Genomic DNA, 55,806 nt, shown 5'->3' on the forward strand with positions numbered 1-55,806 from the left:
TCCGCTACTGGCCAAACCCAGCCCCGATAGCATCGCAGAAAAAGGCTAACGCATCTGCATGGCCGTCCCGCTCAAAACTCGAAATTCAACCGGCCATAGTAAAAGCCGCCGCTCGCGCCATAGGGCGAATATTGATTGTAGAGGGAAAAGCCGTTGGCCTGCAACGAAACGGGCAATTTGTCGGGATAGATGTTGAACAGATTGTTCGCCCCCGCCGTCAGCTTGATGCCCTTGCGCAGTTCCATCCCCAGTTCCAGGTCGAAAATGACCTTGGGGTCGATCTCCGCATCCAGCGAGGGCGTGGTCGGATGGACCATCGTCACCTTGCCATATCGGGTGGCGCGCAGGTTCAGGCTGGCCGGCCCCCTGGTCCAGAACATGTTGGCGATGAACTTGTCGCGCGGCGTGCCCTTGGTGAAATCCCCCCGTTTGGTCCGGCCGATCAGCATCAGCCGGGAATCGGCCAGCACCGGCGGCACGGCGTCGACATGGGTGAAGACGGTCTTGTTGAAATTGGCGGACAGGCTGAACAGCGCATGGCCCAGATCGCCCAGGCCCGCCCGCCAGGTGCTGACCACGTCCAGCCCCCGCGTCCGGGTGTCGGCGGCGTTGGAGAAGTAGAATCCGCCCGCCGAGGAGGTGATGCCCGCCGCCGCCAGAACCCCGCGCACCAGCGGCCCCTGCAGGGTTTCGGACAGCAGGATGCGGTCCTTGATCCTGATTTGATAGGCGTCGACCGTGATGTTGAGGCGCGGCGTGGGCGTCAGGACGATCCCGGCGGACAGGTTCCGCGATTTTTCCGGTTTCAGCGGCGTCGCGCCCAGCGCCACGGCGGCGGCGGAATCCACCGGCAAGGCCGACACGGGCAGCAGCACGCCGCCGACATTGATCGTGCTGGCGGAGGAATAATGCTGCTGTTGCAGGGTCGGGGCGCGGAAGCCCGTGCTGGCGGTGCCGCGCAGCGCCAGGCCGCGCAGCGGCTCTATGCGCACTGACGCCTTGCCGGTGTCGGTCGTGCCGAAGTCGGAATAATCCTCATGCCGTCCGGCCAGCGCGACCTCGAACCCCTCGACGACCTGCTGTTCCAGGTTCAGATAGGCGCTCCAATTGTCGCGGCTCCATGTTCCGGCGGAGGAAAGGGGGAAACCCGTCACCCCCTGCGACCCGGATGTCCGCAGCACGCCGGCATTGGGGCCGGTGGTCGATCGGTATCCGCCGTCGATATAGGAAACCGGGTCGCCCGCGCCGATGGCGTAGCTGTTCCAGCGATATTCCGCGCCCAGCGCCACCAGCAACGGTTCGGCCAAGCCCAGATCGACCGTCTTCTGAAGGTCGAGATTGGTCGTCCATTCCTTCGACGTGACGGCGCCGATATGCATGTCGGTGGGGCTTGCGGGGCCGAGCGAGGCGTTGAGGAGCGAACTTTCCCGATATTTCGCCCAATCGCGGGAAAAGCTGCTGGACAGGTCGTAATGAAATGTGTCCGACAGGTCGCCGCGCAGCCCCGCCGTGGTCTGGAAATCCTCGTCATAGATGTGGAGATGCGGGCTGTAGCCGTTGGGGAACAGTTCGGGAATATTATTCGGCGCGTCGGGGAAGCGATAGGTCAGCCAGGCGTCGCTATGCCGTCGCGACGCCGTGCCGAACAGGTAGAGTTCGACCTGATCGCTCACCGGCAGCGACAGGTCATAGGCGAAGTTGATGCCCGACACCTGCGGCTGGCCGCCGCGGTTCACGTTGCGGTCGACGGTCGCCTCCCGCGGGTCGAGCGCGCCCGTGGTCGAGGAATAGAGCTGGCCCACCCGCGCATAGAATTGTCCCGGATTGGGCGCGCTGCGATAGGTGCGGCCCTGAAGGAAGGCGTCCAGCGTGAAGTGGACATGGCCGCCGTCGCCGATGCCGAAGCCCTTGCTGATCTGGAACCGGCCCTGTTCGCCGCCGCCGTCCGCCGTGGCGCCGCCCAGGAAGGAGGCGCTGCCGCTGGCGTCGTTCTTCAGCAGGATGTTGACGACGCCCGCGATCGCGTCCGACCCATATTGCGCCGACGCGCCGTCGCGCAGCACCTCTATCCGTTCGATGGCGGAGGAGGGGATAAGGTCCAGGTCGGGCGGCGACTGGCCGTTCTGGGTCGTGCCGTTGATGAACAGGGTCGCGGTGTTGTGGCGCCGCTTGCCGTTCACCAGCACCAGCAGATGGTCGCCGGCAAGGCCGCGCAGCGACAGCGTCTTGACGGCGAAGCTGGCGCCTGCGCCGCTGTTCGACACGTTGATCGACGGCACCAGCGTGCCCAGCAGGTCGCGCACGGACTGCTTGCCGCTCGCCTCCAGATCCTTGGCGCTCAGCACGTCGATGGGGGCCAGGCTTTCCGCGACGGTGCGGGTGGTCTGGCGGGTGCCGGTCACGATGATCGGGGCCGAGGCCTCCTCCGCATCGGCGGGAGCCATGGCGACCGGAGCCCCCGACCCGCCCGCCATGGCGACCTGCGCCAACTGGACCGACAGCGGGCTGCGATGGGCGACGGTGCGGCTGGCCGGCACGGCAAGGGCGATGACTCCCGCCCCTGCCTCGCTATGCCTGAGCGCGGTCCCGGCCAGCAGTCGCTTCAGCGCGTCTTCGGTCGACAGCCAGCCCTGCACGCGTCGGCTGCGGATCGACGCGACCTCGTCATAGGGGAACAGGATGCGCACGCCAGACTGGGTCGAAAGCTGGCGCAGGGCGCTGCTCAGCGGCTGAGGGGCGATGTCGAACTTGTGCCGCTGCGACAGGGTGGCGTCCATTTTCGGCGACGCCACGAGCTTCGTGGGCGAAACAAGGCATGCGGCAAAAGCGAAGCCCGCCAATGTATGGCGAATGCGCATCGAATATTCCCCTGTTGCGGACGGCTTTTGCCGTTCCGACGTCATCCAACGAAGAAAAAGTCCCGATCCGCCATCCATTCCGGTGAAGCGGGCGGGAAGGATCGGATGCGACGGATAAGGGATCGGGAAATCAGCGGGAAATGAGATTTCCTCATCCCGATATTGCAAGTTGCGCCGGGCGCCTTCATCAGTCCCCGGTTTGCAGGAACCAGCGCCGGTCCCCCTCCAGCCCGATCGCCGTCAGCCGGCCGCTGCGGAAGGCGCCGGTGTCGATGCCGATCCGGTTGGGCCGGACGTCCACATCCGCGCTGATGTTGTGGCCGTGCACGATCATCTTGTCCAGGCGCCCTCCATGGTTCAGGAAATCGCCCCTGATCCAGCGCAGGTCGGCCGGAATCTGGGCATGGAGCGCGACGCGCGGCCGCACCCCCGCATGGACGAAGAGGTAATCGCCCAGCGGCAGCATATCGGGAAAGTCGTCCAGGAAATCGACATGGTCGCGCGGGACGTGAGCCAGCATCCATCGCGCCATCGCCTCGTCGCTCATCCGGGCGCTGTCCTCCGGCCCCAGTCCGTAGCTGGCCAGCGTCTCCACCCCGCCATGGCGGCGGAACAGGCGGGCGGCCTGCGCCCTGCCGCGCGCGGCGGCGACGAACATCTCCTCATGATTGCCCTTGAGGAAGCGGACCTCATCGCCGGAGCGCGCCAGGCCCATCGCCCGTTCGACCACCTGCCGCGACTGCGGCCCCCGGTCGACCAGGTCGCCCAGCAGGATCAGCAGCCGGGGCAGGGGATGGCGCCCCGCCTCGTCCAGCGCGATCCGGTCCAGCAACTGGGCGAGCAGGTCGTCGCGGCCGTGAACGTCGCCTATGGCATAGACGCGCCGGTCCCCGCCCACGCTGGGGGGCGGCGCATGCTCCCGCGCCTTCCGCGTTCGGAACGGCATCAGCATGGCGGGCCTGCCTCACACATCATGCCGCCAATGTCGCACAGCGTTACAGGCGCGGCAATGTGACGCCCTGCTGCCCCATATATTTGCCCGCGCGGTCGGCATAGCTGGTCTCGCACGGCTCATTGCCCTGGAGGAAGAGGAACTGGCACGCCCCCTCATTGGCGTAGATCTTGGCCGGCAGCGGCGTGGTGTTGGAAAATTCCAGCGTCACATGCCCTTCCCAGCCCGGTTCCAGCGGCGTCACGTTCACGATGATGCCGCACCGCGCATAGGTGGACTTGCCCAGGCAGATCACCAGCACGTCGCGGGGCACGCGGAAATATTCGACCGTCCGGGCCAGCGCGAAGCTGTTGGGCGGGATGATGCAGACATCGGTCTTGCGGTCGACGAAGCTGTTGGCCGCGAAATCCTTGGGGTCGACCACGGCGCTGTCGACATTGGTGAAGATCTTGAACTCGTCCGCCACCCGCGCGTCATAGCCGTAGGAGGAAAGGCCATAGCTGATGCAGCCGTCCCGCCGCTGGCTCTCCACGAACGGCTCTATCATGTTGTTGCTCCGCGCCTGTTCGCGAATCCACTTATCCGACAATATCGACATGGCTGTTCAGCTCTTTCCAGGGGTGATGCCCAAATCGGCGGGACCGAAGGCATGGGGCAGGAGTTCGGCGACGCGATGTTCGACCAGCGCGTCTCCTTCCGGCGCCGCGCAGTAAATGGCGAGCGTCCGCCCGGCCATCTGCTCGGCTTCGTTCATGATCTGGCGGCACCGGCCGCAGGGGGTGACGATGGCCTGCCCCGATATGGCGCCGTCCGCACCCATGGCGCCGCCCACGACCGCAACCGCCTCCACATCGGCAAGGCGGCCCTGCGCATTCGCCGCGGCCAGCGCCACCGTTTCGGCGCAGAGCGACAGGCCATAGCTCGCATTCTCGAAATTGCAGCCGGTCACGATCCGCCCGTCGGTCAGCCGCACCGCCGCGCCGACGGCGAAGCGGCTGTAGGGCGCGTGCGCATGGCGCATCGCTTCCCGCGCCGCCTCGACCAGCTTTTCCGTCGCATTCATCGCGCCATCACATCCCATCGCACCGGACCGTCGATGCCGTCGATATGCCGCATATCATTGGCTGTCCACATCACCCATTTGCGCTGCCCGCCATCGGGCGCGAAGAAATTGCGGTCCAGCCACAAGGTGCGGTTGATCCCCGACGCGATGGCGTATTGGGCGTCGAAATCGTCGCTGACGTTGAGCAGCACCGGCGTGCCCGCATGACTTTCGATCAGGTTGATCAGCGTGTTCAGTTCCGACAGCACCGCATCCTGCCCCGGCCGCGCGCGGCAGCCCGGATCGAACGCCAGCCTGATCACCGGGGGCAGCGCGGCATTGTCGCGCGGCACCATGGTCATGAAGCCCGTCGCCTGTTCCGAAGCCCTGGCGCACAGGCTGAAATCGAGCGCGGCGCCATAGCGCATCCCCGCCGCCCTCGCGCCCGCCCAGTTCGCCTCGAACGCCGGATCGCGGAAGCGTCCGCCGCTCGATGCGCGGATATAGGCGAAATCGGCCCCCTGCGCCGCCAGCGTGCCCCAGTCGATCGGGCCGTTGTCCGACGACACCGACACGCCCTGGGTTGGGAACGCCTCCCGGCCGGGCGCCCATTCCCGCGCATAGAGCCACCCGCCCAGGGCCAGCAGGCCCGGAACGGCAAGAAACAGGCAAAGACGGGCCATGAAATGGCCGGCGCTGACGATATGGATGCCCCTTACCCCTTGATGTGCAGGACGCAGATCAGCGTGAACAGGCGACGGGCCGTATCGAAATCGACCTTGACCTTGCCGTCCAGCCGCTCGATCAGCGTCTCGGCGGCGGCATTGTGGATGCCCCGGCGCGCCATGTCCACCGTTTCGATCTGCTGCGGCGAAGCGTTGCTGATCGCCTGGTAATAGCTGTCGCAGATCGCGAAATAATCCCGGATCGGGCGGCGGAACCGACCCAGGCCGAGGACGATCGCCTCCAGCGGATCGCCGTTTTCCCGGCGTATCTCCATGACCAGCCGGCCTTCCTCGACGCGCAGGTGCACCTTGTAGGGGCCGGCATAGCCGTCCTCATGGCTGCGCTGCGGCTCGAAATAATTATCCTCCAGCAGGTCGAATATGGCGATCCGCCGTTCCTGCTCCACATCGGCGTTGCGCCAGAGGATCGTCCGCTCGTCGAGCGTGATATCGATGATGCGCGGATCGGCCATGAACGCTATGGTCAGTGCGGCGGCGCAAGGGGAAATGCAACCGGGAAAAGCAGGGGCGCGGTTGTCCACAGCTTTTCCCAATCGTTTCAATGTCGGACCTTGCGCCCCGCCGCCAGCGAAGCGATGAGGGAGGCATGGTCGAACTCGTGCAAATCAACGCCGCCGCGGAAGCCGGCATCACCGAACTCCCGCGCAATGTGGAGGCGGAGGCCGCGCTGCTGGGCGCGCTGATGATCGACAACCGCATTGCCGAGGATGTGCAGCTCAAGCTGAAGCCGGAGCATTTCTTCGAACCCCTGCACGGCCGCATCTACGAAGCCGTGATGAAGCTGGTCGAGCGGGACATGGTCGCCAACCCGGTGACGCTGAAGCCGCTGTTGGAGCAGGATCCGGCGCTCAAGGAACTGGGCGGCGTCGGCTATCTGGCGCAATTGACCGGCAATGGCGCGGCGCTGCTGGGCGCGAGGGACTTCGCGACGCAGATATACGACCTCGCCTTGCTGCGACAGCTTGTTCATGTCGGCCGGGAACTGGTTGAAAACGCGCTGGATACCAGCGAGGATGTCAACCCCCGCGAGCAGATCGAGCAGGCCGAGGTCGCGCTCTACAAGGTGTCGGAGGGCGAGGGGGAGACCGGATCGGTCAAGAGCTTCGCCACGGCCACCACCATGGCGGTCCAGATCGCGGAGCGCGCGCTCAACAGCGGCGGGCATGTGTCGGGCATCACCACCGGCATCAACAGCCTGAACGAGAAGATCGGCGGCATGCACAATTCGGACCTGATGATCCTTGCGGGTCGTCCGGGCATGGGCAAGACGTCGCTGGCGACCAATATCGCCTATAATGCCGCCTCGCGCTGGCTGCGCGACAATGCCGACGGCATTCCGCCGGAAAAGAATATGGGCGCGAAGACCGCCTTTTTCAGCCTGGAAATGTCCGCCGACCAGCTTGCCACCCGCGTGCTGGCCGAACAGTCGGGCATCAGCGGCGAAGCGCTGCGCATGGGCAAGATCAGCCGCGCCGATTTCCAGAACCTCTCCCGCGCTGCGCGGGAGTTGCAGGAATTGCCGCTGTTCATCGACGATACGCCCGGCCTGACCATCGCCGCGCTGCGCACCCGCGCCCGCCGGTTGAAGCGGCGGCATGACATCGGCTTCGTCGTGGTCGACTATCTCCAACTGCTCCAGGGCACGGGAAAGGGCGACAATCGCGTCAACGAGATTTCGGAGATTTCCCGGGGCCTGAAGACGCTGGCGAAGGAATTGAATTGCCCGGTTCTGGCGCTGTCCCAGCTCAGCCGCGCCGTCGAACAGCGCGAGGACAAGCGGCCCCAGCTATCGGACCTTCGCGAGTCCGGTTCCATCGAGCAGGACGCGGACATGGTCTGGTTCGTCTTCCGCGAGGATTATTATGTCGCCGCGAAGGAGCCGGGGAACAAGGAAAGCCCCGAACATCTGGAATGGGCGCAGGAGATGGAGCGCATCTACGGCCTCGCCGAGATCATCGTCGCCAAGCAGCGCCATGGTTCGACCGGGCGCATCCGCATGAAGTTCGACGCGAAGATCACCCGCTTCTCCGACCTGGCGGAAGGCAGCTATATGGAGGATTACGAGTAGAAGCATGCGTGCTCCTGCGCAGGCAGGAGCCCAGTCCGGACGTTCCACCTGGGTTCCTGCCTGCGCAGGGGCATGGTTCAGCCAGAAACAAACGCCTGGAACAGCAGCGCCAGCCCCACCATGCTGACGAGATAGGCGATGGTCCGCACCATGGGCACGCCCATGCCGTAAAGCGGCAGGTAAACCGCCCGCGCCCCCAGCCAGAGCCACCCGCCAAGCGCCGTCGTCCCGCTGGTCTTCCCGGCGATCACCACGCCCAGGAGCACGATGATCGCGATCGGATAGGTTTCCAGGAAATTCGCCTGCGCCCGGACCAGCCGCCCGCCGACGGGATCGAGCGGCGGCAATTCCTCGTCCCGCGCGCCCATGTTCCATTTGGCGCCATATTGGCGCGTCTTGATGTGCGCCGCCGCGAAGATGTGGACCAGCAGCAGCACGCAACTCCACGCCAATATCTTCAGTTCGACGGCCATGTCTCGTCCCTCCGCTCCGTGCGTGACGACCGGCACCATATAGCGCGCCCGCGGGCTGCGCCATATTTCCCGACATCTTCGTTTTCTTACGAAGATTGCGCCGGCCGGGCCGCCCTTTCGGTCAGAACACCGGCTGGTTGGCCGGATCGTCCGGATCGGCGGCGGGGGAGGGGATCGGCGTCACCGGCGAGTGGATGCCGCATTCCACCTTGTCCCACCCGCGCCAGCGCCCGGCGCGGGGGTCTTCGCCCGGCAGCACCTTGGACGTGCAGGGTTCGCAGCCGATGGAGAGATAGCCCTGCGCCTCCAGCGGGTGGCGCGGCAGCTTCTCCGCCTCGAACCAGGCCTCCAGGTCGTCCTTCGTCCAATCGCCCAGCGGGTTGATCTTCAACCGGCCGTCCTCGACCTCGAAACGGGGCAGGTTCTGGCGCGTCACCGACTGGAACGCCTTGCGCCCGGAAATCCAGGCGTCCAGCCCTTCCTTGGCGCGGTTCATCGGCTCGACCTTGCGGATTTCGCAGCAGCCGTCGGGATCGTAGGACCAGCGCAGGCCGGTCTCGTCCTTCGCCGCCAGCACTTCGGCATGGGGCGCGACGGCGCGGCTGTCGGTAAAGCCCAGCGTCCGGATCAGCGTTTCGCGATAATCCAGCGTTTCGCGAAACATCTTGAGCGTGTCGACGAAGATCACCGGCACGTTCTTGTCGGCCTTCGCCACCAGATCGAGCAGCACCGCGCTTTCCGTGCCGAAGGAGGAGACGACGGCGACATTGCCCGCCAGCCCCTCGGCAAAGACGGTCTTGAGCATGGAGAGCGTGTCGACGCCCTCGAAGCGGGCGTTGAGCGCATCCGCATCCGCCTGGGTGAAGGCGGGGCGGGCGTCGATCACGTCAAGCTGGCGGGCAGGTTCAGCCATTTGCATTCTCCGGGTGCCGTTTCGCCCAGACCGGGCGGCGGCCGTCGATCGTCTTCTGATAGACGTCCTCATAACGATGGAGCGCGCGCTCCACGGCGGCATCGTCCAGCGCCTTGTCGGGCCGGAAGCTGTCGAAGCCGCAGCGGCGCATCGCGACGATCTGGTCCACCAGCACATCGCCCACCGCGCGCAGTTCGCCCCGATAGCCGGCCTCGCGCAATATCCGCGCCGCCGAATAGCCGCGCCCGTCGCCGAAGGCGGGGAAGTTCACCTCCACCAGCGACAGCCTGTCCAGATAGGGCAGCAATTCGCGGGCATCCTCGCCCGCTTCGATCCGGACGGCGGTCGAATTGGACTGGCCGGTGAAGGATTCGACCGTGACGGCCGGTTCCTGGCCGCCATCGCCTTCGCGGAAGGACAGGAACTCAACCATAGATCGCCTCCTTGAAGGGCCTCATGCCAAGACGGCGATAGGTGTCGAGGAAGCGTTCGCCCTCCTCCCGCTGTTCGAGATAGAGGTTGGTGACCTTCTCGATCGCGTCGACCACGCCGTCCTCCGAAAAGCCGGGGCCGGTGATCTGGCCGACGCTGGCGTCCTCCGCGCCTGACCCGCCGAGCGAAAGCTGGAAATTCTCCACGCCCTTCCGGTCCACGCCCAGCACGCCGATATGGCCGGCATGATGATGGCCGCAGGCATTGATGCAGCCGGAAATCTTGACCTTCAGCTCGCCCAGTTCCTTCTGCCGGTCCGCCGCGGCGAACCGTTCCGACAGCTTCTGCGCCAGCGGGATGGAGCGGGCATTGGCGAGGCTGCAATAATCCAGGCCAGGACAGGCGATGATGTCGGTGATCAGGTCCAGATTGGCCTCGGCAAGGCCGGCCTCGTCCAGCTTCTGCCAGATGGCGTGGAGGTCCGCCTTCTTCACATGCGGCAGGACCAGGTTCTGCGCATGGGTGACGCGCAGCTCGTCGAGCGAATAGCGCTCCGCCAGGTCCGCCACCAGCGCGATCTGCTCCGCGGAGGCGTCGCCCGGAATGCCGCCGCGCGGCTTCAGGCTGATGTTGACGATGGCATAGCCCGGCTGCTTGTGCGCCGCGACCTGACGGTCCACCCACAGGGCGAAGGCCGGATCGCTGCGGTCGATGCTGTCGCCCAGGCCCGTTTCATAGGCGGGGCCGGCGAAATAGGCGCGGATGCGGTCCAGTTCCTCGGTCGGCGGGTTGAGGCCCAGCGTCCGCATATGGGCGAACTCCTCCTCGACCTGCCGCCTATATTCCTCGACGCCCAGTTCATGGACCAGGATCTTGATCCGCGCCTTGTACTTGTTGTCGCGCCGGCCATAGCGGTTGTAGACGCGCAGGCACGCCTCCAGATAAGAGACGATCTCATCTTCGGGCACGAAGTCCCTGATAAGCGGCGCAACCATGGGCGTGCGCCCCATGCCGCCGCCGGCATAGACCTCCGCGCCTATCCGGCCGTCGCGCGACACCAGCTTGAGGCCGATGTCGTGCAGGCGCATGGCGGAGCGGTCCTCCTCGCTCGCGATCACGGCGATCTTGAACTTGCGCGGCAGATAGGTGAATTCGGGATGGAAGGTCGACCATTGGCGCAGCAGTTCCGCCCAGGGACGCGGGTCGGCCACTTCGTCCGCCGAAACCCCGGCATATTGGTCGGAAGAGATGTTGCGGATGCAATTGCCGCTGGTCTGGATGGCATGCATCTCGACCGTCGCAAGCTCGGCCAGTATGTCGGGCGCGTCGGCCAGCTTGATCCAGTTATATTGCAGGTTCTGCCGCGTGGTGAAGTGGCCGTAGCCCCGGTCATATTTCGCCGCGATCTCGCCCAGCTTGCGCATCTGCCGGGCGCTCAGCGTGCCATAGGGAATGGCGACGCGCAGCATATAGGCGTGCAGCTGAAGATAGAGGCCGTTCATCAGCCGCAGCGGCTTGAACTGGTCCTCCGTCAACTGCCCGGCCAGACGGCGCTGGGTCTGGTCGCGAAATTCCTCGACGCGGGCGTCGACGATGGACTGGTCGTAGCTGTCGTAACGATACATGGTTCAGATCACCCAGTTGCCGGCATCGGCGTCATTCGGTTTCAGCGTCAGGTCGGGGCGCACCGTCGGTCCCAGGGCGCGGATGCGGTCCTTGATATGCGCGGGGCGCACGCCGTCTTCGGTTACGGTCGCATCGATCACATAGGCGCCCACGACCCGCAGCGCGGCTTCCTCCGCCCGCGCCAGATCATCGCCCCTGTCGCCCACGTCGACGGAATCGCCGACCTGCCGCGACCAGCCGTCGCCCGCCCACCAGATCACGTCCCCGGTGCCGAGGTCATTGCCGGTCAAAATCTTCACTTGTCAGTCTCCGCCCCAAATGTCTCCCGCGCGGCCCAGCCGGCCAGCACATCCTGCGCCAGCGCATAGGCCGCCACCTCCCCAACCACAATCAGGGCGGGGCTTTTCACTTTTTCCCGCGCCACCATCTCGCCCAGATCGGCAAGCAAGGTGCGCAGCGTCCGCATGTCGGCGCGCGTGCCGTTTTCCAGAACGGCGACGGGAATGGCCGGGGACACGCCGTCCGCGATCAGCTTGTCGGCGATGTCCGCCGCCGTCGCCACGCCCATGTAGATGACCAGCGTGCGCCCCGCGCCAGCCAGCCCGGACCAGTCCTGATCGGTCAGCCCCTTGCATTGCCCGGCGACGAAGCTGACCGCGCTTGCCGCGTCGCGATGGGTGAGGGGCAGTTGCGCCTGCGCCGCGCAGCCGATGGCGGCGCTGATGCCCGGCACGATTTCCACCGGCACTCCGGCGGCGCGGCACGCCTCCATCTCCTCGCCGCCGCGGCCGAAGATGAAGGGATCGCCGCCCTTCAGCCGCACGACCCTGCGCCCGGCGAGCGCCAGTTCGACCAGCAGGGCATTGATCCCATGCTGCGGCACCGAATGGCGGCTGCGCCGCTTGGCGACGGAAATCAGTTCGGCACGGGGGGAGGCGAGCGCCAATATGTCCGCCGAAACCAGCCCGTCATGCACGATCACCTCCGCCTCGCCGATCAGTCGCGCGGCGCGCAGCGTCAGCAGGTCCGGATCGCCCGGACCCGCGCCGACAAGGGTGACAGTGGCAGGTGGAATTTCAGCCATGCTGGGCAGATGGCGAAAACCGACCCCGGTTTCAATTCAGAATGCGTTGGCCGGGACGAAGGAAAATTTGGGGAGGATCGATTTGATCCGTCGCGCTGCCGCCCGGTGGCTCAATCCCCCCGGTGGCTCAATCCCCCATCGCGCTCGTGTCGATGTCCTTAAGGCCGATGCCGATGGACGCGCGCGGCTGCTCGATCTCCACCGACGCGACCGGATAGGCGCAATAGTCCGCCGCATAATAGGCGCTGGGCCGATGATTGCCGGAAATGCCCACTCCGCCGAAGGGCGCGGAGGAGGAGGCTCCGTTGGTCGGCCGGTTCCAGTTGACGATGCCCGCCCGGATATTGGCCCAGAACTGGTTATATTGCTCCGGCGATCCGCCTATCAGAGCGGCGGACAGGCCGTAGCGCGTATTGTTCGCCTCCCGGATCGCGGATTCGAAATCCGGCACCCGGACGACCTGCAACAGGGGGCCGAACAGTTCGACGTCCGGCCGCTCCGCCATGGCGGTCACGTCGATGATCGCCGGCGTCACGAAGGGCAGCCCCTTGGTCGTGCGGACCATATGCTTGATCGGCTTGCCGCCGTTGCTCATCAGATAAAGGAAACTCTCGGTCAGGTGATCCGCCGCCTGGTTGTCGATCACCGGACCCATATAGGGCGCGGGGTCGGCATGGGGATGATCGACGATCAGCCGGTCGGCCAGCCTCTTGACCTCCCCGACCAGCGTGTCGGCCAGTTCCTCCTTGACGATCAGCCGGCTCGCCGCGGTGCAGCGCTGCCCGCTCGACAGGAAGGCCGACTGCACGATCAGCGTCGCCGCGCTGGCGATGTCCGCCGTGTCCCAGGCGACGATCGGGTTGTTCCCGCCCATTTCCAGCGCCAATATCTTGCCGGGATTGGCCGCGAATTGCCGGTTGATCGCGATGCCGGTCTGCGCCGACCCGGTGAAGAGGACGCCCCCCACATCGGGATGGGCGGCCAGCGCCTTGCCCTCGTCGGGTCCGCCCAGCACCAGCCGCACGGCATCCTCCGGCACGCCCGCCTCATGGTAGCAGCGCACCAGCATCTCGCCCACGGCGGGCGTCTTTTCCGACGGCTTGAAGAGGACGGCGTTGCCGGCCAGCAGGGCAGGGACGATATGCCCGTTGGGCAGGTGCGCCGGGAAATTATACGGCCCCAGCACCGCCATGACGCCATGCGGCTTGTGCCGCACGGACTGGCGCGCGCCCATCGCGGCCTCCAGCCGCCTCTGTCCGGTGCGTTCGGAAAAGGCGGCGACGGAAATGTCGACCTTGTTCATCACCGCGGTCACTTCGGTCCGCGCATCCCACAGCGGCTTGCCGGTTTCGCGGGCGATCAGGTCGACCAGCGCCTCCTCATTGGCGCGCACCACATTGACGAAGCGGCGCAGCGTTTCGATGCGATAGGCGATGGGCTGGGCGGCCCATTTCGGCCAGGCGGCACGGGCCAGGGCGACCTCCGCCTCCACATCGCTGGCGGTCCCCTGCCACAAAAGCGCGCCAGTGGCGGGTTCGAACGAAGTCAGCGCGGCGGACATGGTGCCGATATGGCAATTAATTCCGCTTTAGGGAAGGGCCTGGCTCCCGGCGAGGCATCGGCTCAGGGCAGGTCCGGGGCGTCGCCCATCGCTTCGCCCATGCGCCGGACCGCCGCCACCTTCGCATGCAGCGGCGTCCAGTCGTCATCCCGGTCGATGGCGCTCCAGATCGCCTCCACCTCATCGATATGCATGGAGCAGGGCAGCGGATCGGCCCAATAGCCATGATCCATCGGCCCGCTCGCCTCGAACCCGGCGATCGCCTCGCGGAAACCGGCCCATTCCTCCCCGGCATAGGGCGCGCCGTCGCGGGGGTCGCCGCCCCGCCAGTCCTGGAAGAAGCGATCGATCGGCCGCTGGGTGGCGACCATGCCCCGAACCGCCGCCTCGACCATGGCGGCGGCATCGTGCGTATGCACCACGCCCAGGCGCCAGCAGAAGCGGCGCGCCATCGCTTCGCCATAAAGCGCTGGAAAACGCTCCAACTGCGCGATCAGCGGTTCCGCCTCCGTCAAGGGACGCAACGACACGGCAAGCTGCGCCACGTCCCAATGGATCGCCTCCGCCTGCCGTCCGAAGGCGTAGAGTCCGGCATGGTCGAAATAGGCGGCGGTGAACCCCGGTTCCCAAAGCGGCGCGAACCGCCACGGCCCATAGTCGAAGCTCTCGCCCGTCACATTGATGTTGTCGCTGTTGAGCACGCCATGGACGAAGCCCGCCACCATATAGCTCGCCGCCAGATCGGCCGTGCGTTCAACCACCCGGCCCAGCAGTTGCGCGGGAGGATTGTCGCCCGGCTCCTCGCCGTAGAGCTTCGTCAGCGCATAGTCGACCAGCCGCTCCAGCAGCGCCTTGTCGTCGAAATAGGCGGCGCGCTGGAAGGAGCCGATGCGGATATGCGAGTGGCTGAGCCGCACCATCACCGCCGCGCGGGTGGGGGAGGGTTCGTCATTGCGCTCCAGCGCCTCGCCCGTCTCGACAATGGAAAAGGTCTTTGAACTGTTGACGCCCAGCGCCTCGAGCATCTCCGTCGCCAAAATTTCCCGCACGCCGCCCTTCAGCGTCAGCCTGCCGTCGCCGAAGCGGCTATAGGGCGTCCGGCCCGAACCCTTGGTGCCCAGGTCCAGCAACCGGCCGGCGCCGTCCCGCAACTGCGCGAACAGGAAGCCGCGGCCGTCCCCGATGTCGGGATTGTAGACCCGGAACTGATGCCCATGATAGCGCAGCGCCAGCGGCTGGGGCAGCGATCCCTCCAGCGGCCGGAACCGGCCGAAATGCGCCAGCCATTGCTCATCGCCCAGGTCGCTGAGGCCCACCGCTTTCGCCCATCGGTCATTGCGGAAACGCAGGATGGTCCGGGGAAAGTCCGCCGCCGCGATGGGATCGGCAAAATCGGGCTGCAGCGCGGCGATTTCATTCGCGGGGCTGAATTTGGCGGGTTGCAGGGCAGGACGCATGCGGCGATATGGGGGATGCAGGGTGGAAGGATCAAGCAGCTTGAGCAGCCATAGCGACGGATACTGGTGGTCCCCCGACGGGCTGAGGCTCCATTATCGCGATTATGCCGGGGGGGAGGATGGCCGTCCGCCCCTGCTCTGCCTGCCGGGCCTCACTCGCAACGCCCGCGATTTCGAACCGCTGGCGGCGCGCCTCGCCGGGCCATGGCGCCTCATCTGTCCCGACATGCGCGGCCGCGCCGAAAGCGCGCAAGCGAAGGACCCGATGACCTATGTCCCGCTCACCTATCTGCAGGACATCGGCCGCCTGCTGGCGGACCTGGCCATCCCCCGCTTCGTCGCCATCGGCACGTCGCTGGGCGGCATCATCACCATGCTGATCGCGGCGACCCATCGCGAATGGCTGGCGGGCGCGCTGCTCAACGATGTCGGGCCGACGCTGGAGGAGGCCGGCCTTGCACGCATCCGCACCTATGTCGGCATCGGCCAGTCGCATCCAAGCTGGGTCCATGCCGCCCGCGCTCTGGAGGAATCGAACCGGGACATCTATCCCGGCTATGGCCTCGACCAATGGTTGGCCATGGCCAAGCGCCTCTACCGCCTCAACAGCGCGGGCCGGATCGTGCTGGACTATGACATGCGCATAGCCGAACCCTTGCGGGTCGCGGGCAGCGAGGCGAGCGTCGACATGTGGCCGGTCATGCAGACCTTTCGCGGCATTCCGACGCTGGTGCTGCGGGGCGAGCGTTCCGACCTGCTCTCTGCCGCCACCGCCGCCCGCATGGTGGCGGAAATCGGCCCCGGCGCGGAATGCGCGACCATTTCCAATGTCGGTCACGCCCCCGTCCTGGACGAACCGGAATCCGTCGTCGCCATCGACCGGCTGCTGGCGCGGGTGATGAATGGCTGAAGCGGCTTGAGCGGCATGGACCGTTTCGCCGCGCGCCGGCCTCGGCAGATCGATGGCCCGCCCCGGCTGCTGCATGTCCACGGCAGCTTTTCCCTGGGCGGCAAGGAGGCGCGGGCCGTGCGCCTGATGAACCTCTGGGGCGACCGCGCCCGTCACAGCATCGTCAGCGCCGCGCCCCAACTGATGAGCGCGCGCGACGCCATCGACCCCGCCACGCCGGTCGACTTTCCCGAATCCCCTCCGCTCGCCGGCAGGCCGGGCCTTGGGCGCTTCAGGGCGATCGCGGCCTTCCTGGCGGATTACGACCTTGTCCTCAGCTATAATTGGGGCGCGATGGACGCGGTGATGGCGCGGCGCATCCATGGCGGGCCGCCGCTGATCCATCATGAGGACGGCTTCAACGCGGATGAGGCGGGCGGCCTCAAGCCGCAGCGCAACCTCTATCGCCGCCTGGCGCTCCAGTGCGCGCATGCGCTGGTCGTCCCGTCCGTCCGGCTTGAAGGCATCGCCCGCGACATGTGGCGTCAGCCGCCGCGGAAGGTCCATCTGATCCGCAACGGCATCGACACGGCGCGCTATGGGCAGCCGCCCTTGCCTGACGCCATTCCCGCCCTCGACCGCGCGGCCGGCAAGCTGCTGGTCGGCACCGTGGCGGGCCTGCGTCCGGTCAAGAATATCCGCCGCCTCGTCCGCGCTGTCGCGCCGCATCGCGACCGGCTGCAACTGGTGGTGGTGGGGGAGGGGCCGGAGCGCGACGCCATAGCGGCGGAAGCCAGGGATCACGGACTGGCCGACATCTGCATGGCCGGATTCCTGCCGGAACCCTGGCGCTTCATGGGCCTGTTCGACATCTTCGCCCTGTCTTCCGACAGCGAGCAGTTCCCGATCTCGCTGGTGGAGGCGATGGCGGCGGGCCTGCCCGTCGCATCGACCGATGTGGGCGACGTCGCCGTCATGGTCGCGCCCGAAAACCGGCCGTTCATCGTCCCGGACGAAGCGGCCCTGTCGGCCGCGCTCGGCACGCTGGCCGGCGACCCGGACCTGCGGCAACGGCTTGGCGAGGCGAATCGTCACCGCGCCGGGCGCGATTTCACCGAAGCCGCGATGGTGGACGCCTATGCCGCGCTTTACGGGCAGGCACTATCCAGCCCCCATATTTTGCGGTAGGGCGCGCCCAAATATTCGTCATCCAACCGCAAAGCTGCTATAGGGCGGCCTTCATGTGGTTGGGGGCCACGGAATTTTTGCGTGGGAGATTGCGTTGTTCAAGGGGTTGAAGCCCATCGTTTACGGCGGCCGGGAAGTCTGGCCATTGGTCGAAGGCGGCAAGGGGGTGGCCGTTTCCAACCATGCCAGTTCCGGCGCCTGGGCGGCGGCCGGCGGCATCGGCACGGTGTCGGCGGTCAATGCGGACAGCTATGACAGCTTCGGCAACGTCATTCCCCAGATCTATCATGGCCGCACCCGTCGCGACCGGCATGAGGAACTGATCGCCTATGCCATAGACGGCGCGGTCGAGCAGGTGAAGCGCGCCTTCGAAATCGCGGGCGGCAAGGGCGCGATCAACATCAACGTGCTCTGGGAAATGGGCGGCGCGCAGCGCGTCCTGCACGGCGTCCTGGAAAAGACGAAGGGAATGGTCGCGGGCGTCACCTGCGGCGCGGGCATGCCCTACAAGCTGTCGGAGATCGCCGCCTCCTACGGCGTCAGCTATCTGCCCATCGTCAGTTCCGGCCGCGCCTTCCGCGCCTTGTGGAAGCGCGCCTATTCCAAGGCGTCGGAATGGCTCGCCGCCGTGGTCTATGAGGACCCGTGGCTGGCGGGCGGGCATAACGGCCTGTCCAACGCCGAAGACCCGAAGGCGCCGCAGGATCCCTATCCCCGCGTCCGCGACCTGCGCGCCACCATGCGGGAAGGCGGCATTTCCGACGATGTGCCCATCGTCATGGCGGGCGGCGTCTGGGCGCTCAAGGACTGGAACGACTGGATCGACAATCCCGAACTGGGCGCGATCATGTTCCAGTTCGGCACCCGTCCGCTGCTGACGCAGGAAAGCCCGATCCCGCAGCTCTGGAAAGAGCGGCTGATGCAGTTGGAGCCGGGTGACGTGCTGCTGCACCGCTTCTCGCCGACCGGTTTCTACAGTTCGGCGGTCCGCAATCCCTTCCTGCGCCAGCTTGAGGCGCGGTCAGAACGGCAGATTCCCTTCAGCACCGAACAGGCGGGCGACCATACGCACCAGCTGGACGCGGGCGTGAAGGGCAAGAATTTCTGGGTGACGCGGGGCGACCTGCTGCGCGCCCGCGAATGGGTGGGGCAGGGCTTCACCTCCGCGCTCAAGACGCCCGACAATACGCTGGTGTTCGTGACCGAGGAGGAAAAGGCCGAAATCCGCAAGGATCAGACCGACTGCATGGGCTGCCTCAGCCAATGCGCCTTCTCAAGCTGGATGGACAGCGAGACCAATTCGACCGGGCGCCTGGCCGACCCGCGCAGCTTCTGCATCCAGAAGTCCCTGCAGGAGGCGGTGCATGGCGGCGACCTCGACAAGAATCTGCTGTTCGCGGGCCATGGCGCCTATAAGTTCAAGCAGGATCCCTTCTACTCCAACGGGTTCGTGCCGACCGTGAAGCAGCTCGTCGATCGCATCCTGACCGGCGACTGATGGCGGATATCCAGGGACTGGCGGTGCTGCATTACGACACGCCGCATTTCGATGTCGTGCGACCGGGGCAGTTCGTGCTCTGCGCGGTTTCGGGCGCGCGTATCGATCTGGAAGACCTCAAATATTGGAGCGCGGAGTTTCAGGAGGCCTATCGCGGGCCGGAGGAGGCGACCCGGTCCTTCCTGGAGCATCGCGGCGCCGGCTTTCGCTAACAGCTTGAATATAGATTGATTTGCGAGGGCTGCCAGGATGAAGCGGCACTTCTTGCCGCATTGCGCCCTAATGATGTTCAAGACCCCGTATTTTCGGTTCGGCGCTTTTATGGCTCGGTCGGGCGCAGTTATTCTATTCCTTTCTCCGCGCTGATGGTTTATCCTTCATAAACGAGGCGACGAAGATCGCTCGACCAAGGAAGGATGCAAGCGATGTCGCGGATCGACATTTTCGGTGATCGTCTCTGTGTTGTGACGAGCCTGCTGATCATGGGCTGGTTCCTCTACAATGTGGTGTTCTGACAGGCGCGTCTCACCCTTGTTCTCTAATGGCGGAACTCGGGCCGGCTGTGCCGCGAAACCTGCGGTCTGCACGACTTAAGCAAAGCTATCTTCCATCTCTCTACAAATGGAATAGATATATTGCCGAGCGCAACGCTCCGCGGCTTTTGAAGGATGTCAGCTTGCTCCGCGTCACCAACGGCTAAAGCGCACGGTACTGAAGCGACGACGCAAGGTTTCGTGTTCCTCCTCGACAGGAGAAGACGATGACCCGCAATGCCATTCGTTCCCGCCGCCAACGCCGATTCGGCGCCAGCCCGCAGATCCACATTCCCCATTCCTCCTGGACCCGTCCCGAACGCCCATCCGAAAGCGGGACGCCGGTCAAGCCCGACGAGTTCTGGAGCCGCCTGGGGCTTTGAACCGGGGTGTTTCCGTGAAGTGGGATAAGGCTGGCCATCGTCCGCCTTCTCGCGCTGAACCGAATGCCGATCGGCGCTGGAGCGCGTTGGCTACTTCCCGTCACCCCGGGCCAAGCCCCGGGGCGACGAAAGGAGGAGTGGCGGGAAACCACCCAAATCCCTCAGTCCTTCGAATGTCGAATTGCCCACCTGCCTGGAGCGATTTCCAAGCAGGCGGAAAATCTGCATGCATGGTTTTCAGATCATTTCCTGCCCGCGCTGGCGAGATAGGCGATCAGATTGGCGCGATCCGCGGGATTGGGCAGGCCCGCGAACATCATCTTGTTGCCCGGCACGCTGGCGGAAGGCTTGGTCAGGAAAGCGTCCAGCGACTTGGCGTCCCAGCGGATACTGGCTTTCTTCATCGCGGCGGAATAGGCGAAACCCGGAGCCGCGCCGGATGGCCGGCCCACGATTCCTCCGAGCGACGGACCCAGACGGTTGACTCCCGGATCGACCGCATGACAGGCCATGCAGCGGGCGAAGACCGCCTTGCCCTTGGCGGCGTCGCCAGTCTGGGCAAGCGCGGGACTCGCGATCAGCATGGCAGCGGCGAGCGCGGCGAACCTCGAAATCATCGATTGTCCTCTTCCCTTGATGACCGGCTGGAATTCATGCCGGGGTGCGTAAATGGCGAATAGCAGCCTGAATCTGAACGGGAATTGAAGAGCGCGCCGGAAGGGCGCTCTATGGAGAGCGGCGGAAAGGCTGTTCGGCGCTCCGGGCCGGGGTGCTGCCCTCCCAGGTCCGCCGGACAGCCTCTCTCCCCATCGGCCGACAACCCGGCGCCAATAAAAAAAGCCGCCCGGTGAGGGGCGGCTTTCCTATTGTCGTTCCGAAAGGAAGGCTCAGGCTTCTTCGGCCGGAGCTTCTTCGGCTTCCACGGCGATTTCGCCGGGTTCCGCATTCGGATCGTAATCTTCGATGAAGCCGCTCTCGTCCTTTTCGAACAGGTCGGCCATCACGTCGACGCCCTGGCTCTGAAGCTCGGCTTCTTCCGGCGAGCGGGCGACGTTCACCGTGATGGTGACGGCGACTTCCGGGTGCAGCGCGACCTTGACGTCGAACACGCCCAGCGTCTTGATCGGGCGTTCCAGCACGACCATCGCCTTGGTGACGTTGGTGACGCCATCGGCATGCAGCGCTTCCACCACGTCGCGGACGGCGACCGAACCGTAGAGATGGCCGGCGTTGGACGACTGGCGGATCAGGACGATCTGCTTGCCGTTGACGCCTTCGGCGGCCTTTTCGGCGTCCGAGCGGCGGGCGGCGTTGTCCGCCTCGATCTTGGCGCGGTTGGCTTCGAACACCTTTTTGTTGGCGGCGTTCGAACGCAGCGCCTTCTTGTTGGGCAGCAGGTAGTTACGCGCGTAACCGTCCTTCACGGTGACGACGTCGCCGATGGCGCCCAGCTTCTCGATCCGTTCGAGGAGAATGATTTCCATGGGTCTTACTCCCTCACTTCACGATGTAGGGCAGCAGGCCCAGGTGACGGGCGCGCTTGATGGCCTGGGCCAGTTCGCGCTGCTTCTTGGCGGACACCGCGGTGATGCGGCTGGGGACGATCTTGCCGCGCTCGGACACGAAGCCCTGGAGCAGACGGACGTCCTTGTAATCGATCTTCGGCGCATCCTTGGCGGCGAAGGGGCAGCTCTTGCGGCGGCGGAAAAACGGGCGTGCCATGTTTCAGATCTCCTTATTCGCCAGCCGGGGCTTCTTCGCGCTCGCGGCGCGGGCCGCGATCGCCACGCTCGCCGCGCGGACCGCGCTCGGCGCGTTCCTGCTTGCGCATCATGACCGACGGGCCGGTTTCCAGCTCATCGACCTTGATGGTCATGTAGCGGATGATGTCTTCGTTGATCTGGGTCTGGCGCTCCAGTTCCGCGACGACGCCGGCGGGGGCGTCAATGTTCAGCATCACATAGTGCGCCTTGCGGTTCTTGGCGATCTTGTAGGCCAGGCTGCGCAGGCCCCAGGTTTCCACCTTGGTCACCTTGCCCTGCATTTCCTCGACGATCTTGGTGGCGGTTTCCGCCAGGGCGTCCACCTGCGCCTGTGCCAGATCCTGGCGCGCAAGGAACACATGCTCGTAAAGAGCCATGGATATTGCCTCATCTGTTGGCCGATCGCTGACGCCCGCCCCATGCGGAACGCCCCTCCGGCTGTCGTCCATAAGCATTCGTTCGCAGGGCCGCGAGTCACTTCCGGCCAAGCGAAGCGGCGCCTATGGCGGAAATGCGGGGGAAAGGCAAGGAAGAGTTGAAAGGGTTTGAGCCAATCCATCCTCGTTCGGGCTGAGCCCTTCGACGGGCTCAGGACAGGCTTGTCGACGCCTTCCACTTCCTTCTATCCATGGAAAAGTAAGGAAAGCACTTCGACAAGCTCAGTGCGAACGGATGTGATTTCTGGGGGAGATGGTAATGGCGGTCGGTATCGCGGCGCTTTCGCTGATTTTGCTGATGGTCGCGGCCTATCGGGGGATGAGCGTCATCGTGATGGCGCCGTTGCTGGCGATGCTGGCGGTGTTCCTGACCGATCCGGCCGCGGTGCCGGCGGTCTTTTCCGGCCTGTTCATGGACAAGGTGGGGAGCTTCCTGAAACTCTATTTCCCGGTCTTCCTGCTGGGCGCTCTGTTCGGGAAGCTGATCGAGATTTCGGGCTTTTCGCGTGTCATCGTGACGGCTGTGATCGGGCTGGTGGGGGCGCAGAGGGCGATCCCGGCGATCATGCTGGTGACGGCGCTGCTGACCTATGGCGGGGTTTCGGTGTTCGTGGCGGTGTTCGCCGTCTATCCCTTCGCCGCCGAGATGTTCCGGCAGGGCGACATTCCCAAGCGGCTGGTGCCCGCGACCATCGGCCTGGGAGCGATCACCTTCACCATGGACGCGATGCCGGGGACGCCGCAGATCCAGAACATCATCCCCACCAGCTTCTTCGGCACGACCGCCTGGGCGGCGCCGGTGCTGGGGCTGATCGGATCGGCCTGCATCATGGGGCTGGGCCTTGCCTATCTGGGCTGGCGCCGGCGGGCGATGCGGGCGGCGGGGGAGGGCTATGGCGCGCCGGAGACGCTGGTGAACGAACCGGAGGCGGCGGACATGGGCGGGCGGGCCGTGCATCCGCTGGTCGCCCTGCTGCCGTTGCTGGTGGTGGGATTGGGCAATCTGGCGCTGACCATGCTGATCCCGCGCCTGGCGGCAGAGGAGGAAGTCAGCGTGTCGCTGCCCGGCTTGACCGATCCGGTCGCGGCGAAGGTAGCGCAGGTCGCCGCGCTCTGGGCCGTGGAGGGCGCCTTGCTGCTGGGGATCGGGACGATCCTGCTCTTTGCCTTCCGCCCCGTGGCGCGGCGCTTCGCCGACGGGTCGAAGGCGGCGGTGGGCGGCGCCCTGCTGGCGGGGATGAATACGGCGGTCGAATATGGCTTCGGCGCGGTGATCGCGGCGCTGCCGGGTTTCCTGGTGGTGAAGGAGGCGCTGAGGGCCGTGCCCGATCCGTTGGTCAATGAGGCGATCACGGTGACGTCGCTTGCCGGGATCACGGGGTCTGCTTCGGGCGGGCTGTCGATAGCGCTGGCGGCTATGGCGGAGCAGTTCGCGGCGGCGGGGGACGCGGCGGGCATCCCGCGCGAGGTGCTGCATCGGGTGGCCTCCATGGCGAGCGGGGGCATGGACAGCCTGCCGCATAACGGGGCCATCATCACCCTGCTGGCGGTGACGGGGCTGACCCATCGGCAGGCCTATAAGGATATTTTCGCGCTGACGCTGATCAAGACCTTCACCGTGTTCGTGGTGATCGCGGTCTATTATCTGACGGGGTTGACATGAAAAACGCCCCGGAGCGTGGCTCCGGAGCGTTCCGGCCGGTGTGACCGGCTTAGCGGAGGGCGCCTGCGACGACCGCGCCGATGATGCCGCTGGTGATCGCGATCAGGACCGCGTCATTGCCGGAGCGGACCCAGCGGTAACCGCGCGGCGGGGCGTTCAGGCGATAGCCGCGATAATTGTCGATCACGCGATAGTTGGTCGCATAGCGGCGGTCGAATCGCTGCCCCTTGGCCCAGCGGCGATGATTGTCCTTGCGGACCACCGTGGTCCGGGTGACGGTGCGGCCGTGGGGGCCGTGCTTCACGACCTGGCGGACTTCACGCTGATGCGCGGCCTGCGCCTGCGAGGCGACCATCGGGCTGGCGGTCATGGCGGTGGCGGCCAGGCCCATCAGAATCTTCTTGAACATGATCTTGCTCCTTCTTTCTTGCTCCGGCCGGCTCTCCCGGCGTTGAAGACAGAATTAGGAGCCATTTGTCGCAGGCCTGTGCCGACCATGCCCAAGGATTGTCGAAAATTGTAACAGAAGCGGAATTAGTCTGAATATCGGTTCAGAAAAGACCGTCTTTCAAGGGCTTGAAGGAACTTTCGGTCCGCCGTCATTCGTGGCGCAGGGCGTCGATGGGGTTGAGCGCGGCGGCGCGTCGGGCCGGGAAATAGCCGAAGACCACCCCGATGGCGGCCGAAAAGAGGAAGGCGATCACATTCACCTTCACGTCGAAGATGAAGGGAACCTGCATCAGCGGCGCGATCGCGACCGACGCGACCAGCGCCAGGAACAGGCCGATCAGCCCGCCCAGGCAGGACAGCACGATGGCCTCGACCAGGAACTGCATCAGCACTTCGCGGGCGACCGCGCCGATGGCGAGGCGGATGCCGATCTCCCGCGTGCGCTCCGTCACCGAAACCAGCATGATGTTCATGATGCCGATGCCGCCGACCAGCAGGGAAATCGCCGCCACCGCCGCCACGATCTGCGTCAATATGGTGGTGGTGCCGGTCAGCGTGTCGCTGATCTGCTTGGTGTCGAAAACGTTGAAATTGTCCTCCGCGCCCGGCTTCACCTTGCGGCGTTCGCGCATCAGTTCCTCCAGGCTGGCCTGGACCGTGCTGGTGTCGTAGGCGTCGTCCACCGCGACCATGATCTGGCTGATGTCGCGGTCGCCGGTGAAGCGGCGCTGGACGAACTTGATCGGCATGACGACGACATCGTCCTGATCCCCGAATCCGCCCTGGCCCCGCGTGGCGAGCGCGCCGATCACCTGGCAGGATACGCCCTTGATGCGTATGCGCTTGCCGACCGGGTCATTGCTCTGGAACAGGTTGGTGCGCACCGTATTGCCGATGATGCAGACGGGTTTTCCCGCCTCCTCCTCCTCCGGCATGAAGAGGCGGCCGGTATCGGCCTTCCAGCTTTGCACCTCGAAATAGGCGGCGGTGGTGCCGTAGACGGTGGTGGACCAGTTGCTGCCTTCGTAAATGGCGGTGCCGCTGGATTGCACCATCGGCGCGACGGCGCGGACGCCGGTAAGCTGGTTTTCGATGGCGGTCAGGTCGGCGGGCTTGAAGTCGGGCGGGCGCGGGCCGCCGCCGCCCCGGCCGAAACCCTGGCCGGGGCGGAGTTGCAGCACATTGGCGCCGAGCGAGCTGATCTGTTCGCGCACGGCGGCGGTCGCGCCATTGCCCAGCGTGACCATGGTGACGACCGCCGCCACGCCGATGATGATGCCCAGCGTGGTGAGGAAGCTGCGCAACTTGTGCCGGTTGATCGCCCGGAAGGCGAGGATGACGGTGGTGCCTAGCATCTTTCGCGCGCGCCTTCGTTCATTCCCGCCTTCGCGGGATTGACGGGGGAGGGTATCGCCATCACGCCGTCACCCCCTGCTCGACCCGCTCCACCAGCCCGTCCTTGAAATGCACGATGGTCCGCGCAAAGGCGGCCATGTCCGGCTCATGCGTCACCATCAGCACGGTGATGCCGCCATTGCGGTTGAGGTCGGTCAGCAGTTCCATGATCTCCACCGATCTTTCGGAATCGAGGTTGCCGGTCGGCTCGTCCGCCAGCAGCACGTCGGGCTGGGTCACGATGGCGCGGGCGATGGCGACGCGCTGCTGCTGCCCGCCGGACAGTTCGGCGGGCGTGTGGTCCCACCAGTCCTTCAGGCCGACCTTGTCCAGCGCGGCCATGCCGGCCTCATATCTGGTCTTCTTGTCCTCGCCGCGATAGAGCAGGGGCAACTCGACATTCTCCAGCGCCGTGGTGCGGGACAGCAGGTTGAACCCCTGGAACACGAAGCCCAGATAGCGGCGGCGCAGCAGGGCGCGCTGGTCGCGGTCGAGCGTTTCGACATGCCGCCCCTTGAACAGGAACTCCCCGCCCGTGGGCACGTCGAGGCAGCCCAATATGTTCATCGTCGTCGACTTGCCGGAGCCGGAAGGCCCCATGACCGCCACGAAATCGCCCTGCGCAATGTCGAGGTCGATGCCTTTCAGCGCCTGAAAGGCGGTCGGGCCGGCACCATAGACCTTGGTGACGCCGCGCAGGGAGATGATCGGATCCGCCGCCATGCGCGTCAGCTTCCGCTCTGGCGGCCGGTGCGGACCGGCGCTGTTTCCACCTTCCCGCCGCCCGAATTGCCGAGCTTGCCGACGGTCGCCGGGCTGCCGTCGGTGGAGCGGTCGCCTTCCGGCCTGCGGTTGCGGTCACGCGGTCCGCCGCCCCGCGAACCGCCATCGGTCTGGTCCTCCGCCGGAGCCTGCTGGCCGGCCGCAAGTTGCCCGGTGATGACGCGCATGCCGGGCTTGAGGCCGCCGCCGGTGATGACCGTGCGCGCGCCGTCGCTGGCGCCGACGGTCACCTGCACTGCCCTGGGATTGCCGTCATCGCCCACGACATAGACGGTCTGGCTGCTGCCGATGCCGAAGCTGACCTGCCGGTTCGCGCCGCCCCGGCGGAAACGGCGGGGGCCGGGGACGATCTGGCTGGTGATGCCGCCGCCCTGGTTGCCCGCGCTGGGCTTGAAGCGAAGCGCGCTGTTGGGGACGAGCAGCACGTCATGCAGTTCCTGCGTCACGATGTCGGCGGTCGCGGTCATGCCGGGGCGCAATATCTCGTCTTTGTTGTCCACCGACAGCACCGCCGTATAGGCGACGACGGTGCCCGTCGTGCTGCTGGCCGCGCTGCTGCCCGATGAGGAGGAGGAACTGGCGCTGGCGCTGTTGGAGCCGACATTGACCCGCGTCACCCGCGCCGGAAAGGTGCGGCCGGGGAAGGCGTCGACGGAGAAATTGGCGCTCTGGCCCTCCTTCACCTGTCCGACATCCGCTTCGTCGACCGAAACCTCCACCTCCATCTGGGTCAGGTCTTCGGCGATGGTGAAAAGGACCGGCGCGTTCAGCGAGGCGGCGACGGTTTGTCCCGGCTCTATGTCGCGGGACAGGACGACGCCGGTCACGGGCGAGACGATCTGGGCGATGGAAAGATTGGTCTGCGCCGTGGAAAGCTGCGCCTGGGAAACGCGAACCTGCGCCTGCGCCGAGCGGAGGTTGGCGAGGGCGGAGCTGTAGTCGGCGCGGGCGGCATCCAGTTCCGTCCTGGCGGGAACGCGCCCGCCGGAGAGCTTGAACACGTTGAGCTGGCGGTCGAGCGTCGCCTTGGCCAGCGCCGCCTGCGCCTCCGCCTGCGCAACGCCGGCCTGCGAGGAGGCAAGCTGCGCCCGGTTCTGGTTTATCGTGTCCACCAGCCGCCGGGTGTCGAGTTCGGCCAGCTTCTGCCCCCTGGTCACGCGGTCGTTCACATCGACATGGACCGCCGTGATCTTGCCCGATTGTTCTGAACCGACATCGACCTGATTGATGGGTTTCAGATTGCCGGTGGCGGATACGGAGACGGTGAGGTCGCCCTTGCGCACTTCCCGCGTCGCGTAATTGGGCTTGTCGTCCCCCGAAAAGCAGCGGGCAAGCAGCAGGACGAGGATCAGCAGGGCGACGCCGACCGCGCCCCGGACCGCCCATTTGCGCCACGGCCTTTCGGGCCGCTCCCCCAGAAAGTCGTTCAGGCCCTGATCGCTGGTCGCATCGTTAGTCATTGGGACGGTTTTCCATATTCTGCCAGCCGCCGCCCAGCGCATTATAGAGCTGGGCCAGGCCAAGGACTTCGTCGGATTGCGCGCCGGCAAGGCTGTTGCGCGCGTTCAAAAGCGAATTCTCGCTCTGGGAAAGCGTCTGGAAATCGATCAGGCCCGCCTGATACTGGCTGCGCGCCAGGATCGCGGCGTTGTTCGACGCTTCATAGGCGGTCGCGAACTCCGCCTTGCGGGCGCGGGCGCTCGACAGCGACGCCATGGCATTCTCCACATCCTCCAGCGCGGTCAGCACCGCCTGCTTGTAGGCGGCGAAGGCGGCGTCGGTCGCCGCCCGTTGCGAACGGACCTGCGAGGCGAGGCGTCCGCCGTCGAAGATGACCTGCGCCACATTGGCGAAGACGCCGCCGGTGACCAGGCTGAACAGGTCTTTGAAGCTGTTGGAGGTCGTGCCGATATTTCCGCTGATGCCCAATGAGGGATAAAGTTGCGCCTGCGCCACGCCGATGCGCGCCGTCGCGGCGGCCAGCGCCCGTTCGGTCGAGCGCACGTCCGGCCGCTGGCGCAGCGTGTCGGCGGGGATGCCGGTGGCGATCCGCGCGGGCGCGGCGGGGATCGGGGCGGGGGTTTCAAGGCTCCGGGTCGCTTCGCCGGGCGCCTGGCCCGTCAGCACGGCGATGCGGTTGAGGCTGCCCCGAAGGCCCGCCTCAAGCTGGGGCACGGTCGCGTTGGTCTGCGCCAGTTGCGCCCGCGCCTGCTCCGCGTCCAGCGAGGAAACCAGGCCCGCCTGAAGCCGCCAGTTGGCGATATTGTAATTGTCCTGCTGGATCGCCTGCGTCTCGCGCGCGATGCGCAACTGCTCCTGCGCCAGGCGCGCCTGCACATAGTTGGCGACGAGTTCGGAGACGATCGTCGCCCGTACATTGGCGAGGTCGTATCCGGAAGCGGCAAGATCGGCCCGCGCAGCCTCCGCCGAACGGGAAAGCTCGCCGAACAGGTCGACCTGCCAGCTTGCATTGGCGCCCACCGAATAGCTGCTCGACCAGTTGGAGCCGCCGCCGCCGATCGGATTGCCGCTGGGGTCCAGCCGGCCGCCCGCATCCCGGCTGCTGTAGTTGCGCCCGCCGCTGGCCGATCCGTTCGCCTGCGGCAGGAAGGCGGCCCTTGCCTGCCGCAGCGATTCCCGCGCTTGGCGCAGGCGCGCCTGCGCCTGCACGATGTCCAGATTATGGGCGATGGCCCGGTCGATGAGGCCGCTCAGCGCCGGATCGTCGAGCCGCGTCCACCAGGCGGCCAGTTCCGCCTCGTCCAGCGGAGCGCCGGCGCCCTGGATATAGGCCGCCGGCACGCCGAGCGCTGCGGGGGCAGGGGCGCGATAATCGGGGCCGGCCGCGCAGCCCGACAGGACCAGCGCGGTTCCCGTGATCGATCCAAAGCGATATCGCACCTTTTCCTTATACTCCGTCATCGTTAAAGGCGGTCCTCCAACGAGAACTGCCGAAATGGGCCGGGCGCCTCAACGGCATTTGTGTCTCAAAGTGTAACGGCTTTGAAAAATTGCGCTTTTGCAGGGGCGCGCAGGTCAGAAGGTGGATGATGAGGGCATTTCTTTTTCCGGGTCAGGGCAGCCAGTCGGTGGGCATGGGCAAGGCGCTGGCCGACGCCAGCCCGGCCGCGAAGGAGCTGTTTCAGGAGGTGGACGACGCCCTGTCGCAGCATCTGTTCCGCATCATGGTGGAGGGGCCGGAAAGCGACCTGACCCTGACGGAGAACGCCCAGCCCGCGATCATGGCCAATGCGCTGGCGACCCTGCGGGTGATGCAGAGGGAGGGCGGTTTTTCGCTGGCGGAAAAGGGCGATTACGTCGCCGGGCACAGCCTTGGCGAATATAGCGCGCTCTGCGCGGCGGAGGCGTTCGACATCGGCACCACGGCGAAGCTGCTGAAGCTGCGCGGGCGGGCGATGCAGGCGGCGGTGCCGGTGGGCGAGGGCGCGATGGCTGCCCTGCTGGGGGCCGACATCGAAAAGGCGCAGGCATTGGCGGAGGCGGCTGCGCAGGGTGAGGTCTGCACCGTCGCCAATGACAATGATCCGACGCAGGTGGTGATTTCCGGCCATCGCGGCGCGATCGAGCGCGCCGTCGCGCTGGTGAAGGACCATGGCATCAGGCGCGGCGTCCTGCTGCCGGTTTCCGCGCCCTTCCACTGCCCGCTGATGCAGCCCGCGGCGGAGGCGATGGAGGATGCCCTGGGCAAGGCGGCGATCAACACGCCGCTGCTGCCCGTCTATGCCAATGTGCTGGCAAGCGCGATCGCCGATCCGGACGAGATCAGGCTGCGGCTGGTCGAGCAGGTGACGGGCCGAGTGCGCTGGCGCGAATCCGTCGCCGCCATGTGGGACGCGGGCGTCAACGAATTCGTCGAACTGGGCGGCAAGGTGCTGGGTCCGATGGTGAAGCGCATCGCTCCCGACGCCACCGTGCGCAGCGTCGTGACGATGGACGATATCGAGGCCGCGCTGGGCGCGCTGTGAGCGGCGGCATGAGCAGCGCTCCCGTCCTGACCAGCCGTGACGGAGCCGTCCTGACGGTCACGCTCGACATGCCGGACCGGCGCAACCCGATCTCCGATCCGGCGATGGTCGACGCCCTGTGCGCGGTGTTCGAGCAGGCGGATCGCGACCTGTCGGTGCGGGTGGCGATCCTGACCGGGGCGGGCAGCGCCTTTTCATCGGGGGGCGACCTCAATGCCATGCGCCCCGATGCGGGCGGCCTGCGCGCGGGACTGCCGGCGCAGACGCGGCGCAACTACCGTGCCGGAATCCAGCGGCTGCCGCTGCTGTTCCAGGCGCTTGAACTGCCGGTGATCGCGGCGGTCAATGGCCCCGCCATCGGCGCGGGCTGCGACCTGGCGTTGATGTGCGACGTCAGGATCGCGGCACAATCAGCGAAATTCGCGGAATCTTTCGTGAAGCTGGGCATTATTTCGGGCGATGGCGGGGCCTGGCTGCTGCCGCGCATCGTCGGCTTTTCCAAGGCGACCGAACTGGCGCTGACCGGCGAGACCATCGACGCGCAGGAGGCGCTGCGGATCGGGCTGGTGAGCGAGGTGGTGCCGGACGCCGACCTGCCGGCGGCGGCGCGGGCCGTGGCGGACAGGATCGCCGCCAATCCGCCGCACGCGACGCGGATGACCAAGCGGCTGCTGCGCGCCGCGCAGACGGCGGAATTGAACCAGATCATGGAAATGGCGGGCGCGATGCAGGCGCTGGCCCATGCGACGGCGGATCATGACGAGGCGATAGACGCCTTTTTCGAGCGCCGGACGCCGAACTTCAAGGGAGATTAGAATGTTCGATCTGACAGGCATGACCGCGCTGGTGACGGGCGCTTCGGGGGGCATCGGCTCCGCCATTGCGAAGGCCCTCGCCGCGCAGGGCGCCACGCTGGCCCTTTCGGGCAGCAATGAGGAGAAGCTGAAGGCCTTTGCCGCGGAACTGGGCGGGGACCACAAGATTCTGGTCTGCAACCTCGGCGATCCGGCGGCGGTCGACGCGCTGGTGGGGCAGGCGGTCGACGCGCTGGGCGGGAAGATCGACATCCTCGTCAACAATGCGGGCATCACCCGCGACAACCTGATCCTGCGCATGAAGGATGAGGAATGGTCGGACGTGATCTCGGTCAATCTTGAAGCGGCCTTCCGTCTCGCCCGCGCCGCCGCCAAGCCGATGATGAAGGCCCGTTTCGGCCGCATCATCTCCATCACCTCCGTGGTGGGCGTCACCGGCAATCCGGGCCAGGCCAATTATGCGGCGTCGAAGGCGGGCATCATCGGCATGTCCAAGTCGCTGGGCCAGGAACTGGCGAGCCGGGGCATCACCGTGAACTGCGTCGCGCCGGGCTTCATCCGTTCAGCCATGACCGACGCGCTGAACGACGCGCAGAAAAGCGCGATCCTGACGAAGATCCCGGCGGGCGACCTGGGCGCGGGCGAGGATATCGGCGCGGCTGTGGTCTACCTCGCCAGCAAGGAAGCGGGTTACGTCACCGGCCAGACGCTGCACGTCAATGGCGGCATGGCGATGATCTGAAGGGGAAGGATCGGTCGATCCCAAAGTCCCACGCTGCGGCTTTATTCCATCGCGCCCGAAAATTTTGGGCATTTGCAAAGCCGCCGCCTTGTGCCATCGGGGCTGAAGAGTCGAACGCAGGTGGGGCGATGCCACCCGATTGTCTCTTGCCTCTTGCCTCTCGTTGGGCTTGCCTCTAGGGCATGCCTTAACAGATATTCAGAACCATCAACGATACCCAGTAAGAAGGACCACTCATGAGTGAGACCGCGGATCGCGTAAAGAAAATCGTCGTCGAGCATCTGGGCGTCGAAGCCGAAAAGGTGACCGAGGATGCGAGCTTCATCGACGATCTGGGCGCTGACAGCCTGGACATCGTCGAGCTGGTGATGGCGTTCGAGGAAGAATTCGGCGTCGAAATCCCCGACGACGCGGCTGAAAAGATCGCCACCGTCAAGGACGCCATCGATTATATCGACAGCAAGCAGTAAGGGCGTCCGGCGGCCTGCCTGAAAACGGGTGGCCGCCGCGTTTGAAAAAGGAAAAGGCTCCTCCTGTCCGGCGAAACCGGGTCTTGGGGAGCCTTTTGGTATCTGGCCCCCGTTCACAATCCCCTTTCGAAGGGTTAGATGGGCGGCGTTGAGCCAAAAAGATTTTTCGGAGCAAGCATATGCGTCGTGTTGTCGTAACCGGCCTTGGCATGGTCAGCCCGCTCGGCGGGGATGTGGAAACGACCTGGAAGAACATCATCGCGTCCAAGTCCGGCGCGGCGACGATCACGCGCTTCGACGCCAGCGAGTATAAATGCCGCATCGCCTGCGAAGTGAAGCCGGCGGATCATGAATATGGCTATGACCCCGGGCTGGACGTCGATCACAAGATCCAGCGGCAGGTCGACCCCTTCATCGTCTACGGCATTTCCGCCGCCAGCCAGGCGCTGCGCGACGCGGGCCTGGACGATATGAGCGAGGAGGAACGGCTGCGCGCCGGTTGCTCCATCGGTTCGGGCATCGGCGGCCTGCCGGGCATCGAAAGCGAATCGCTGGTGCTGGCGAACCGGGGACCGGGCCGGGTCAGTCCGCATTTCGTCCATGGCCGCCTGATCAACCTGATCTCTGGGCAGGTTTCGATCAAATATGGCCTGATGGGCCCGAACCATGCCGTCGTCACCGCCTGCTCGACCGGCGCCCATTCCATCGGCGACGCCGCCCGCATGATCGCGCTGGACGATGCCGACGTGATGCTGGCCGGCGGCGCGGAAAGCGCGATCTGCCCCATCGGCATCGCCGGATTCGCACAGGCGCGGGCGCTCTCGACCGCCTTCAACGACAGCCCGGAAAAGGCTTCGCGGCCCTATGACGTCAACCGCGACGGCTTCGTCATGGGCGAGGGCGCGGGCGTGGTCGTGCTGGAGGAATATGAGCGGGCCAAGGCGCGCGGCGCGAAAATCTATGCCGAAGTGGTCGGCTATGGCCTGTCGGGCGACGCCTATCACGTCACCGCCCCCCATCCGGAGGGCCATGGCGCCTATCGTTCGATGGAGATGGCGCTCAAGAAATCGGGTCTGGGCCTGGGCGACATCGACTATGTCAACGCGCATGGCACCTCGACGCCGCTGGGCGACGAGTTGGAGCTGGGCGCGGTGAAGCGGCTGTTCGGCGATCATCTGGGCACCATGTCGATGAGTTCGACCAAGTCGGCCATCGGCCATCTGCTGGGCGGCGCGGGCGCGGTGGAGAGCATCTTCTGCATCCTGGCGCTGCGCGACCAGATCGTGCCGCCGACGCTGAACCTCGACGAGCCGAGCGAAAGCTGCAAGGGCGTCGACCTGGTCCCGCATGTCGCCAAGGAACGCAAGGTGCGGGCCGTGCTGAACAATTCGTTCGGTTTCGGCGGGACCAACGCTTCGCTGATCATGAAGGCGGTCTGAGACAAGACCCATGCGGCGGCTTGGCTTTGGCATAGTGCTGATCGGCCTGGCCGTCGCGGCGTTCGTAGCGTTCCGCTTCGTCCATGGCTGGACCGAAACCGGCCCGGCGATGAAGGACATCACGCTGGTCGTGCCGGAAGGTTCGACCATCGCGGACGCCGCCATTCTCCTGAAACAAAAGGGGGCGGTGCGCTCGGCCGACGCCTTCCTCACGCGGGCCAAGGTCTTCGGCCGCGGCAAATCGATCAAGGCGGGCGAATTCCTGATCCCCAAGGGCGCCAGCAATTCCGATATTTTCCGCATCCTCCAGGGCGGCAGGACGCTGACCCGGCTGATCACCATACCGGAAGGCATGCCCTCCATATTGGTGCATGAGCGGTTGATGGCGAATGAGGAACTGACCGGCGAGATTCCGGTGCCGGAGGAAGGCAGCGTGCTGCCCGACAGCTATGCCTTCGACAAGGGCGAAGGCCGGGCGGCGGTGCTGAAGCGGATGCAGGATGCCATGAGCAAGGCGCTCGCCAAGATGTGGGCGGAGCGGGCGCCGAACACGGTCGCGAAAACGCCCAGGGAAGCCATTATCCTCGCCAGCATCGTCGAAAAGGAAACGGCGGTGCCTTCGGAACGGCCGACCGTTGCGGGGGTTTACGGCAATCGCCTGAAGGCGCGCATGATGTTGCAGGCCGACCCGACGATCATCTATCCGATCACCAAGGGCAAGCCCCTGGGCCGACGGATCAGGAAATCCGAAATCGCGGCGGTCAACGACTATAACACCTATGCGATGATCGGCCTGCCCAAGGGACCGATCGCCAATCCGGGCCGCCTGTCGATCCTGGCGGTGCTGCACCCGGCGGAAACGAAGGCGCTCTACTTCGTCGCGGACGGGAAGGGCGGCCATATCTTCGCGGACACGCTGCAAGAGCATAATGACAATGTGCGCAAATGGTTCGAAATCCGGCGGGCGAGGGGGGAGCTTTGAAGTGAGCGGACCGATGGCGCGCTTGGGTGGGGAGCGGACGTTCCCCTATTCGTCACCCCTCTCCCTATTCGTCACCCCGGACTTGATCCGGGGTCCCGCTGCCTTGGACGAGGCGCAGCACTCAGAAGGAAAGCGGGACCCCGGATCAAGTCCGGGGTGACGGAAAACTGATGACCGCTATTGACCATAGCCCGCCGCCGCCAATCGCCGGCCCTACTGCCCAAACCCCGACTCGCGCGCCAACGCCACCGCTTCCCGCGCGGCGGCGAGCAATGCGCCGCTTTTCGCCTCGCATTCCCGCTGTTCATATTCCGCGGTCGAATCCGCGACGATGCCGGCCCCTGCCTGCACATGCATCACGCCGTCCTTGAGCACGGCGGTGCGCAGCACGATGCAGCTATCCATATTGCCGTCCGGCCCGAAATAGCCGACGCCCCCGGCATAGGCCCCCCGCGTTTCCGGCTCCAGTTCCGCGATGATCTCGCAGGCGCGCACCTTGGGCGCTCCCGATACGGTCCCTGCCGGAAAGCCCGCGAACAAGGCGTCGAGCGCGTCCTTGTCGGGAGCCAGCCGTCCCACCACGTTCGACACGATATGCATCACATGGCTGTAGAATTCGACGCTATAGCTGTCCGTCACGGTCACGCTGCCGGCCGTCGCCACCCGTCCCACATCGTTGCGGCCCAGGTCGAGCAGCATCAGATGCTCTGCCCGTTCCTTGGGATCGGCCAGCAGGCTTTCGCGGTTGGCGGCGTCCTCGACGGCATTCCGGCCGCGTGGGCGGGTGCCGGCGATGGGCCTGATCGTGACCTCGCCGTCCCGCGCCCGGACCAATATTTCCGGACTCGACCCGATCAGCGCAAAGCCGGGCAGGTCGAGATAATAAAGGAAGGGCGAGGGATTGACCCGTCGCAACGCCCGGTAAAGCGCAATCGGCGGCAGGGTGAACGGGCTGGTGAAGCGCTGCGCCAGCACCACCTGAAAAATGTCGCCCGCGACGATATAATCCTTCGCCTTCTCGACCATCGCGGCGTAGCGGCCCGGCTCCAGCACCGGCGTCACCGCGACATCGGCGATCTCGGCCGGGGCGGCCGGCGCGGGCAGGGGGGCCGCCAGCTTCGCGGCGACCGCGTCGATCCGCTCCAGCGCCTGCTCGACGGCGCGGTCGGCATCGGCAAAGCTGCCCTTCCACACCGGCGCGACCAGGAACAGCGCGTCGGCCAGCCGGTCGAACACCAATATGACGGTCGGCCGCACGAACAGCATGTCCGGCAGAGCGACAGAATTTTCAGGCGGACGCGGCAGCTTTTCCACCAGCCCGACCGTCTCGTAGCCGAAATAGCCGACCAGGCAGGCCAGAGCGGCGGGCAGCGCCGGGTCGAGTTCCGCCCGGCATTCCGCCACCAGCGCCCGCAAAGCATCCAGCGCGTCGGCGCCTTCCGGCACGAAGGCCTGCCGGTCGGTCGCCCATTGCCGGTTGATCTCCGCCGCATGGCCCTGCGCCCGGAAGACGAGGTCGGGGGCCAGGCCGATCAGGCTGTGACGGCCCCGCACCGCGCCGCCCTCGACCGATTCCAGCAGGAAGTCGCCACGGTCGGCCTCGAACAATTTGAGCGCCGCGGAAATCGGCGTGTCGGTGTCGGCGATCTGGCGTCGCCACACCAGCGCGGATCGACCCGCCGCCAGTGCCTTGCGCGCGCTTTCCATGCCGTCCATTGCCGCCCGTCCCCCTGCGCCCATCTTACTGACCGCCGCCATTGGCGCTGGCCAGCGCGCGCTGGACGGAGGCCACGGCATTGGGACTGCGCTTGACGCCCAGTTCCTTTTCGACGGCGCGCTCGAACTGCTGGCCATATTCCTGGCCCACCACTTCGCTGAGCTGGTCGCGAACCTGGTTGACCAGCGCCTTGTCGCTGCCCGCGTCGCCGCGCTTGATGCCGTTCAACTGCACCACGAAATAGCCCCGATCCTGCCCGGCGGGCAGCGTCTTCACGCTGTTGGTCGCCATGGTGAACAGCATCGCCACCTCGGCAGGCGGACGCTGGCCGTCGCGCATGATGTCGGCGCGGCGGCCGCCCACCACTTGCGGCCTGGGCAGGGCGATGCCGGCGGAGGCGACCGCCTCGTCCAGTTTCATGCCCTTGGCGACCTTGGCGCGGATCTGCTCGGCCAGCGCCTTGGCCTTCTCATTGCCCTGGGCGAGCTTGTACTGCATCGCCACCAGCGGCTTCACCTTGGCGAGCGGCGGCGGCGCGGCGGCCTGGATGTCGCCAGGCGCGGCCAGCGCATAGCGCTTCTCCGCCACGATCGGAACCAGTTGCGCGTCGTCGTCCTGGCTCATGCCGAAGACGGGGGCGAGCAGCGGCTTCACGTCGGCCGGAACCTGATAGGCGGCATCCTCCACCTGCTTGCCGGAGGAGACGAGGAAGGGCGTGGTCTCCAGCTTCAGGCCATTGTCCTTCACCACTTCATCGAAGCTGCCGCCATTGGCGATCTGATCCTCTATCTTGCCGGTGAAGTCGTTGAGCAGCCGCTTTTCCTTCTGCGCGCGCAGCGCGGCGACGATCTCGTCCCGCACCGCCGCCAGGGCGCGGGCCGGGGTCGTCCTGACCGCCGTGACGCGCAGCAGCACCCAGCCCAGCGATCCGCGCAGCGGCCCCGCCAGTTCGCCCTGCTTGGCGGCGAAACCGGCATTGGCGACGGCGGCGGACGCGGCGGAGGCCAGCGCTTCCCGGCTCTGGTCCTTCAGTTCGGAGACGGAGAGGCCGGCCGATTGCGCCGCCGCGGCGAGCGACTTGCCGCCCTTCACCTGGTCCGCGATCGCCTTGGCGGCGGCCTGCGTCGGCAGGATCAACTGCTCGAAGCTGCGGCTCTCCTTCGCGGCATAGGCTGCCTTGTTCTGGTTGTAATAGCTGGCGATTTCCGCATCGGTCGGCTGCGCCGCCTGGGCGAAGCGTTCGGCGTCGATCACGGCATAGCGGATGCGGCGCTGTTCCGGAATGGTGTAGCGCGCCGCATTCTTCCTGTAGAAGTCGTCAAGCTGCGCGTCGGTCGGGTCGGCGATGTCCTTGAAAGCGGTGGCGGGAATGACGGCGATGGTGCCCTGCCGCGCCTCCAGCAGCAGCGAGGCATAGGGCAGCACCATGGAGTCGGTCAGCTTCACGCCGAGTCCCAAGGGGGCGAGCATCTGGCGCTCCAATATCTCCCGGCTGATGTCGTCGCGCAGCGCCTGTTCGGTGATCCGTTCGCGCAGCAGCAATTGCCGGAAATTTTCCTGGCTGAAATTGCCTGCCGCATCCTGGAAGGCGGGGATCTGCGCGATCTGGGCATCGACCAGCCGCTTGGAGATATGGACCTTCTGGTCGCTCGCATATTCCTTCAGCGTCATCGACGCGACAAGCTGGTCATAGACCTGCGCCGCGCCGCCCTGCGCCAGGAAGTCGCCGATCTGCAATCCCGGATTGGACCTGCGCGCATTTTCGAACACGCGCTGCACCCGGTCCTGCAATTCGGTCATGGTGAGGCGCGATCCGCCCGCCCTGGCCGCGGTTTCGCCGCCGCCCATGGACGATCCGAAATTGCCGCTCGTGATGTCCCCCATGATGAAGGCGGCCGCGATGATCCCCAGGAAGATCAGGGCCGCAAAGGCGCCCAATTTGGAGCGGATGAAACGGCGAAAGACTGAAAGCATGGAGGAAAGTCCGTAAAAGCGGCTTTGATGGCGGCCCGCTTTAAGGGCGGATCGTCGCGTGGGCAAGGGGCGGTGGGGCGCCAAGGCTGGACAAATGCCCGCACGCCGTTCATCGGCTCGGCCAACCCGGCGCGCGGATTGGAGAGCCGCGCCGCAGGGGACCGTGCAGCAATAAGCATAAGGGGAAAGATCGATGAGCAGGCGGAAGCTGGTTGTCGGCAACTGGAAGATGAACGGCCTGCGCGCCCAATTGGGCGAGGTGGAGGCCATTGGCGGGCTGGCGCGCGACTATCCGGCGGCGGAAGTCGGGCTGTGCCTGCCCGCGACGCTGATTTCGGCGGCGGACGGCATGAAGGGCGCGGCCTTCATCGGCGCGCAGGACTGCCATATGAAGGAAAGCGGCGCGCATACCGGCTGCCTCTCCGCCGCCATGCTGGCCGAAGCCGGGGCAAGCTGGACCATCGTCGGCCATAGCGAGCGGCGGCAGGACCAGGGCGAAACCGACGCGGACATCGCGGCGAAGGCGCTGGCGGCCAAGGCTGCGGGGCTGAAGGTCATCCTCTGCGTGGGCGAAAGCCTGGACGTGCGCGACGCGGGGGATGCGGAGGCGGTGGTTTCGGCGCAACTGATCGCCTCCTTGCCGGAAGGCGCGGCGTCCGACTGGCTGGCCATCGCCTATGAACCGATCTGGGCCATCGGCACGGGCCGGATCCCCACAATGGAAGCGGTCGCCGCGATGCACGCCGCCCTGCGCGCCGCGCTGGCGAGCCGGATCGGCCCGGATGCCGACGAGATGCGAATCCTCTATGGCGGATCGATGAACGGCGACAATGCGGCGGAGCTTCTGGCGCTGGCCGATGTCGACGGCGGCCTGATCGGCGGCGCGAGCCTGACGGCGGCGAAATTCGCCCCGGTGATCGCGGCGGCGGCCTGACCCCAACAAAAAAATAAGCCCCTCCCTTTCAAGGGAGGGGGAAGGGGTGGGTGCGAGCGCAGCGAGCTTCCATGCCATCAACCATGCGATAACGCCGCATGCCGCCGCCCACTCACCTCCAACCCCTCCCGCCTGCGGGAGGGGAGAGGAGGGGGCGGTTGCCCCGGCGCGCCATCATCGCTATGTGCGCGTCAACGCACCCTTTACCGGACAGATATTCGTCTCATGTTCACCTTCATCCTCGTCGTGCAGGCCATCGTCGCTGCCCTGCTGGTCACCGTCATCCTGATGCAGAAGTCGGAAGGCGGCGGCCTGGGCGTCGGCGGCAGCCCGGCGGGGTTCATGTCGGCGCGCGGCGCGGCGGACTTCCTGACCCGATCGACCACGGTTCTCGCAGGCATCTTCGTGACGCTGTCGGTCGTGCTCGCGGTGATCGCCTCGATCCAGCACCGGCCGAGCGACATCGACACCTCGCTGGTGAAGCAGGCGCCGGCCGCTCCGGCATCCGGTCCGGCCCCGGCGACCGGCAACGATCCGCTGGCCGGCGCTGCTGGCGCGGCGAGCGGCAATGCCGCCAACGGCGCGGTTCCGCTCGCCAACTAAGCCGCCTTACGGTCATTTCGATCTTTTTTCGCACGCGCGATGATTCGCGCGCTTGCCCAACTCGTTTGTAAAAGGCTAAGCCTCTACTCCCATGGCGCGGTATATTTTCATCACCGGCGGCGTGGTCTCCTCGCTTGGCAAGGGCCTGATGGCCGCTTCGCTCGCAGCACTGCTGCAGGCGCGAGGTTTCCGTGTGCGTATCCGGAAATTCGATCCCTATCTCAACGTCGATCCGGGCACGATGAGTCCCTATCAGCATGGCGAGGTCTATGTGACCGACGACGGGGCGGAAACCGACCTCGATCTTGGCCATTATGAGCGCTTCACCGGCGTTTCGGCGCGGCAGTCGGACAATGTGACGCAGGGCCGGGTCTATCAGACCATCATCCAGCGGGAACGGCGCGGCGACTATCTGGGCGCGACGGTGCAGGTGATCCCGCACGTCACTGACGAGATCAAGGCCTTCGCCCTCGCCGACTCCGACGACCTCGATTTCGTGCTGTGCGAGATCGGCGGCACGGTGGGCGACATCGAATCGCTCCCCTTCATGGAGGCGATCCGCCAGTTGCATAACGATCTGGGGCGCAACCGCTCCATCTTCGTCCATGTGACGCTGGTCCCCTATATCGCGGCGGCGGGCGAGCTGAAGACCAAGCCGACCCAGCACAGCGTCCGCGAACTGACCTCGCTCGGCATCCAGCCCGACATATTGCTCTGCCGCTGCGAACATCCGCTGCCCGAAAGCGAGCGGCGCAAGATCGCCCTCTTCTGCAACGTCCGCCCCGAAGCGGTCATCCCCGCGCTCGACGCCAGCAGCATCTACGCGGTCCCGACGCAATATCATGCCGAAGGGCTGGACGACGAAGTGCTGCGCGCCTTCGGCATCGAAAACGCCCCCGCGCCCAGGCTGGACCGCTGGCACGACATCATGGACCGCCAGCAGAATCCGGAGGGCGAAGTCACCATCGGCGTCGTCGGCAAATATGTCGGCCTGCCCGATGCCTACAAGTCGCTCTATGAGGCGCTGACCCATGGCGGCTTCGCCAACCGGGTGAAGGTCAACATCAAATGGCTGGACGCCGAACTGTTCGAGGAAGAGGGCGCGGACATCGCCGCCCGCCTGGAACCGATGCACGGCATCCTCGTCCCCGGCGGCTTCGGCGTGCGCGGGTCGGAGGGGAAGATCGCCTCCGTCAAATTCGCCCGCGAACGCAACGTGCCCTTCTTCGGCATTTGCCTCGGCATGCAGATGGCCTGCATAGAGGGGGCGCGGAACACGGCGGGCATCGCCAACGCCTCCACCACCGAATTCGGCGAAACCAGCGAGCCGGTCGTCGGCCTCATCACCGAATGGATGAGCAAGGAAGGCCTGCAGAAGCGCACCGCCGAAACCGACCTTGGCGGCACCATGCGCCTGGGCGCCTATCCGGCGAAGCTCACCGGCAACAGCGTCGTCGCGGGCATCTATGACGCCACCGACATCAGCGAACGGCACCGCCACCGCTATGAGGTGAACGCGGGCTATCGCGAACCGCTGGAAAAGGGCGGCCTGATCTTCTCCGGCATGTCCCCCGACGGCACGCTCCCGGAAATCGTCGAGCGGCCCGACCACCCCTGGTTCGTCGGCGTGCAGTTCCATCCGGAACTCAAGTCCAAACCCTTCGACCCGCATCCGCTCTTCGCCAGCTTCATCGAAGCGGCGGTCAAGCAGAGCCGGCTGGTGTAAGAGGAACGGGGCCGCAAAGGCCCCGTTTTCTCCTACACCGAAATATGGATATCGTGCTCCTGCGAAAGCAGGAGCCCAGTCCCGCCGTCTAAGTTGAAATGCACCGTCTGAACTGGGTTCCTGCCTTCGCAGGAACACGGATCATCCCTGGACAGGCGTCAACTTCAACAACCGCCCCCGCGACCCTTGCCCGCCATCCTCCAGCAGCCAGAGCGCCCCGTCCGGACCTTGCTCCACCTCGCGGATACGCGCGCCCATGTCCCACTGGTCGGCCTTGGCGGCATTCTCCCCGTCCAGCTTCACCCGCACCAGCGCCTCGCTCGACAGCCCGCCGATGAACAGCGAATCCTTCCACTGCGGAAACAGGTCGCCCGAATAATAGACAAGCCCGCCCGGCGAGATCACCGGATTCCACCAGACTTTGGGCGCCTCGAAACCGTCGCCCGCCTTATGATCGGGAATGTCCCGCCCATCATAATGGCTGCCGTTGGAGGCGAGAGGATAGCCGTAATTCAACCCCGGCTTGATCAGATTGACCTCATCCCCGCCCTTCGGCCCCATCTCCTGCTCCCAAAGCCGCCCCTCCTTGTCGAAGGCGATCCCCAGCAGGTTGCGATGCCCATAGGACCAGACCGCAGGATGAAATCCCTTCGCCGCCAGCGGATTGCCCGCCGCCGGGCTTCCATCCAGATTCAACCGCAGCACCTTGCCCAATGTCGATTTCGGATCCTGCGCCGGATCGAATTTCTGCCGCTCGCCATTGGTGAAGAACAGATATTTCCCGTCCGGCGAAAAGGCGATCCGCCCCGAATAATGGCCGTTGCCCTCGACATAGGGGCTGGCGCGGAAAATCACCTTCACCCCGTCCAGCTTGGTCGTCCCGTCGCTCGCCTGATCGAAACGCCCGGTGGCCAGCGCCACGCCCTTGCCCCCCGGACCCGCCTCGGAAAAGCTGAAATAAACCGTCCCATTCTTCGCAAAGCCGGGCGCTGGCACTACGTCCATCAGCGCGCCCTGACCTGCGCTGTCCACCGGCGGAATCCCCGCGACGGGAATTTTCGTCCCATTCTTCGGATCGAACAGGATCATCTCGCCCGCCTTCTCCGTCACCAGCATCCGCCCGTCCGGCAGGAAGGTCATCGCCCAGGGAGACTCGAAATCCGCGATCACCGACGTCTTGAACGGCTTTTCCGGCGCCGCATTCTGCCCTGCGGCATTGTCCGCCGAACAGGCGATCGGGGTCATGCTGAGGGTGAGGGGCAGGGCGGTCAGGGCGAAATGGCGCATCTTTTTCCTCCTCGTCGGACGATGAAATGTTCCGCGACAAATAATGTTGCAGCTTTGCGGCATTCTGCCTATATCGCGCTTGCTTCCTTACATCGTCAAACATGTCGGGGTCGCGGGCGGAACGCCTGCGGCAACAGGGAAGCTGCATATTTGCTTGTGGAGACTTCATGGCGGACATCGCCGAACTGACAGCCCTGATCGAACCGGAGGTGAAGGCCCTGGGCTTCGACCTCGTGCGCATCAAGCTGTTCGGGTCGGGTGACGAATATACGCTTCAGATCATGGCGGAGCGCCCGGAAACGAAGCAACTCGTCATAGAGGATTGCGCCGCCATCTCCCGCCGCCTCTCCGACGTGCTGGACGAAGCCGACCCGATCGAGGAGGCCTATCGTCTGGAGGTCAGTTCGCCGGGCATCGACCGCCCGCTGACCCGCCTTACCGATTTCCTCGAATGGGCTGGGCATGAGGCGAAGATCGCCGCCACCGAAACCGTCTCCGGCCGCAAGAGCTTCCGGGGCGTGCTGAAGGGCGTGGAGGGCGAGGACATTTTGTTCGCCGACGCCAAGGCGGGCGACGTCGCCATCCCCTTCGCGCTGGTGGGCGACGCCAAGCTGATACTGACCGACGCGCTGATTGCTGCTAGTATGCCGCTCTCCTCCGATGGGGCGGACGAGTTCGAAACCGAAGAGTAAGGGTTTAACGATCATGGCCAACGCCATTTCCGCCAACAAGGCCGAGTTGCTCGCCATCGCCAATTCGGTGGCCAGCGAAAAGATGATCGACAAGGCCATCGTCATAGAGGCGATGGAAGACGCGATCCAGCGCGCCGCCCGCGCCCGCTACGGCGCGGAAAACGACATCCGTGCCAAGCTGGACCCGGAAACCGGCGATCTGCGCTTGTGGCGCGTGGTCGAAGTGGTCGAGGTCGTGGACGATTATTTCAAGCAGGTCGACCTGCGCCAGGCGCAGAAGCTGAAGAAGGACGCCGTGATCGGCGACTTCATCGTCGACCCGCTGCCCCCCATCGACCTGGGCCGCATCGACGCCCAGTCGGCCAAGCAGGTGATCTTCCAGAAGGTCCGCGACGCCGAGCGCGAGCGCCAGCATGAGGAATTCAAGGACCGCGTGGGTGAGATCATCACCGGCGTCGTCAAGTCGGTCGAATTCGGCCATGTCGTGGTGAATCTCGGCCGCGCCGAGGGCGTCATCCGCCGCGACCAGCAGATCCCCCGCGAAGTCGTCCGCGTCGGCGACCGCATCCGCTCGGTGATCCTGAACGTGCGCCGCGAAAACCGGGGTCCGCAGATTTTCCTCAGCCGCGCCCACCCCGAATTCATGAAGAAGCTGTTTGCGCAGGAAGTGCCCGAAATCTACGACGGCGTGATCGAGATCAAGGCCGCCGCCCGCGATCCGGGAAGCCGCGCCAAGATCGGCGTCATCAGCCGCGATTCCAGCATCGACCCGGTCGGCGCCTGCGTCGGCATGAAGGGCAGCCGCGTGCAGGCCGTCGTGCAGGAAATGCAGGGCGAGAAGATCGACATCATCCCCTGGTCGGAAGACACCGCCACCTTCGTCGTCAACGCGCTCCAGCCCGCGCAGGTCGCCCGCGTCGTCATCGATGAGGAAGAAGAACGCATCGAAGTCGTCGTTCCCGACGATCAGCTTTCGCTCGCCATCGGCCGCCGCGGCCAGAATGTCCGCCTGGCCAGCCAGCTCACCGGCAAGGCCATCGACATCATGACCGAGGCCGATGCGTCCGAAAAGCGCCAGAAGGAATTCGTCGCCCGCTCCGAAATGTTCCAGAACGAACTGGACGTGGACGAAACCCTTTCGCAGCTTCTGGTGGCAGAGGGCTTCGGCGAACTGGAAGAAGTCGCCTATGTCGGCGTCGAGGAACTGGCCGCGATCGAGGGCTTCGACGAAGACCTGGCCGCCGAATTGCAGAGCCGCGCCCAGGAAGCGCTGGACCGCCGCGAAGCCGCCGCCCGCGAAGAGCGTCAGGCGCTCGGCGTCGAGGACGCGCTGGCCGACATGCCGCACCTCACCGAAGCCATGCTGGTGACGCTGGGCAAGGCGGGCATCAAGACGCTGGACGATCTGGCCGACCTCGCCACCGACGAACTGGTCGCGAAGAAGCGCGTCGACCAGCGCCGCCGCCGCGAGAACAAGGAAGAGGACAAGGGCGGCATATTGGCCGAATATGGCCTCACCGAGGAACAGGGCAATGAGATCATCATGGCCGCCCGCGCCCACTGGTTCGAAGGCGAGGAAGCGTAAGCGCAGATGCCCTTCGTAGACATCCGTCTGGCCGGAAACGCCACCCGCGAGCAGAAGGCGGCCATCGTCGCCGACGTCACCTGGTCGCTTGTCGAGCGGCTGGGGAAGTCGCCTGCCGCCGTTCAGGTGGTGATTTCCGAGATTTCGACGGAAAATTACGGCGCAGGCGGCCAACTCATTGCCGACCGCGACGCGCCCAAAGCAGGGGAGGACGCCCATGCCGCGGTCACTTCCCGATGAGAGGTTAAGCTCGCCCCATAGCGCTACCCTACCAACTCCCCTCCCTTCCAGGGAGGGGTTGATCGGAGTCACGTGCCTCCGATCAAGGGTGGGTGCGATTGCATCAGCAATCGCCAGCAACGGCGATTGGGCTAGGGCGGATGCGCGCTACGCGCGACCCACTCCCAACCCCTCCCTGGAAGGGAGGGGAGAAAAAGCATGACCGAACGCAAATGCATCCTGTCCGGCGACCGCGCCGACCCGGAAATGCTGGTGCGCCTCGCCTGCGGCCCGAACGGCGAAATCCTGCCCGACATCCGCGCCAAGGCCCCCGGCCGCGGCGCCTGGATCGGCGTCACCCGCGCCGAACTTGAACAGGCGCTGACAAAGGGCAAGCTCAAGGGCGCGCTCGCCCGCGCCTTCAAGACCGGCGACCTGCACATTCCCGACACGCTGCCCGCCCTCATAGAGGACGGCCTGCGCAAGGCATTGCTCGACCGCCTGGGTCTGGAGGCGAAGGCGTCCATGGTCCTGACCGGCTCCGAAAAGATCGATGTCGCCTGCCGCAAGGGCGACGTCACGCTGCTGCTCCACGCCGCCGACGCGGCCGCCGACGGCAACCGCAAGCTGGACCAGGCGCTCCGCGTCGGACAGGAGGCCGAGGGCACGGATTTGGCGGGCATCGTCTTGCCTGTGGACCGACACGCCCTATCTATGGCAATGGGGCGGGACAATGTCGTCCATATCGCGGTGACCGACTCGCGTGCGGCGTCACGTCTGCGCGGCGCCATAGGCCGCTTGGAAAGCTATCTGGGTTGCGCTAACGGAGCGCCGGTGCATGGGGAGCGTGACTCCGCAGGGGCACTGGGCGCCTGAGGTAGCATTGGAATGAAGGCGCCGACGGGCCTTGCCGGTCGGGTTGATGTGAAGGGTATAGTTCAGTCGTATGAGTGACAGCAAGGAAGACAAGCCGGTTCTGGGCCGCAAGCCGCTGGGGATCAAGCGCACGGTCGAGTCCGGTCAGGTGCAGCAGCAGTTCAGCCATGGCCGCAAGAATACGGTCGTGGTCGAGGTGAAGCGGCGCCGCATCCTGGGCAAGCCGGGCGAAGCCGGCCACGCTGCGCCTGAACCTCAGGCCGATCCCACGCCCGTTGCTGCCGCGCCTTCGACGCAGCCGCCGCAGGCCCGCGCGCCGCAGCCGGCCCCCGCCCGTCCGGCGCCGCCGCAAAGCCTGATGTCGCGTCAGGAATTGCAGGCGAAGCTGCTGCGCGAGGCCGAGGAAGCCCGCATGTCCGCGCTGGAGGAAGCGCGCCGCCGCGAAGACGCCCAGCGCCTTGCCGCGAGCGAGGAGGAAAAGCGCCGCGCCGAGGAAAACCGCCAGGCTACCGAAGTGGCCGAGGTCGAAACCACACGTCAGCCCGAAGTCGAGACCGGGCCGGCCGAGGAAGCCGCCAGGGCGCCTGTCGAGGAATCCGAGGCGACCGCCGCCGATGTTCCGGTCGACGCCGCGCCCTCCGCCGCCGAGCCGAAGTCCGCCGCCTCGACCGCCATGCCGCCGCCGCGCCGCTTCACGCCGGTCGCGCCGGTCAAGCGCCCCGAACCGGCCAAGCCCGACCGCGCCAAGCGCGGCGACGACAATCGCCGCCAGGCCGGCAAGCTCACCGTCACCCGCGCCCTTGCGGATGACGACAGCGCCCGCGCCCGCAGCCTCGCCGCGCTGAAGCGCGCCCGCGAGAAGGAACGTCGCGCCCATTATTCCGGCGGCGCCCAGCAGCGCGAGAAGCAGACGCGCGACGTGGTCGTGCCTGAAAGCATCACCGTCCAGGAACTGGCCAACCGGATGGCGGAAAAGGGCGCGGACCTGGTGAAGGCCCTGTTCAAGATGGGCACCGCCGTCACGCTCAACCAGCCGATCGACCAGGATACGGCGGAACTGCTGGTCGAGGAATTCGGCCACCGTATCCAGCGCGTGTCCGACGCCGACGTCGAAATCGGCATGGAGGGTGAGGTCGACGCGCCCGAAACGCTTAAAGCCCGTCCGCCGGTCGTGACCATCATGGGCCATGTCGACCATGGCAAGACGTCGTTGCTCGACGCGCTGCGCGGCACCAACGTCGTGTCGGGCGAAAGCGGCGGCATCACCCAGCATATCGGCGCTTATCAGGTGAAGACGAAGGGCGGCGACACCATCACCTTCCTCGACACGCCGGGGCACGAGGCCTTTTCGGAAATGCGCGCGCGCGGCGCCAACGTCACCGACATCGTCATCCTGGTGGTGGCGGCGGACGACGGGCTGATGCCCCAGACCATCGAGGCCATCAACCACACCAAGGCCGCCGGCGTGCCGATGATCGTCGCGATCAACAAGGTCGACAAGCCCGAAGCCAATCCCCAGCGTATCCGCGAACGCCTGCTCGAACATGAGATCGTGGTCGAGGATATGGGCGGCGAAACGCAGGACGTGGAGGTTTCCGCGCTCAAGCGGACGGGCCTCGACGATCTGCTCGACAAGATCATGCTCCAGGCCGAACTGCTCGAACTGACCGCCAATCCCGACCGCGCCGCCGAAGGCAATGTGGTCGAGGCGCAGCTCGACAAGGGCCGCGGCGCGGTCGCCACCGTGCTGGTGCGCAAGGGCACGCTCAAGATCGGCGACACCTTCGTCATCGGGTCGGAAAGCGGCAAGGTCCGCGCAATGATCAACGACAAGGGCCAGAATGTGAAGACCGCCGGTCCCTCGACCCCGGTCGAGGTTCTGGGCCTGTCCGGGGTGCCGATGGCGGGCGACCAGCTCACCGTCGTCGAGAACGAGGCCCGCGCCCGCGAAGTCGCCGCCTATCGCCAGGAACAGGCGACCAAGAAGCGCACCACGGCCGCCCCGACCAGCTTTGAACATATGTTCTCGGCGCTGAACACCAAGGTCATCGAATATCCGGTGGTGGTGAAGGGCGACGTGCAGGGTTCGGTGGAGGCCATCGTGTCTTCGCTCAACCGCATCTCGACCGACGAGATCAAGGTCCGCATCCTGCATTCGGGCGTCGGCGCGATCACTGAAAGCGACGTCACGCTGGCGGCCGCCAGCCGCGCCCCGCTGATCGGCTTCAACGTGCGCCCCAATGCCAAGGCGCGCCAGTTGGCGGAGCGCGAGAAGATCTCGCTGCGCTATTATGACGTGATCTACGACCTGCTTGAGGAAGTTCGCGGCGAAATGGCCGGCCAGTTGGCGCCGGAACGCATCGAAACCATCGTCGGCCGGGCCGAGGTGCTTCAGGTCTTCCCGGCGGGCAAGAAGGACAAGGCGGCGGGCCTGCTCGTCCTCGAGGGCATCATCCGCAAGGGTCTGGCAGCGCGCCTCACCCGCGAGGATGTCATCGTGTCGCGCACCCACATCGCCTCGCTGCGCCGCTTCAAGGACGATGTGTCCGAAGTCCGGGCAGGCATGGAATGCGGCGCGGTGCTCCAGGACACTAACGACATCAAGCCCGGCGACACGCTGGAACTGTTCGAGGTCGAGGAACGCGCGCGGACGCTGTGATCCATGTTCCCCCTCCCGCAGGCGGGAGGGGGCTGGGGGGTGGGCTCGCCCTCTCCTGAACTGCAATGGCCGATGGGGAGAGCCCACCCCCGGCCCCTCCCGCTTGCGGGAGGGGAGGATATAATGCCCGCTCCCAATGAAGGCCCCTCCGTCCGGCTCCTCCGCGTGGGCGAACAGGTGCGCCATGTCCTGTCCGACATCCTCCAGCGCGGCGACGTGCATGACGATGTCCTCGCCAGCCATGTGGTCAGCGTCACCGAAGTCCGCATGTCCCCCGACCTGCGCCACGCGACCGTCTTCATCAAGTCGCTGCTCGGCCAGGACGAGGCCGCCGTGCTGAAGGCGCTGCGCACCAACACCGCCTTTCTCCAGCGGGAGGTCGCGACCCGCATTCGCCTCAAATATGCGGCGAAGCTCAAATTCCTGGCTGACGAGAGCTTCGACGAGGGCAGCCATATCGACAAGCTGCTCCGCGATCCAAAGGTCGCCCGCGACCTGGAGCAGCCGGAAATCGAGGACGATTAAGCGCGACGTGCTCCTGCGAATGCAGGAGCCTAGTCCAGGCGGCAGAACTGGGCCCCTGCCTTCGCAGGAGCACATTGCGCTTGATCGAAAGTCTTTTTCCACCGTCGACGTGACGGCGCAGCCCCGCTAACAGCGTCTCTCCGGCAGGAGCAAAAGGGGCTGAGGCGCATGAAAAAGATCGGCATATTGGCAGTCGCGCTGACGCTGGCCATACCCGCCGCCGCCAAGGAAGCGCCGATCCACCCCGCCGTCACCAGCGACCCCGCGCCCGACGCCGCCTATCCCGCCGGCATGAGCGCCTTCACCATCCCCTCCGAAGACGGCGCGCTCAACGCGGTCCTCTACACCGCCGCCGGTTCCGGCCTGCACCCGACGCTGCTCCTCCTCCACGGCTTCCCCGGCAACGAGCAGAATCTGGACCTTGCCCAGGCCGCCCGCCGCGCCGGATGGAATGTCCTCACCCTCCATTATCGCGGCAGTTGGGGCAGCCCCGGCAGCTTCTCCTTCACCCACGCCTCCGAAGACGCCTGGAACGCCCTGCAATATCTTCAGCAATCCGCCACCGTCGCCCGATACCGCATTGATACCAGCGCCATCGTCGTCGCGGGCCACAGCATGGGCGGCTTCATGGCCGCCGATGTCGCCGCCGCCGAACCCCATGTCGCGGGCCTCTTCCTGATCGACCCCTGGGATCCGTCCGAAACCGCCGCCGCGCTCTCCACCCCGGAGGGCGAGGCCGCCTGGAAAGCCGAAGTCGCCAGCGACCTGCCGCCCCTGCACGGCGCCACCTATGACAGCCTGACCACGGAAATCCGCGCCGACACGGAAAAATTCGACCTCGGCCGCAAGCTGGTGGGCTATGGCCGCCGTCCGCTCGTCATCATCGGGGCGGAACGCGGCATTGGCGCCATGGCGCGCAAGGTCACCGCCGACGCGCAATCCGCCAATCCCGACACGCGGCTGATGGTCTGGCCGACCGACCACAGCTTCTCGGACAAGCGCATCGCCCTGGCCGACGCGCTCGTCCGCTTCCTCAAGCAGATCGCGCCGATGGCCCGCTGATGGCCAAGCTCTATTTCTACTATAGCTCGATGAACGCGGGCAAATCGACGACCCTGCTGCAATCCAGCTTCAACTATCGCGAGCGCGGCATGGAAACCATGTTGTGGACCGCCGCGATAGACGACCGCTACGAACGGGGCCTGATCGTCTCGCGCATCGGGCTGGAGGCGAAGGCGCATCTGTTCGACGCCGCGACCGACCTGTTCGCGCCCATCTCCGCCCAGCATGCCCGGAGGCCCCTGTCCTGCGTGCTGGTCGACGAAGCGCAGTTCCTGAACGCGGCCCAGGTCTGGCAGCTTGCGGCGGTGGCCGACCGGCTGGCCATCCCCGTTCTCTGCTACGGCATCCGCACCGATTTCCAGGGGCAATTGTTCGAAGGCAGCGCCGCGCTGCTCGGCCTGGCCGACACGCTGACGGAGATCAAGACGATCTGCGAATGCGGGCGGAAGGCGACCATGAACCTGCGCGTGGATGGGGAAGGGCGGCCCATCCGCGAAGGCGAACAGACCGAAATCGGCGGAAACGACCGCTATGTCGCGCTGTGCCGCCGCCATTTCGTGGAAAAGCGCTCCGCTCGCTGACCACCGCAAATGCCGTAACCGTCCAGGAAGGGCTGACAACCGGGGACAGGAGGGCTAGAGCGCGCCGCCATGCACGGCTGGATCATCCTCGATAAACCCCATGGCCTTGGCTCGACGCAGGCCGTCAGCGCGGTAAAGCGCGCCCTGCGCGTCAGCGGCGCGGGCAAGTGGAAGGTCGGCCATGGCGGCACGCTCGATCCGCTGGCGACCGGCGTGCTGCCCATCGCGGTCGGGGAGGCGACCAAGCTCGCCGGGCGAATGCTCGACAGCGACAAAATCTATGATTTCACCGTCCGTTTCGGCGTCCAGACCGACACGCTGGACCTGGAGGGCCGGGAAATCGCCGCCAGCGACCATCGCCCGACGCTGGCGGAGGTGGAGGCGATATTGCCCCGCTTCACCGGCCCCATCGAACAGGCGCCCCCCGCCTACAGCGCCATCCTGATCGACGGCCGGCGCGCCTACGACCTCGCCCGCAAGGGGGAGGATGTGGAGATGAAGACCCGCGCCGTCACCGTCCACGCTCTCGTCATCAAGGGACAAGAGGCGGAAGGGCCAGAGATCGGGACAAGGGGGCTCGCCTCCGTCACCCTCCGCGCCCATGTCTCCAAGGGCACCTATATCCGCTCCCTCGCCCGCGACATCGCGCTGGCGCTCGGCACGGTCGGCCATGTCACCATGCTCCGCCGCGTCAAGGCAGGCCCCTTCACCCTGGAATCCGCGATTTCGCTGGACAAATTGGACGAAGCTGCTAGGGGCGGCGGCATCGCGCAGCTTATGCTGCCGTTGACCGCAGGGCTGGACGACATCCCGGCTCTCGCAGTCTCTCCCGATGAAGCGCTGGCTCTCCGACAGGGGAAGGTGCTTGTGGGGAAACCGCATACCGGTCTCATGCTGGCGATGGAGGGCGCAACGCCCGTCGCGCTGGTGGAGTCCAGTGGCCCAGAAACCCTTAGGGAAATCAGGGTGGTGCGCGGCTTCAATCTCTAGATGTTACGAAAGGAAGCCGATGTCGATTACTGCCGAGCGCAAGGAAGCGCTGATCAAGGAACATGCCCGTGCCGAGGGCGACACAGGTTCGCCGGAAGTCCAGGTTGCGATCCTCTCGGAGCGCATCGCCAACCTGACCGAGCATTTCAAGGGTCATCACAAGGATAACCACAGCCGTCGCGGCCTGCTGATGCTGGTCAACAAGCGCCGTTCGCTGCTGGATTATCTGAAGAAGAAGGATGGGGCGCGCTACACCGACCTCATCGCCAAGCTGGGCCTGCGCAAGTGACCCAATAAGTTCGGCCCGCTTCGGCGGGCCGATTACGTTTGGGTCATCCCCGCGCAGGCGGGCATCCAGGGTTCCGGGCGCTGTGTTTGGAACCCTGGGCTCCGGCTTTCGCCGGAGCACGTTAAAATGGATGGTCGCGCAATCCGGTGCGATCGTCCGGTCAAAGGGGTTGATCATTACCCCAAACCGCCGCGCGCCGGATAGCGCGCAGACAGGCCCCGCCCGGCAATAGGGCCAGGCGGGCGAAGGAAAAAACCAATGTTCGATGTAAAGAAGGTATCAATCGAGCTGGGCGGCAAGACCCTCACGCTCGAAACCGGCCGCATTGCGCGTCAGGCCGACGCCGCCGTGCTGGCGACCTATGGCGAAACCGTGGTGCTCTGCGCCGTGACCGCCGCCAAGTCGGTGAAGGAAGGACAGGACTTCTTCCCGCTGACCGTCCATTATCAGGAAAAATATTCGGCCGCCGGTCGCATTCCGGGCGGCTTCTTCAAGCGCGAGCGCGGCGCGACGGAAAAGGAAACGCTGGTTTCCCGCCTGATCGACCGCCCGGTCCGCCCGCTCTTCCCCGAAGGTTTCTATAATGAAATCAACGTCATCGCTCAGGTTCTGAGCTTCGACGGGGAAAGCGAGCCCGACATCGTGGCGATGATCGCCGCCTCGGCCGCGCTGACCCTGTCGGGCGTGCCCTTCCTGGGTCCGATCGGCGCCGCCCGCGTCGGCTACAAGGATGGCGAATATCAGCTCAACCCCTCGCTGGACGAAGTGAAGACCGGCGAACTCGACCTGGTCGTCGCCGCCACCGGCAATGCGGTGATGATGGTCGAATCCGAAGCCAAGGAGCTTTCGGAAGACGTGATGCTCGGCGCCGTCCTCTTCGCCCATGAAGCGTCGAAGAAGGTCGTCAACGCGATCATCGACCTCGCCGAAAAGGCCGCGAAGGATCCGTGGGACGTCGCCAAGGGCGACAATCTCGACGACCTCAAGAAGAAGCTCAAGAAGCTGATCGGCAAGGACATCGCGGCCGCCTACAAGCTGACCGACAAGTCCGCCCGTTCGAGCGCGATCAACGCCGCCCGCGACAAGGCCAAGGCCTTTTTCGCGGAAGAGGGCCTGGACGCCCAGAGCGTCATGGCCGGCATCAAGCTGACCAAGAAGCTGGAGGCGGAGATCGTCCGCACCGCCATCCTCAAGGAAGGCAAGCGCATCGACGGCCGCACCACCACGCAGATCCGTCCGATCGAGGCGATGGTAGGCTTCCTGCCGCGCACCCATGGTTCGGCGCTGTTCACCCGCGGCGAAACGCAGGCGATCTGCACCACCACGCTTGGCACCAAGGACGCCGAGCAGATGATCGACGGCCTGACCGGCCTCCACTATGAAAGCTTCATGCTGCACTATAACTTCCCGCCCTATTCGGTCGGCGAAGTGGGTCGCTTCGGCGCGCCGGGCCGTCGCGAAGTCGGCCATGGCAAGCTCGCATGGCGCGCCCTGCACCCCGTGCTGCCCAGCAAGGAGGAATTCCCCTACACGATCCGCGTCCTCAGCGACATCACCGAGTCCAACGGATCGTCCTCGATGGCGACGGTCTGCGGCGGTTCGCTCTCGATGATGGATGCCGGCGTTCCGCTGAAGCGTCCCGTCTCCGGCATCGCCATGGGCCTGATCCTGGAAGGCAAGGAGTTCGCGGTCATCAGCGACATCCTGGGCGATGAGGATCACCTCGGCGACATGGACTTCAAGGTGGCGGGCACGGAAGCGGGCATCACCACCATGCAGATGGACATCAAGGTTGCCGGCATCACGCAGGAAATCTTCGAAGTCGCGCTGCGCCAGGCGAAGGAAGGCCGCGCCCACATCCTGGGCGAGATGAGCAAGGCCCTGTCCTCGACCCGCACCGAACTGAGCGCGCACGCTCCGCGCATCGAGACGATCCAGATCGACAAGTCGAAGATCCGCGACGTCATCGGCACCGGCGGCAAGGTCATCCGCGAGATCGTCGCGGAAACCGGCGCGAAGGTCGACATCGACGACGAGGGCATCATCAAGATCAGCTCGTCCGACATCAACCAGATCGAAGCCGCCAAGAAGTGGATCCTCGGCATCGTCGAGGAAGCGGAAGTCGGCAAGATCTACACCGGCAAGGTCGTCAACATCGTCGACTTCGGCGCGTTCGTGAACTTCATGGGCGGCAAGGACGGCCTCGTCCACGTCTCCGAAATGAAGAATGAGCGCGTGGAAAAGCCGACCGACGTCGTGTCGGAAGGCCAGGAAGTGAAGGTCAAGGTTCTCGAAATCGACCCGCGCGGCAAGGTTCGCCTGTCGATGCGCGTGGTCGACCAGGAAACCGGCGAGGAACTGGAAGACACCCGTCCGCCCCGCGAACCCAGAGGGGATCGGGGCGGCGACCGCGAAGGCGGCCGTGGCGACCGCAATCGCCGCGACCGTGGGGGCGACCGCGGCGGACGCGGGGGCGATCGCGGCCCGCGCCGCGACCGCGGTCCCCGGGGCGAAGGCAAGGGCGACGATGACGGCTCCAGCGCCGGCCTGCCGGATTTCCTGACCCAGGATTGATCCTGGTCCATCATGTTCAGAAAAAAGGAAGGGCGTCCGGTCATCCGGGCGCCCTTTTCGATGAATTTGACCGCTTCCTGATCTCCATCAATTGGCGTTTCCGGCAGTTATGTTACTGTAACGACCAAGGAACCGGGGGATATATGCAGCGCAAGAACGAAAGATTCGTGGAGCGGTTGCCGCTTGTCTTGCGCCGGCCCTGGCATGCTTATCTGCTGGCGACCGTTTTCTGCCTGATCGCTTTTGCCATTCGCACCGTCGCGGAAATCGCCATGCCGGTCGGCTATCCCTTCGTGTCCTTCTTTCCCGCCGTGATCCTGACCTCCTTCCTGTTCGGGGTGCGGCCGGGCATCTATGCGGGCGTGCTGTGCGGCCTCATCTCCTGGTATTTCTTCATTCCGCCGCGCATGGCGTTCGATCTTCATCCGGGCGTGCTGTTGGCGCTGGTCTTCTACGGCACCGTGGTGGCGGTGGACATCGCGCTGATCAACCTGCTGCAGAAGGCGAACTTCAAACTGGCGGTAGAGCGGGAACGCAGCCGCGCCCTGGCCGAAAATCGCGAACTGCTGTTCCGCGAATTGCAGCACCGCGTGTCCAACAATCTTCAGGTCGTCGCCGCCATACTCTCGCTCCAGCGGCGCCATGTCGATCATGACGTGGCTCGCCGGGCGCTCGACGACGCCTCGGCCCGGCTGGCGCTGGTCGGCCGGATCAGCCGGGCGCTCTACAATCCTTCGGGGGAGGGGCAGAATGTCCGCTCCTTCCTGACGACATTGACCGCCGACGTGCTGGAGGCCAGCGGCCGCGACGACATCGTCCTCACCGTCGATGCGCCCGACGGCCTGACCCTGGAACCCGACATCGCCGTGTCGATGGCGCTGATCG

At 65.8% G+C, this 55,806-nt stretch carries 54 protein-coding genes (1 of these 54 running past the window's edge); 28 read left to right on the top strand and 26 right to left on the bottom strand.

Annotated elements, in window-relative coordinates; genetic code table 11:
* Positions 1-71: 71 nt before the first annotated feature.
* The 6 genes from Sj15T_RS03660 to Sj15T_RS03685 are packed head-to-tail and all read right to left on the bottom strand — an operon-like array spanning position 72 to position 6,050.
* Positions 72-3,026, bottom strand: coding sequence for a TonB-dependent receptor (locus Sj15T_RS03660; RefSeq protein WP_013039927.1), 2,955 nt, complete (start codon positions 3,024-3,026; stop codon positions 72-74).
* 19 nt (positions 3,027-3,045) lie between these two features.
* Entirely contained in the window at positions 3,046-3,810 is a 765-nt protein-coding gene (locus tag Sj15T_RS03665) for a metallophosphoesterase family protein (RefSeq protein WP_013039928.1), read from the bottom strand.
* A 43-nt stretch (positions 3,811-3,853) separates the two neighbouring features.
* Positions 3,854-4,408 (bottom strand): dCTP deaminase, encoded by a 555-nt coding sequence (gene dcd, locus Sj15T_RS03670; RefSeq protein ID WP_007688937.1) that lies wholly within the window; start codon positions 4,406-4,408, stop codon positions 3,854-3,856.
* 6 nt (positions 4,409-4,414) lie between these two features.
* Positions 4,415-4,873, bottom strand: a complete 459-nt coding sequence (locus tag Sj15T_RS03675; protein ID WP_013039929.1) for a cytidine deaminase — start codon at positions 4,871-4,873, stop codon at positions 4,415-4,417.
* On the bottom strand, positions 4,870-5,535 hold the full coding sequence (locus tag Sj15T_RS03680; protein ID WP_007688951.1) for a GH25 family lysozyme: 666 nt from the start codon (positions 5,533-5,535) through the stop codon (positions 4,870-4,872). The genes Sj15T_RS03675 and Sj15T_RS03680 overlap by 4 nt, the downstream gene beginning before the upstream one ends.
* Positions 5,536-5,567: 32 nt before the next feature.
* Positions 5,568-6,050, bottom strand: coding sequence for a UPF0262 family protein (locus Sj15T_RS03685; RefSeq protein WP_007688952.1), 483 nt, complete (start codon positions 6,048-6,050; stop codon positions 5,568-5,570).
* A 134-nt stretch (positions 6,051-6,184) separates the two neighbouring features.
* Between Sj15T_RS03685 and Sj15T_RS03690 the strand changes: the two genes are divergently transcribed.
* Positions 6,185-7,666: a replicative DNA helicase gene (locus tag Sj15T_RS03690; protein WP_007688953.1), complete on the top strand. Its 1,482-nt coding sequence runs from the start codon at positions 6,185-6,187 to the stop codon at positions 7,664-7,666.
* 77 nt (positions 7,667-7,743) lie between these two features.
* Here Sj15T_RS03690 and Sj15T_RS03695 read toward each other — a convergent pair whose 3' ends face one another.
* From Sj15T_RS03695 to Sj15T_RS03730, 8 genes are all read right to left on the bottom strand, one after another.
* Positions 7,744-8,139 carry an MAPEG family protein gene (locus Sj15T_RS03695; protein ID WP_013039930.1) on the bottom strand — a complete coding sequence of 132 codons (396 nt, stop codon included), beginning with the start codon at positions 8,137-8,139 and terminating at the stop codon, positions 7,744-7,746.
* A 121-nt stretch (positions 8,140-8,260) separates the two neighbouring features.
* Entirely contained in the window at positions 8,261-9,052 is a 792-nt protein-coding gene (locus Sj15T_RS03700) for a phosphoadenylyl-sulfate reductase (protein ID WP_041385849.1), read from the bottom strand.
* A complete protein-coding gene (locus Sj15T_RS03705) occupies positions 9,045-9,485 on the bottom strand; it encodes a DUF934 domain-containing protein (RefSeq protein ID WP_007688963.1) in 441 nt (146 codons plus the stop codon). The genes Sj15T_RS03700 and Sj15T_RS03705 overlap by 8 nt, the downstream gene beginning before the upstream one ends.
* Positions 9,478-11,109, bottom strand: coding sequence for a nitrite/sulfite reductase (locus Sj15T_RS03710; RefSeq protein WP_013039932.1), 1,632 nt, complete (start codon positions 11,107-11,109; stop codon positions 9,478-9,480). The genes Sj15T_RS03705 and Sj15T_RS03710 overlap by 8 nt, the downstream gene beginning before the upstream one ends.
* 3 nt (positions 11,110-11,112) lie before the next feature.
* Entirely contained in the window at positions 11,113-11,409 is a 297-nt protein-coding gene (locus tag Sj15T_RS03715; protein WP_013039933.1) for a DUF2849 domain-containing protein, read from the bottom strand.
* On the bottom strand, positions 11,406-12,194 hold the full coding sequence (gene cobA / locus Sj15T_RS03720; RefSeq protein ID WP_013039934.1) for a uroporphyrinogen-III C-methyltransferase: 789 nt from the start codon (positions 12,192-12,194) through the stop codon (positions 11,406-11,408). Before cobA ends, Sj15T_RS03715 begins: the two co-directional genes overlap by 4 nt.
* A 127-nt stretch (positions 12,195-12,321) precedes the next feature.
* Positions 12,322-13,755 (bottom strand): succinylglutamate-semialdehyde dehydrogenase, encoded by a 1,434-nt coding sequence (gene astD / locus Sj15T_RS03725; protein ID WP_013039935.1) that lies wholly within the window; start codon positions 13,753-13,755, stop codon positions 12,322-12,324.
* Positions 13,756-13,817: 62 nt separating this feature from the next.
* The gene (locus tag Sj15T_RS03730) at positions 13,818-15,212 is read right to left on the bottom strand and encodes a YdiU family protein (RefSeq protein WP_013039936.1); all 1,395 of its coding nucleotides are present in this window, start codon (positions 15,210-15,212) and stop codon (positions 13,818-13,820) included.
* A gap of 40 nt (positions 15,213-15,252) precedes the next feature.
* Here Sj15T_RS03730 and Sj15T_RS03735 point away from each other — a divergent pair, with 40 nt between their 5' ends.
* The 5 genes from Sj15T_RS03735 (at position 15,253) to Sj15T_RS03755 (ending at position 19,703) form a co-directional block, all read left to right on the top strand.
* Complete coding sequence (locus tag Sj15T_RS03735) at positions 15,253-16,122, top strand: alpha/beta hydrolase (protein WP_013039937.1); 870 nt, start codon at positions 15,253-15,255, stop codon at positions 16,120-16,122.
* A 15-nt stretch (positions 16,123-16,137) separates the two neighbouring features.
* Positions 16,138-17,289: a glycosyltransferase family 4 protein gene (locus tag Sj15T_RS03740; protein WP_013039938.1), complete on the top strand. Its 1,152-nt coding sequence runs from the start codon at positions 16,138-16,140 to the stop codon at positions 17,287-17,289.
* Between the two features lie 94 nt (positions 17,290-17,383).
* Positions 17,384-18,787: a nitronate monooxygenase gene (locus Sj15T_RS03745; protein WP_013039939.1), complete on the top strand. Its 1,404-nt coding sequence runs from the start codon at positions 17,384-17,386 to the stop codon at positions 18,785-18,787.
* On the top strand, positions 18,787-18,999 hold the full coding sequence (locus Sj15T_RS03750; protein ID WP_007688981.1) for a DUF2093 domain-containing protein: 213 nt from the start codon (positions 18,787-18,789) through the stop codon (positions 18,997-18,999). The genes Sj15T_RS03745 and Sj15T_RS03750 overlap by 1 nt, the downstream gene beginning before the upstream one ends.
* 548 nt (positions 19,000-19,547) lie before the next feature.
* On the top strand, positions 19,548-19,703 hold the full coding sequence (locus Sj15T_RS03755; RefSeq protein ID WP_007688983.1) for a hypothetical protein: 156 nt from the start codon (positions 19,548-19,550) through the stop codon (positions 19,701-19,703).
* Between the two features lie 242 nt (positions 19,704-19,945).
* Here Sj15T_RS03755 and Sj15T_RS03760 read toward each other — a convergent pair whose 3' ends face one another.
* The 4 genes from Sj15T_RS03760 to rpsF form a co-directional block, all read right to left on the bottom strand.
* Positions 19,946-20,320 carry a cytochrome c family protein gene (locus Sj15T_RS03760; protein WP_013039940.1) on the bottom strand — a complete coding sequence of 125 codons (375 nt, stop codon included), beginning with the start codon at positions 20,318-20,320 and terminating at the stop codon, positions 19,946-19,948.
* Between the two features lie 270 nt (positions 20,321-20,590).
* Complete coding sequence (gene rplI, locus Sj15T_RS03765) at positions 20,591-21,187, bottom strand: 50S ribosomal protein L9 (protein ID WP_013039941.1); 597 nt, start codon at positions 21,185-21,187, stop codon at positions 20,591-20,593.
* Positions 21,188-21,200: 13 nt separating this feature from the next.
* Positions 21,201-21,425: a 30S ribosomal protein S18 gene (rpsR, locus tag Sj15T_RS03770; RefSeq protein ID WP_004212076.1), complete on the bottom strand. Its 225-nt coding sequence runs from the start codon at positions 21,423-21,425 to the stop codon at positions 21,201-21,203.
* A gap of 13 nt (positions 21,426-21,438) precedes the next feature.
* Positions 21,439-21,843 (bottom strand): 30S ribosomal protein S6, encoded by a 405-nt coding sequence (gene rpsF / locus Sj15T_RS03775; RefSeq protein WP_007688995.1) that lies wholly within the window; start codon positions 21,841-21,843, stop codon positions 21,439-21,441.
* A 319-nt stretch (positions 21,844-22,162) separates the two neighbouring features.
* On the opposite strand from rpsF, the gene Sj15T_RS03780 reads away from it, so the two are divergent.
* On the top strand, positions 22,163-23,566 hold the full coding sequence (locus tag Sj15T_RS03780; protein WP_013039942.1) for a GntP family permease: 1,404 nt from the start codon (positions 22,163-22,165) through the stop codon (positions 23,564-23,566).
* Between the two features lie 49 nt (positions 23,567-23,615).
* On the opposite strand, the gene Sj15T_RS03785 is transcribed toward Sj15T_RS03780, so the two are convergent.
* The 5 genes from Sj15T_RS03785 to Sj15T_RS03805 form a co-directional block, all read right to left on the bottom strand.
* Positions 23,616-23,975, bottom strand: a complete 360-nt coding sequence (locus tag Sj15T_RS03785) for an RcnB family protein (protein WP_013039943.1) — start codon at positions 23,973-23,975, stop codon at positions 23,616-23,618.
* A 190-nt stretch (positions 23,976-24,165) separates the two neighbouring features.
* Complete coding sequence (locus tag Sj15T_RS03790; protein ID WP_013039944.1) at positions 24,166-25,371, bottom strand: ABC transporter permease; 1,206 nt, start codon at positions 25,369-25,371, stop codon at positions 24,166-24,168.
* Positions 25,372-25,432: 61 nt separating this feature from the next.
* Entirely contained in the window at positions 25,433-26,134 is a 702-nt protein-coding gene (locus Sj15T_RS03795; protein ID WP_013039945.1) for an ABC transporter ATP-binding protein, read from the bottom strand.
* A 5-nt stretch (positions 26,135-26,139) separates the two neighbouring features.
* Positions 26,140-27,654 (bottom strand): efflux RND transporter periplasmic adaptor subunit, encoded by a 1,515-nt coding sequence (locus tag Sj15T_RS03800; RefSeq protein WP_013039946.1) that lies wholly within the window; start codon positions 27,652-27,654, stop codon positions 26,140-26,142.
* Entirely contained in the window at positions 27,647-29,116 is a 1,470-nt protein-coding gene (locus Sj15T_RS03805) for an efflux transporter outer membrane subunit (protein WP_013039947.1), read from the bottom strand. The genes Sj15T_RS03800 and Sj15T_RS03805 overlap by 8 nt, the downstream gene beginning before the upstream one ends.
* Positions 29,117-29,244: 128 nt before the next feature.
* On the opposite strand from Sj15T_RS03805, the gene fabD reads away from it, so the two are divergent.
* The 6 genes from fabD to mltG all read left to right on the top strand — a co-directional run bounded on the left by fabD (position 29,245) and on the right by mltG (position 34,628).
* Entirely contained in the window at positions 29,245-30,180 is a 936-nt protein-coding gene (gene fabD, locus Sj15T_RS03810) for an ACP S-malonyltransferase (protein ID WP_041386369.1), read from the top strand.
* A gap of 8 nt (positions 30,181-30,188) precedes the next feature.
* Complete coding sequence (locus Sj15T_RS03815) at positions 30,189-30,995, top strand: crotonase/enoyl-CoA hydratase family protein (protein WP_041385852.1); 807 nt, start codon at positions 30,189-30,191, stop codon at positions 30,993-30,995.
* Position 30,996: 1 nt separating this feature from the next.
* Positions 30,997-31,737, top strand: a complete 741-nt coding sequence (gene fabG / locus Sj15T_RS03820; protein ID WP_013039950.1) for a 3-oxoacyl-[acyl-carrier-protein] reductase — start codon at positions 30,997-30,999, stop codon at positions 31,735-31,737.
* Positions 31,738-31,973: 236 nt separating this feature from the next.
* Positions 31,974-32,207, top strand: a complete 234-nt coding sequence (locus Sj15T_RS03825) for an acyl carrier protein (RefSeq protein ID WP_007689016.1) — start codon at positions 31,974-31,976, stop codon at positions 32,205-32,207.
* A 179-nt stretch (positions 32,208-32,386) separates the two neighbouring features.
* On the top strand, positions 32,387-33,646 hold the full coding sequence (gene fabF / locus Sj15T_RS03830) for a beta-ketoacyl-ACP synthase II (protein ID WP_013039951.1): 1,260 nt from the start codon (positions 32,387-32,389) through the stop codon (positions 33,644-33,646).
* A gap of 10 nt (positions 33,647-33,656) precedes the next feature.
* Positions 33,657-34,628, top strand: a complete 972-nt coding sequence (gene mltG / locus Sj15T_RS03835; RefSeq protein WP_007689020.1) for an endolytic transglycosylase MltG — start codon at positions 33,657-33,659, stop codon at positions 34,626-34,628.
* A 213-nt stretch (positions 34,629-34,841) separates the two neighbouring features.
* Here mltG and trpE read toward each other — a convergent pair whose 3' ends face one another.
* Positions 34,842-36,344 (bottom strand): anthranilate synthase component I, encoded by a 1,503-nt coding sequence (gene trpE, locus Sj15T_RS03840; protein WP_041385853.1) that lies wholly within the window; start codon positions 36,342-36,344, stop codon positions 34,842-34,844.
* A 25-nt stretch (positions 36,345-36,369) separates the two neighbouring features.
* Positions 36,370-38,319 carry a peptidylprolyl isomerase gene (locus tag Sj15T_RS03845; RefSeq protein WP_013039953.1) on the bottom strand — a complete coding sequence of 650 codons (1,950 nt, stop codon included), beginning with the start codon at positions 38,317-38,319 and terminating at the stop codon, positions 36,370-36,372.
* A 193-nt stretch (positions 38,320-38,512) separates the two neighbouring features.
* Here Sj15T_RS03845 and tpiA point away from each other — a divergent pair, with 193 nt between their 5' ends.
* From tpiA to Sj15T_RS03860, 3 genes are all read left to right on the top strand, one after another.
* Entirely contained in the window at positions 38,513-39,253 is a 741-nt protein-coding gene (gene tpiA / locus Sj15T_RS03850) for a triose-phosphate isomerase (RefSeq protein WP_013039954.1), read from the top strand.
* Between the two features lie 225 nt (positions 39,254-39,478).
* Positions 39,479-39,856 (top strand): preprotein translocase subunit SecG, encoded by a 378-nt coding sequence (gene secG, locus Sj15T_RS03855; protein ID WP_007689028.1) that lies wholly within the window; start codon positions 39,479-39,481, stop codon positions 39,854-39,856.
* 91 nt (positions 39,857-39,947) lie between these two features.
* On the top strand, positions 39,948-41,582 hold the full coding sequence (locus Sj15T_RS03860) for a CTP synthase (RefSeq protein ID WP_013039955.1): 1,635 nt from the start codon (positions 39,948-39,950) through the stop codon (positions 41,580-41,582).
* Between the two features lie 141 nt (positions 41,583-41,723).
* Here the strand turns inward: Sj15T_RS03860 and Sj15T_RS03865 are convergent, their stop codons facing one another.
* On the bottom strand, positions 41,724-42,869 hold the full coding sequence (locus Sj15T_RS03865; RefSeq protein WP_013039956.1) for a PQQ-dependent sugar dehydrogenase: 1,146 nt from the start codon (positions 42,867-42,869) through the stop codon (positions 41,724-41,726).
* A 167-nt stretch (positions 42,870-43,036) separates the two neighbouring features.
* Here Sj15T_RS03865 and rimP point away from each other — a divergent pair, with 167 nt between their 5' ends.
* The 12 genes from rimP to Sj15T_RS03925 all read left to right on the top strand — a co-directional run.
* Complete coding sequence (rimP, locus tag Sj15T_RS03870) at positions 43,037-43,561, top strand: ribosome maturation protein RimP (RefSeq protein WP_041385855.1); 525 nt, start codon at positions 43,037-43,039, stop codon at positions 43,559-43,561.
* A 13-nt stretch (positions 43,562-43,574) separates the two neighbouring features.
* On the top strand, positions 43,575-45,146 hold the full coding sequence (gene nusA, locus Sj15T_RS03875) for a transcription termination factor NusA (RefSeq protein WP_007689036.1): 1,572 nt from the start codon (positions 43,575-43,577) through the stop codon (positions 45,144-45,146).
* 6 nt (positions 45,147-45,152) lie between these two features.
* The gene (locus tag Sj15T_RS03880; RefSeq protein ID WP_013039958.1) at positions 45,153-45,386 is read left to right on the top strand and encodes a 4-oxalocrotonate tautomerase family protein; all 234 of its coding nucleotides are present in this window, start codon (positions 45,153-45,155) and stop codon (positions 45,384-45,386) included.
* A 198-nt stretch (positions 45,387-45,584) separates the two neighbouring features.
* Positions 45,585-46,241 carry a DUF448 domain-containing protein gene (locus tag Sj15T_RS03885; RefSeq protein WP_013039959.1) on the top strand — a complete coding sequence of 219 codons (657 nt, stop codon included), beginning with the start codon at positions 45,585-45,587 and terminating at the stop codon, positions 46,239-46,241.
* A gap of 70 nt (positions 46,242-46,311) precedes the next feature.
* Entirely contained in the window at positions 46,312-48,900 is a 2,589-nt protein-coding gene (gene infB, locus Sj15T_RS03890; RefSeq protein WP_013039960.1) for a translation initiation factor IF-2, read from the top strand.
* Positions 48,901-49,023: 123 nt separating this feature from the next.
* Positions 49,024-49,425, top strand: coding sequence for a 30S ribosome-binding factor RbfA (rbfA, locus tag Sj15T_RS03895; protein WP_007689043.1), 402 nt, complete (start codon positions 49,024-49,026; stop codon positions 49,423-49,425).
* Positions 49,426-49,593: 168 nt separating this feature from the next.
* Positions 49,594-50,487, top strand: coding sequence for an alpha/beta hydrolase (locus Sj15T_RS03900; protein WP_013039961.1), 894 nt, complete (start codon positions 49,594-49,596; stop codon positions 50,485-50,487).
* On the top strand, positions 50,487-51,068 hold the full coding sequence (locus Sj15T_RS03905) for a thymidine kinase (protein ID WP_013039962.1): 582 nt from the start codon (positions 50,487-50,489) through the stop codon (positions 51,066-51,068). The genes Sj15T_RS03900 and Sj15T_RS03905 overlap by 1 nt, the downstream gene beginning before the upstream one ends.
* Positions 51,069-51,137: 69 nt before the next feature.
* The gene (gene truB / locus Sj15T_RS03910; protein ID WP_013039963.1) at positions 51,138-52,058 is read left to right on the top strand and encodes a tRNA pseudouridine(55) synthase TruB; all 921 of its coding nucleotides are present in this window, start codon (positions 51,138-51,140) and stop codon (positions 52,056-52,058) included.
* A gap of 19 nt (positions 52,059-52,077) precedes the next feature.
* Positions 52,078-52,347 (top strand): 30S ribosomal protein S15, encoded by a 270-nt coding sequence (rpsO, locus tag Sj15T_RS03915; RefSeq protein ID WP_007689051.1) that lies wholly within the window; start codon positions 52,078-52,080, stop codon positions 52,345-52,347.
* Between the two features lie 258 nt (positions 52,348-52,605).
* Complete coding sequence (pnp, locus tag Sj15T_RS03920) at positions 52,606-54,921, top strand: polyribonucleotide nucleotidyltransferase (protein WP_013039964.1); 2,316 nt, start codon at positions 52,606-52,608, stop codon at positions 54,919-54,921.
* A 143-nt stretch (positions 54,922-55,064) separates the two neighbouring features.
* A protein-coding gene (locus Sj15T_RS03925) for a histidine kinase dimerization/phosphoacceptor domain -containing protein (protein ID WP_013039965.1) crosses the window boundary here: on the top strand, positions 55,065-55,806 show its 5' portion. Its footprint extends 272 nt past the window's final position; the window shows 742 of its 1,014 coding nt (coding positions 1-742); the start codon lies at positions 55,065-55,067; the stop codon falls past the right edge of the window.

The sequence above is a fragment of the Sphingobium sp. TA15 genome, from assembly GCF_037101235.1.
In the GTDB taxonomy this organism is placed as follows: Bacteria; Pseudomonadota; Alphaproteobacteria; order Sphingomonadales; family Sphingomonadaceae; genus Sphingobium; species Sphingobium indicum.

Coding starts and splice junctions, on each gene's coding strand:
- Sj15T_RS03665 (WP_013039928.1), bottom strand. CDS start 3,810: ATGCTGATGCCGTTCCGAACGCGGAAGGCGCGGGAGCATGCGCCGCCC.
- dcd (WP_007688937.1), bottom strand. CDS start 4,408: ATGTCGATATTGTCGGATAAGTGGATTCGCGAACAGGCGCGGAGCAAC.
- Sj15T_RS03675 (WP_013039929.1), bottom strand. CDS start 4,873: ATGAATGCGACGGAAAAGCTGGTCGAGGCGGCGCGGGAAGCGATGCGC.
- Sj15T_RS03680 (WP_007688951.1), bottom strand. CDS start 5,535: ATGGCCCGTCTTTGCCTGTTTCTTGCCGTTCCGGGCCTGCTGGCCCTG.
- Sj15T_RS03685 (WP_007688952.1), bottom strand. CDS start 6,050: ATGGCCGATCCGCGCATCATCGATATCACGCTCGACGAGCGGACGATC.
- Sj15T_RS03690 (WP_007688953.1), top strand. CDS start 6,185: ATGGTCGAACTCGTGCAAATCAACGCCGCCGCGGAAGCCGGCATCACC.
- Sj15T_RS03695 (WP_013039930.1), bottom strand. CDS start 8,139: ATGGCCGTCGAACTGAAGATATTGGCGTGGAGTTGCGTGCTGCTGCTG.
- Sj15T_RS03700 (WP_041385849.1), bottom strand. CDS start 9,052: ATGGCTGAACCTGCCCGCCAGCTTGACGTGATCGACGCCCGCCCCGCC.
- Sj15T_RS03705 (WP_007688963.1), bottom strand. CDS start 9,485: ATGGTTGAGTTCCTGTCCTTCCGCGAAGGCGATGGCGGCCAGGAACCG.
- Sj15T_RS03710 (WP_013039932.1), bottom strand. CDS start 11,109: ATGTATCGTTACGACAGCTACGACCAGTCCATCGTCGACGCCCGCGTC.
- cobA (WP_013039934.1), bottom strand. CDS start 12,194: ATGGCTGAAATTCCACCTGCCACTGTCACCCTTGTCGGCGCGGGTCCG.
- astD (WP_013039935.1), bottom strand. CDS start 13,755: ATGTCCGCCGCGCTGACTTCGTTCGAACCCGCCACTGGCGCGCTTTTG.
- Sj15T_RS03730 (WP_013039936.1), bottom strand. CDS start 15,212: ATGCGTCCTGCCCTGCAACCCGCCAAATTCAGCCCCGCGAATGAAATC.
- Sj15T_RS03740 (WP_013039938.1), top strand. CDS start 16,138: ATGGACCGTTTCGCCGCGCGCCGGCCTCGGCAGATCGATGGCCCGCCC.
- Sj15T_RS03750 (WP_007688981.1), top strand. CDS start 18,787: ATGGCGGATATCCAGGGACTGGCGGTGCTGCATTACGACACGCCGCAT.
- Sj15T_RS03755 (WP_007688983.1), top strand. CDS start 19,548: ATGACCCGCAATGCCATTCGTTCCCGCCGCCAACGCCGATTCGGCGCC.
- Sj15T_RS03760 (WP_013039940.1), bottom strand. CDS start 20,320: ATGATTTCGAGGTTCGCCGCGCTCGCCGCTGCCATGCTGATCGCGAGT.
- rplI (WP_013039941.1), bottom strand. CDS start 21,187: ATGGAAATCATTCTCCTCGAACGGATCGAGAAGCTGGGCGCCATCGGC.
- rpsR (WP_004212076.1), bottom strand. CDS start 21,425: ATGGCACGCCCGTTTTTCCGCCGCCGCAAGAGCTGCCCCTTCGCCGCC.
- rpsF (WP_007688995.1), bottom strand. CDS start 21,843: ATGGCTCTTTACGAGCATGTGTTCCTTGCGCGCCAGGATCTGGCACAG.
- Sj15T_RS03780 (WP_013039942.1), top strand. CDS start 22,163: ATGGCGGTCGGTATCGCGGCGCTTTCGCTGATTTTGCTGATGGTCGCG.
- Sj15T_RS03785 (WP_013039943.1), bottom strand. CDS start 23,975: ATGTTCAAGAAGATTCTGATGGGCCTGGCCGCCACCGCCATGACCGCC.
- Sj15T_RS03790 (WP_013039944.1), bottom strand. CDS start 25,371: ATGCTAGGCACCACCGTCATCCTCGCCTTCCGGGCGATCAACCGGCAC.
- Sj15T_RS03795 (WP_013039945.1), bottom strand. CDS start 26,134: ATGGCGGCGGATCCGATCATCTCCCTGCGCGGCGTCACCAAGGTCTAT.
- Sj15T_RS03800 (WP_013039946.1), bottom strand. CDS start 27,654: ATGACTAACGATGCGACCAGCGATCAGGGCCTGAACGACTTTCTGGGG.
- Sj15T_RS03805 (WP_013039947.1), bottom strand. CDS start 29,116: ATGACGGAGTATAAGGAAAAGGTGCGATATCGCTTTGGATCGATCACG.
- fabD (WP_041386369.1), top strand. CDS start 29,245: ATGAGGGCATTTCTTTTTCCGGGTCAGGGCAGCCAGTCGGTGGGCATG.
- Sj15T_RS03815 (WP_041385852.1), top strand. CDS start 30,189: ATGAGCAGCGCTCCCGTCCTGACCAGCCGTGACGGAGCCGTCCTGACG.
- fabG (WP_013039950.1), top strand. CDS start 30,997: ATGTTCGATCTGACAGGCATGACCGCGCTGGTGACGGGCGCTTCGGGG.
- Sj15T_RS03825 (WP_007689016.1), top strand. CDS start 31,974: ATGAGTGAGACCGCGGATCGCGTAAAGAAAATCGTCGTCGAGCATCTG.
- fabF (WP_013039951.1), top strand. CDS start 32,387: ATGCGTCGTGTTGTCGTAACCGGCCTTGGCATGGTCAGCCCGCTCGGC.
- mltG (WP_007689020.1), top strand. CDS start 33,657: ATGCGGCGGCTTGGCTTTGGCATAGTGCTGATCGGCCTGGCCGTCGCG.
- trpE (WP_041385853.1), bottom strand. CDS start 36,344: ATGGACGGCATGGAAAGCGCGCGCAAGGCACTGGCGGCGGGTCGATCC.
- Sj15T_RS03845 (WP_013039953.1), bottom strand. CDS start 38,319: ATGCTTTCAGTCTTTCGCCGTTTCATCCGCTCCAAATTGGGCGCCTTT.
- tpiA (WP_013039954.1), top strand. CDS start 38,513: ATGAGCAGGCGGAAGCTGGTTGTCGGCAACTGGAAGATGAACGGCCTG.
- secG (WP_007689028.1), top strand. CDS start 39,479: ATGTTCACCTTCATCCTCGTCGTGCAGGCCATCGTCGCTGCCCTGCTG.
- Sj15T_RS03860 (WP_013039955.1), top strand. CDS start 39,948: ATGGCGCGGTATATTTTCATCACCGGCGGCGTGGTCTCCTCGCTTGGC.
- Sj15T_RS03865 (WP_013039956.1), bottom strand. CDS start 42,869: ATGCGCCATTTCGCCCTGACCGCCCTGCCCCTCACCCTCAGCATGACC.
- rimP (WP_041385855.1), top strand. CDS start 43,037: ATGGCGGACATCGCCGAACTGACAGCCCTGATCGAACCGGAGGTGAAG.
- nusA (WP_007689036.1), top strand. CDS start 43,575: ATGGCCAACGCCATTTCCGCCAACAAGGCCGAGTTGCTCGCCATCGCC.
- Sj15T_RS03880 (WP_013039958.1), top strand. CDS start 45,153: ATGCCCTTCGTAGACATCCGTCTGGCCGGAAACGCCACCCGCGAGCAG.
- Sj15T_RS03885 (WP_013039959.1), top strand. CDS start 45,585: ATGACCGAACGCAAATGCATCCTGTCCGGCGACCGCGCCGACCCGGAA.
- infB (WP_013039960.1), top strand. CDS start 46,312: ATGAGTGACAGCAAGGAAGACAAGCCGGTTCTGGGCCGCAAGCCGCTG.
- rbfA (WP_007689043.1), top strand. CDS start 49,024: ATGCCCGCTCCCAATGAAGGCCCCTCCGTCCGGCTCCTCCGCGTGGGC.
- Sj15T_RS03900 (WP_013039961.1), top strand. CDS start 49,594: ATGAAAAAGATCGGCATATTGGCAGTCGCGCTGACGCTGGCCATACCC.
- Sj15T_RS03905 (WP_013039962.1), top strand. CDS start 50,487: ATGGCCAAGCTCTATTTCTACTATAGCTCGATGAACGCGGGCAAATCG.
- truB (WP_013039963.1), top strand. CDS start 51,138: ATGCACGGCTGGATCATCCTCGATAAACCCCATGGCCTTGGCTCGACG.
- rpsO (WP_007689051.1), top strand. CDS start 52,078: ATGTCGATTACTGCCGAGCGCAAGGAAGCGCTGATCAAGGAACATGCC.
- pnp (WP_013039964.1), top strand. CDS start 52,606: ATGTTCGATGTAAAGAAGGTATCAATCGAGCTGGGCGGCAAGACCCTC.